42 protein-coding genes and 1 pseudogene are annotated in these 47633 nt (G+C 71.5%); 20 read left to right on the top strand and 23 right to left on the bottom strand.

From position 1 onward, the window contains the following. Positions 1-345 precede the first annotated feature (345 nt). The 9 genes from HII36_RS21305 to HII36_RS21265 form a co-directional block, all read right to left on the bottom strand. Entirely contained in the window at positions 346-1434 is a 1089-nt protein-coding gene (locus HII36_RS21305) for a prephenate dehydrogenase (RefSeq protein WP_173524988.1), read from the bottom strand. 46 nt (positions 1435-1480) lie between these two features. Continuing rightward, positions 1481-1840 (bottom strand): chorismate mutase, encoded by a 360-nt coding sequence (aroH, locus tag HII36_RS21300; protein WP_173524987.1) that lies wholly within the window; start codon positions 1838-1840, stop codon positions 1481-1483. 70 nt (positions 1841-1910) lie between these two features. Next, positions 1911-3782 (bottom strand): pseudouridine synthase, encoded by a 1872-nt coding sequence (locus HII36_RS58715; RefSeq protein WP_328807809.1) that lies wholly within the window; start codon positions 3780-3782, stop codon positions 1911-1913. Then, the gene (gene scpB, locus HII36_RS21290) at positions 3779-4420 is read right to left on the bottom strand and encodes an SMC-Scp complex subunit ScpB (RefSeq protein WP_407940821.1); all 642 of its coding nucleotides are present in this window, start codon (positions 4418-4420) and stop codon (positions 3779-3781) included. The genes HII36_RS58715 and scpB overlap by 4 nt, the downstream gene beginning before the upstream one ends. Before the next feature lie 544 nt (positions 4421-4964). Further along, positions 4965-5783, bottom strand: coding sequence for a segregation and condensation protein A (locus HII36_RS21285; RefSeq protein ID WP_328807808.1), 819 nt, complete (start codon positions 5781-5783; stop codon positions 4965-4967). Further along, the gene (locus HII36_RS21280) at positions 5780-6721 is read right to left on the bottom strand and encodes a ParA family protein (protein ID WP_328807807.1); all 942 of its coding nucleotides are present in this window, start codon (positions 6719-6721) and stop codon (positions 5780-5782) included. Before HII36_RS21280 ends, HII36_RS21285 begins: the two co-directional genes overlap by 4 nt. A gap of 118 nt (positions 6722-6839) precedes the next feature. Beyond that, the gene (locus HII36_RS21275) at positions 6840-7745 is read right to left on the bottom strand and encodes a site-specific tyrosine recombinase XerD (RefSeq protein WP_173524985.1); all 906 of its coding nucleotides are present in this window, start codon (positions 7743-7745) and stop codon (positions 6840-6842) included. Between the two features lie 14 nt (positions 7746-7759). After that, on the bottom strand, positions 7760-8368 hold the full coding sequence (locus HII36_RS21270; RefSeq protein ID WP_173524984.1) for an NUDIX domain-containing protein: 609 nt from the start codon (positions 8366-8368) through the stop codon (positions 7760-7762). Between the two features lie 29 nt (positions 8369-8397). Beyond that, on the bottom strand, positions 8398-10062 hold the full coding sequence (locus HII36_RS21265) for a CTP synthase (RefSeq protein ID WP_173524983.1): 1665 nt from the start codon (positions 10060-10062) through the stop codon (positions 8398-8400). Between the two features lie 110 nt (positions 10063-10172). On the opposite strand from HII36_RS21265, the gene HII36_RS21260 reads away from it, so the two are divergent. The 4 genes from HII36_RS21260 to HII36_RS21245 all read left to right on the top strand — a co-directional run bounded on the left by HII36_RS21260 (position 10173) and on the right by HII36_RS21245 (position 13603). Further along, positions 10173-10835 (top strand): acyltransferase, encoded by a 663-nt coding sequence (locus tag HII36_RS21260; RefSeq protein WP_236003706.1) that lies wholly within the window; start codon positions 10173-10175, stop codon positions 10833-10835. A gap of 25 nt (positions 10836-10860) precedes the next feature. Further along, complete coding sequence (locus HII36_RS21255; protein ID WP_173524982.1) at positions 10861-11577, top strand: MgtC/SapB family protein; 717 nt, start codon at positions 10861-10863, stop codon at positions 11575-11577. Between the two features lie 40 nt (positions 11578-11617). Beyond that, the gene (locus tag HII36_RS21250; protein ID WP_173524981.1) at positions 11618-12742 is read left to right on the top strand and encodes an NAD(P)H-dependent flavin oxidoreductase; all 1125 of its coding nucleotides are present in this window, start codon (positions 11618-11620) and stop codon (positions 12740-12742) included. Positions 12743-12859: 117 nt separating this feature from the next. Further along, positions 12860-13603, top strand: coding sequence for a GntR family transcriptional regulator (locus HII36_RS21245; RefSeq protein ID WP_173524980.1), 744 nt, complete (start codon positions 12860-12862; stop codon positions 13601-13603). 4 nt (positions 13604-13607) lie between these two features. Here the strand turns inward: HII36_RS21245 and HII36_RS21240 are convergent, their stop codons facing one another. Continuing rightward, the gene (locus HII36_RS21240; RefSeq protein ID WP_173524979.1) at positions 13608-15995 is read right to left on the bottom strand and encodes a GcvT family protein; all 2388 of its coding nucleotides are present in this window, start codon (positions 15993-15995) and stop codon (positions 13608-13610) included. Between the two features lie 69 nt (positions 15996-16064). Here HII36_RS21240 and HII36_RS21235 point away from each other — a divergent pair, with 69 nt between their 5' ends. From HII36_RS21235 to HII36_RS21225, 3 genes are read left to right on the top strand one after another with little or no spacing between them, the layout of a single operon-like run. Next, complete coding sequence (locus HII36_RS21235) at positions 16065-16973, top strand: phosphotransferase (protein ID WP_173524978.1); 909 nt, start codon at positions 16065-16067, stop codon at positions 16971-16973. A 4-nt stretch (positions 16974-16977) separates the two neighbouring features. Next, positions 16978-17577 (top strand): DUF4126 domain-containing protein, encoded by a 600-nt coding sequence (locus HII36_RS21230; RefSeq protein ID WP_173524977.1) that lies wholly within the window; start codon positions 16978-16980, stop codon positions 17575-17577. 59 nt (positions 17578-17636) lie between these two features. After that, the gene (locus HII36_RS21225) at positions 17637-18761 is read left to right on the top strand and encodes a ScyD/ScyE family protein (RefSeq protein WP_173524976.1); all 1125 of its coding nucleotides are present in this window, start codon (positions 17637-17639) and stop codon (positions 18759-18761) included. A gap of 97 nt (positions 18762-18858) precedes the next feature. On the opposite strand, the gene HII36_RS21220 is transcribed toward HII36_RS21225, so the two are convergent. The 7 genes from HII36_RS21220 to HII36_RS21190 are packed head-to-tail and all read right to left on the bottom strand — an operon-like array spanning position 18859 to position 25400. Next, a complete protein-coding gene (locus tag HII36_RS21220) occupies positions 18859-19737 on the bottom strand; it encodes a TIGR03619 family F420-dependent LLM class oxidoreductase (protein WP_173524975.1) in 879 nt (292 codons plus the stop codon). Continuing rightward, positions 19734-20981 carry an LLM class flavin-dependent oxidoreductase gene (locus HII36_RS21215; RefSeq protein ID WP_173524974.1) on the bottom strand — a complete coding sequence of 416 codons (1248 nt, stop codon included), beginning with the start codon at positions 20979-20981 and terminating at the stop codon, positions 19734-19736. Before HII36_RS21215 ends, HII36_RS21220 begins: the two co-directional genes overlap by 4 nt. Beyond that, positions 20978-21763, bottom strand: a complete 786-nt coding sequence (locus HII36_RS21210) for an alpha/beta fold hydrolase (protein WP_173524973.1) — start codon at positions 21761-21763, stop codon at positions 20978-20980. The genes HII36_RS21215 and HII36_RS21210 overlap by 4 nt, the downstream gene beginning before the upstream one ends. A gap of 11 nt (positions 21764-21774) precedes the next feature. Beyond that, the gene (locus HII36_RS21205; protein WP_173524972.1) at positions 21775-22524 is read right to left on the bottom strand and encodes an SDR family NAD(P)-dependent oxidoreductase; all 750 of its coding nucleotides are present in this window, start codon (positions 22522-22524) and stop codon (positions 21775-21777) included. Continuing rightward, complete coding sequence (locus HII36_RS21200; protein WP_173524971.1) at positions 22524-23489, bottom strand: alpha/beta hydrolase; 966 nt, start codon at positions 23487-23489, stop codon at positions 22524-22526. Before HII36_RS21200 ends, HII36_RS21205 begins: the two co-directional genes overlap by 1 nt. Before the next feature lies 1 nt (position 23490). Continuing rightward, positions 23491-24252 (bottom strand): glucose 1-dehydrogenase, encoded by a 762-nt coding sequence (locus HII36_RS21195; protein ID WP_173524970.1) that lies wholly within the window; start codon positions 24250-24252, stop codon positions 23491-23493. A gap of 32 nt (positions 24253-24284) precedes the next feature. Then, the gene (locus tag HII36_RS21190) at positions 24285-25400 is read right to left on the bottom strand and encodes an LLM class flavin-dependent oxidoreductase (RefSeq protein ID WP_173524969.1); all 1116 of its coding nucleotides are present in this window, start codon (positions 25398-25400) and stop codon (positions 24285-24287) included. Between the two features lie 122 nt (positions 25401-25522). On the opposite strand from HII36_RS21190, the gene HII36_RS21185 reads away from it, so the two are divergent. The 3 genes from HII36_RS21185 to HII36_RS21175 are packed head-to-tail and all read left to right on the top strand — an operon-like array spanning position 25523 to position 27338. Then, on the top strand, positions 25523-26095 hold the full coding sequence (locus HII36_RS21185) for a PadR family transcriptional regulator (RefSeq protein ID WP_173524968.1): 573 nt from the start codon (positions 25523-25525) through the stop codon (positions 26093-26095). Further along, the gene (locus HII36_RS21180; protein ID WP_173524967.1) at positions 26079-26684 is read left to right on the top strand and encodes a hypothetical protein; all 606 of its coding nucleotides are present in this window, start codon (positions 26079-26081) and stop codon (positions 26682-26684) included. Before HII36_RS21185 ends, HII36_RS21180 begins: the two co-directional genes overlap by 17 nt. Before the next feature lie 57 nt (positions 26685-26741). After that, positions 26742-27338, top strand: coding sequence for a Uma2 family endonuclease (locus HII36_RS21175; protein ID WP_173524966.1), 597 nt, complete (start codon positions 26742-26744; stop codon positions 27336-27338). On the opposite strand, the gene HII36_RS21170 is transcribed toward HII36_RS21175, so the two are convergent. Continuing rightward, on the bottom strand, positions 27310-27870 hold the full coding sequence (locus HII36_RS21170) for a hypothetical protein (protein ID WP_328807806.1): 561 nt from the start codon (positions 27868-27870) through the stop codon (positions 27310-27312). The genes HII36_RS21175 and HII36_RS21170 overlap by 29 nt on opposite strands. A 314-nt stretch (positions 27871-28184) precedes the next feature. Here HII36_RS21170 and HII36_RS21165 point away from each other — a divergent pair, with 314 nt between their 5' ends. Continuing rightward, complete coding sequence (locus HII36_RS21165) at positions 28185-28952, top strand: PepSY domain-containing protein (protein WP_173524965.1); 768 nt, start codon at positions 28185-28187, stop codon at positions 28950-28952. 161 nt (positions 28953-29113) lie between these two features. Here the strand turns inward: HII36_RS21165 and uvrB are convergent, their stop codons facing one another. The 4 genes from uvrB to HII36_RS21145 are packed head-to-tail and all read right to left on the bottom strand — an operon-like array spanning position 29114 to position 33299. Further along, positions 29114-31222, bottom strand: a complete 2109-nt coding sequence (uvrB, locus tag HII36_RS21160; protein WP_217369767.1) for an excinuclease ABC subunit UvrB — start codon at positions 31220-31222, stop codon at positions 29114-29116. Positions 31223-31257: 35 nt separating this feature from the next. Further along, positions 31258-31491, bottom strand: a complete 234-nt coding sequence (locus tag HII36_RS21155) for a helix-turn-helix transcriptional regulator (RefSeq protein ID WP_173524964.1) — start codon at positions 31489-31491, stop codon at positions 31258-31260. A gap of 51 nt (positions 31492-31542) precedes the next feature. Then, positions 31543-32397 carry an ABC transporter permease gene (locus HII36_RS21150; protein ID WP_173524963.1) on the bottom strand — a complete coding sequence of 285 codons (855 nt, stop codon included), beginning with the start codon at positions 32395-32397 and terminating at the stop codon, positions 31543-31545. After that, positions 32394-33299, bottom strand: a complete 906-nt coding sequence (locus HII36_RS21145) for an ABC transporter ATP-binding protein (protein ID WP_173524962.1) — start codon at positions 33297-33299, stop codon at positions 32394-32396. Before HII36_RS21145 ends, HII36_RS21150 begins: the two co-directional genes overlap by 4 nt. Positions 33300-33444: 145 nt before the next feature. Here HII36_RS21145 and HII36_RS21140 point away from each other — a divergent pair, with 145 nt between their 5' ends. From HII36_RS21140 to HII36_RS21110, 7 genes are all read left to right on the top strand, one after another. Next, positions 33445-35061, top strand: coding sequence for an SPFH domain-containing protein (locus tag HII36_RS21140; RefSeq protein ID WP_173524961.1), 1617 nt, complete (start codon positions 33445-33447; stop codon positions 35059-35061). Then, on the top strand, positions 35058-36290 hold the full coding sequence (locus HII36_RS21135) for an SPFH domain-containing protein (protein WP_173524960.1): 1233 nt from the start codon (positions 35058-35060) through the stop codon (positions 36288-36290). Before HII36_RS21140 ends, HII36_RS21135 begins: the two co-directional genes overlap by 4 nt. Before the next feature lie 27 nt (positions 36291-36317). Then, positions 36318-37073, top strand: coding sequence for a sporulation protein (locus HII36_RS21130; protein ID WP_236003705.1), 756 nt, complete (start codon positions 36318-36320; stop codon positions 37071-37073). A 151-nt stretch (positions 37074-37224) separates the two neighbouring features. Then, positions 37225-38247 carry a hypothetical protein gene (locus HII36_RS21125; protein WP_236003704.1) on the top strand — a complete coding sequence of 341 codons (1023 nt, stop codon included), beginning with the start codon at positions 37225-37227 and terminating at the stop codon, positions 38245-38247. Next, positions 38244-38870: a hypothetical protein gene (locus HII36_RS21120; RefSeq protein ID WP_173524958.1), complete on the top strand. Its 627-nt coding sequence runs from the start codon at positions 38244-38246 to the stop codon at positions 38868-38870. Before HII36_RS21125 ends, HII36_RS21120 begins: the two co-directional genes overlap by 4 nt. Before the next feature lie 10 nt (positions 38871-38880). Beyond that, on the top strand, positions 38881-39681 hold the full coding sequence (locus HII36_RS21115) for an inositol monophosphatase family protein (protein ID WP_173524957.1): 801 nt from the start codon (positions 38881-38883) through the stop codon (positions 39679-39681). Positions 39682-39772: 91 nt separating this feature from the next. Beyond that, positions 39773-40018, top strand: coding sequence for a hypothetical protein (locus HII36_RS21110; protein ID WP_173524956.1), 246 nt, complete (start codon positions 39773-39775; stop codon positions 40016-40018). Positions 40019-40073: 55 nt separating this feature from the next. On the opposite strand, the gene HII36_RS21105 is transcribed toward HII36_RS21110, so the two are convergent. After that, complete coding sequence (locus HII36_RS21105; RefSeq protein WP_328807805.1) at positions 40074-41222, bottom strand: ArsB/NhaD family transporter; 1149 nt, start codon at positions 41220-41222, stop codon at positions 40074-40076. 75 nt (positions 41223-41297) lie between these two features. On the opposite strand from HII36_RS21105, the gene HII36_RS21100 reads away from it, so the two are divergent. Together HII36_RS21100 and HII36_RS21095 are read left to right on the top strand one after the other, a co-directional pair. Further along, positions 41298-46877: a WD40 domain-containing protein gene (locus HII36_RS21100; protein WP_173524954.1), complete on the top strand. Its 5580-nt coding sequence runs from the start codon at positions 41298-41300 to the stop codon at positions 46875-46877. Positions 46878-46990: 113 nt separating this feature from the next. Continuing rightward, a pseudogene (locus tag HII36_RS21095) lies at positions 46991-47633 on the top strand (hypothetical protein); the annotation flags it as partial.

The following is a 47633-nucleotide window of genomic DNA, read 5'->3' as shown; positions in this document are numbered from 1 at the left end:
GGGGTGGGGTGGGTGGCGACGTGGCCTGCGCCGCCGCCGGGCTCATGACCACGACCATGCTCAGGCCGATGGCCACCGAAGCGATCCTTCGGGGACTGGATGACACGAACTACCTCCTCGTCGAGGCCGCGTGCACCCGCCGGTCCACGAGGAGGCGTCAAAGGTCACCCGGGTACGCCGAAGAGGACCGTTGACCCTCCCCGTTGGGTGACGAGTGAGCGGCCGCACGTAAGCGGCCGATCTCCGACAGGAGTGTAACTAGTGATCAACCCCGACAGATAGCTCCTAACATTGCCCAAATAATCAGCGGGTTCCGGTGAGCTTTGACCTACGGGCGAACCGGGGTCAGGGGACCTGCCAGCCGCGCTCGTGCAACGCGGCCGTGAGCACGCTCGCCGCGTCCGGCTGGACGGACAGCTCGGCGATGCCCAGCGGCAGCCCGGGCGCGTGTTCCAGCCGGACGTCCTCGACGTTGACCCCGACCTCGTCGCACACCTGGAACAGCCGGGCCAGCTGCCCGGGACGGTCGCCGATGACCACCTGGACCACCACGTACGCGGGCGCGGGACCGCCGTGCTTGCCCGGGATCCTGCCGTGCCCCGCCACGCCGCGCTTGAGCAGGTGCACCAGGTCGTCGCCGGCCGTGCCGTCGCCCTCGGCCAGCGCGCGCAGCGCCGTCGCCGCCTCGGCCAGGTCGTGGGCCACCGCCTCCAGCACCTCGGCCACCGGCGAGGCGTTGCCCGACAGGATGCCCAGCCACAGGCCGGGGTCGCCGCCGGCGATCCTGGTCACGTCGCGCACGCCCTGACCGGCCAGCCCCAGCGCCACCTCCGTGGCGTCGGCCAGCCTGGCGGCCACCGCGGAGGCGGCCACGTGCGGGGCGTGCGACACCACGGCCACGGCGCGGTCGTGGTCGCCCGCGTCCACCTCGACCGGGTTGGCCCCGCACAGCTCGACCAGCCGCAGCACCGCCGCCTTGGCCGCCGGGGCCGCCTGCGGCGTCGGGCACAGCGCCCACGGACGGCCGAGGAACAGATCGGCCCGCGCCGCGCCGGGACCCGACTTCTCCCGCCCGGCCAGCGGGTGCGAGGCCACGTACGCCGACAGGTCGCAGCCGAGCTCGGCCGCGCGCTCGATCGGCTCGGCCTTCACGCTCGCCACGTCGGTGTAGGCGGCCGCCGTGCCGCGCCGCTGCAGTTCCAGCAGCTCGTCGGCGACGTGCGCCGGCGGCACCGCGATCACCGCCAGGTCGACCGGCTCGCCGCGCTCCGGCTGCCACTCCTCCCCCGCGCCCAGCTCCCTGGCCAGCCGGACGGCACCCTGGTCGCGGTCGGCGAGCAACACGCGCACGTCCTTCTGCCGCAGCGCCAGGGCCACGGAGGTGCCGATGAGACCGGTGCCCACCACGAGCACGGTACGGAGTTCGGAGTCCATTGTGCTTGTCCTGATTCGAGTGCCTGCTAGGGGGGTGGAGAAGCGGTTACTGCGCGATGTCCTGGCGCAACGCCACGGCTCCGCGCAGATAGACGTGCTGGATCTCCGAACGCGGCCGGTCCGTCTCCACGTGCGCCATCAGCCGCACCACCCGGGGCAGCGCGCCAGGCACGCCGATCTCGGTGCAGCAGATCAGCGGCACGTCGTGGAAACCCAGCTTGCGCGCGGCCAGCGCGGGGAACTCGGCCGTCAGGTCGGGCGTCGCGGTGAACAACACGCTGATCACGTCGTCGGTGGTCAGCTCGTTACGATCCATGATCGCGGAGACCAGCTCGGTCGTCGCCTCGACGATCGAGTCGCGGTCGTCGAAGTCCACCTGGATCGCGCCCCGGATCGCCCGCACCATGTGGTTCGTCCCCTTCCATAAACGGAGAGCCCGTGCGGAGATGCGCACGGGCTCCTGCGTTCCGGCCAGATTACAGCTTCACGGCCGCGTACAGCTCGCCGACCTCGTGCAGGGACAGCGCCCTGACGGTGCCCGGCTTGGTGCGGTTCAGCTTGATCGGGCCGAACTCGATCCTGGCCAGGTCGATCACGCGGTGCCCGGCCTCCTCCAGCATGCGCCTGACGACGTGCTTGCGCCCCTCGTGCAGGACGATCTCGACCAGCGCCTGCTGGGCGTGCTCCTCCACGATGGCGAAGCTGTCGGCCCTGGCGATGCCGTCCTCCAGCTCGATGCCCTGCTTGAGCCTGCGGCCCAGGTCGCGCGGGATCGGCCCGGGCACCTTGGCCCAGTACTTCTTCTGCACGCCGTAGCTCGGGTGGGTGAGCCGGTTGGCCAGCTCGCCGTCGTTGGTGAGCAGCAGCAGGCCCTCGGTCTCGGTGTCGAGCCTGCCCACGTGGAACAGCCGCGGCGCCAGCTCCTGGACGTAGTCGGCCAGGCACGGGCGGCCCTGCGGGTCGTCCATCGTGGACACGACGCCGATCGGCTTGTTGATCGCGTAGTAGACCAGGTCGGGGGCGGTCGGGATGCGCTTGCCGTCGACGTGGATGACCTGCGCCGCCGGGTCGACCTTGGCGCCGAACCTGCGCACCACCTGGCCGTTCACCGTGACCCGGCCGTCGCCGATCATCTCCTCGCAGGCGCGCCGGCTGGCCACGCCCGCCTGGGCGAGCACCTTCTGCAGCCGTACGCCGCCGGGGACCTCGGTGGTGTCACGCTCGTCGGTGTAGCCCTCGGGGTAGAAGTCACGGTCGCGCATCGGCTGGCGGGCCGTCTTGAACCGGTCCCGCTGCGGCGCCCCGGCGCCGCCCTGCCGTCCCGGCTCACGCCGCCGGTCGCCGCCGATGGTCTGGACGCCGTCCCGCCGCTGGGCGGGGCGGCCGGCGTCGTCGCGACGGCCGTACCTGGACCTGGTGGACGACGTGGGCCGCGGCGCCGCGTCCTCCCTGCGTCCCGAGCGGTCGGCACGGAACCCGCTCCGCTCGGCCCGGTTCGTGTCACGGCCTTCGGCCCGGTAACCGGAACGGTCATCACGGCCCGCGGGGCGGTAGCCGGAACGGTCGTCACGGCCCGCGGGGCGGTAGCCGGAACGGTCGTCACGGCTCTCTGGGCGGTAGCCGGCGCGGTCGTCGCGGCCGGGCGTGCGGCCGTAGCGGGCGCGGGACCCGCTGCTGTCGGCCCTCAGCGAGTCGCGAGAGCCACCGCGGAAGTCACGGGAGTCGCGGTCGCGGGAGTCACGAGAATCGCGGGAGTCGCGTGAGTAGCCTCCGCCGAACCCGCCCTCGCTCCTGGACTCGCCCCGGAAGTCGCGTCCGAAGCCGCGCCCGCGCTCACCATCGCGACCACGGTCACGGTCGCGGTCCCTGTCGCGGTCACGGTCGCGGTCGTCACGGCGGAACCCGCCGGCGCGCGTGTCCTCGCGGCGGGGGCCCCCACGGAAGTCGTCACGGCGGGAGTCGTCCCTCCGTGAGTCGTCCCTTCGTGAGTCGTCGCGGCGGAAGTCGTCCCTGCGCGAGTCGTCGCGGCGGGGGCCGCCACGGAAGTCGTCGCGCCTGGACTCGTCGCGGGAGTCACGGCGCGAGTCGTCGCGGTGGCCGCGCGAGTCGGCGCGGAAGTCGTCACGGCGGGAGTCGTCGCGACGGGAGCCGCCACGGAAGTCGCCGGAACCCGAACGGCCCGAACCCGAGCCGGAACGGCCCGAACCCGAGCGGAAGGCGGGACGCCCGCCTCGGCCCGTGCCGCCTGCGCGGCCCGCGCCGCCCGCACGGCCGGCGCCACCCGCGCCGCCGCCGGAGCGTCCACGACCGCGTCCATCACCGGACGGGGTGCTTCGCCTGTTGATCACTTTGTCGTCTCCTCGAGATTTTCCACGTCGTCCGGGAGGAAGGGGGCGAGCTCGGGGAGCTCGCTCAGGTCCCGCAGTCCCAGACGTTCAAGGAAGTATGAGCTTGTCCGGTAGAGCACTGCCTGGCTCTCCGGGTCGGTCCCGGCCTCTTCGACCAGTCCCCTGGCGACCAGCGTCCGCATGACGCCGTCGCTGTTGACGCCGCGTACCGCGGCCACACGGGCGCGGCTCACCGGTTGCCGGTAGGCCACGACCGCGAGTGTTTCCAGCGCGGCCTGAGTGAGCCGCGTCTGCTGGCCGTCGCGTACGAACCGCTCGACCAGCGGCGCGCAGTCGGCGCGCGTGTAAAAGCGCCAACCACCCGCGACATCCCGCAACTCAAAACCCCGCCCGGCGGCCGTATATTCCGCGGCCAGCCGCCGTAGCGCCGCGGCCACCTCATGGGTGGGCCGCTCCAGCACCTGCGCCAGAGTCACCTCGGCCACAGGCTCATCAACCACCATGAGGATAGCCTCAAGCCCCGCCTCCAGCGTCACCCCACCGTCTGCGACAGCCCCAGCGGCCTCGCTGCCCCCAGTGGCCTCATCGGTCTCAGCGGTCTCATAGGCCTCAGCAACCTCACGGACCTCTTGGGCCACCGCCTCGGGCTCGGGCTCGGAGGCGGGCTCGGGTTCCTGGCCCTCGGGTTCATCGGGCGCGCGCGTTGCGCCGAGCCCCGCCGTACCACTCCCCGCCGACCCGGCGCCGGAGTGGCCCACGTCCGGAAGGCCCGCACCCGAGGAGGCCACGTCCGCGAGGCCCTCACCCGAGGGGCCCGCAACCGGGCCGTCCGCGCTCGGGAGGCTCGCGCCTGGGAGGCCTACATCCGGAAGTCCCGCATCCTGGCGACCTGCACCTGAAAGGCCCACACCCGGGAGGCCCACATCTTGGCGACCCACACCCGAATGGTCCACACCCGAGGGCGCCACATCCGGGAGCCCCGCATCCGGATGGTCCACACCCGGGAGGTCCACATCCTGGCGACCCGCGCCCGGCGCGGCCGCGTCCGCCGCGCCCGCAGCATCCGTCCCCGAAGCATCCGCGTCAGGAGCGTCCGTGCCCGGAGAACCCCCCTCGGGTGTGTCCGGGGTGGCCAGGGAGCCGGGGAGGGTCATCCAGGCGGGTAGCGCCTTCTTGGCCTTGTCACTCATCAGCTGTTCTCTCCGCCGATTCCTCGTAGTCGTCCCCCACCGCGACCTCCCCGTCGTCGGCCCCCGTCCACGTCACGTGCAGGTCGCCCAGCGGCTCGACCTGCTCGAACGTCACCGCCGACTCACGGAACAGCTCCAGCACCGCCAGGAACCTGGCGATCACCTCGAACGTGCCCTCGCAGTCGGACACCAGCGTGCGGAAGGTGGCCCGGCGCAGCCGGCGCAGTTTGGCCACCAGCAGCGCCGCCTGCTCCTTGACGCTGGCCAGCGGCTGGTAGATGTGCCCGACGCTGACCGTGGGCGGCAGTTTGGGGGCGAACGCCTTGGCCGCGATGCGGGCCAGTTGCTCGGGCCCGATGCCGAGGATCAGCTCCGGCAGCAGATTGGCGAACTGCGGCTCCATCGGCACCGTGCGCGGGTATCGCAGCGCCTCCTCGGCCATCTGGCCGGCGAAGACCTTGGTCACCTCTTTGTACGCCTTGTACTGCAGCAACCGCGCGAACAGCAGGTCGCGGGCCTCCAGCAGGGCCAGGTCTTCCTCGTCCTCGACCTCGCCGGTGGGCAGCAGCCTGGCCGCCTTCAGGTCGAGCAGCGTGGCGGCGACCAGCAGGAAGTGGCTGGTCTGGTCGAGATCCCACTCGGGGCCGCGGGAACGGATGTAGGAGATGAACTCGTCGGTGACCTTGGAGAGCGAGACCTCGGTGATGTCGAGCTTGTGCTTGGCGATGAGGCCGAGAAGCAGATCGAAGGGGCCCTCGAAGACGTCCAGGTGAACCTGGAAACCCTGGGGTTCGGTCTGTTCTGCGGTCACCTGGCCATTGTCGCAGGCGCCGGCCAGCGCGAGAGCACCTCGCGGGCCAGCTCGCGGTAGGCGTTGGCGCCCAGCGAGGACGGGTCGAAGGTGGTGATCGGCTCGCCGGCGACGGTGGCGTCGGGGAAGCGGACGGTCCGGTTGATCACGGTGTGGAACACCTTGTCGCCGAACGCCTCGACCACGCGGGCCAGCACCTCGCGCCCGTGCAGGGTGCGGGCGTCGTACATGGTGGCCAGCAGGCCCTCGATCTCCAGCTCGTCGTTGAGCCGCTCCTGCACCTTGGAGATGGTGTCCATGAGCAGGGCGACGCCGCGCAGCGCGAAGAACTCGCACTCCAGCGGCACCATGACGCCGTGCGCGCAGGTGAGCGCGTTGATGGTGAGCAGGCCCAGCGAGGGCTGGCAGTCGATGAGGCAGACGTCGTAGTGCGGCAGGAGCGGCTTGATCACGCGGCCGAGCACCTGCTCGCGCGCTACCTCGGTGACGAGCTGGACTTCGGCGGCCGACAGGTCGATGTTGCTGGGCAGCAGGTCGAGGCCCTCGACGCCGGTTTCGAGCAGGACGTCTTCGGCGGTGACGCCGCGGTCCATGAGCAGGTTGTAGACGGTCAGGTCGAGCTGCAGCGGGTTGATGCCCAGGCCGACCGAGAGCGCGCCCTGCGGGTCGAAGTCGACCAGCAGCACCTTGAGACCGCATTCGACCAGCGCGGCGCCCAGGTTGATGGTGGTGGTGGTCTTGCCGACCCCGCCCTTCTGGTTCACCATCGCCACGACGCGCGCGGGCCCGTGCACGGCGGGCGGCACCGGCTCGGGGAACACCGGCCGGGGGCGCTGGGTGGGGCCCAGATTGACGCCGTTCGAAGGCGCGTTGGTCTTCGTGTCGCCCCAGGGGTTGTCGGGGGTCCCTTGGGTCGAACCCTTGGTCGTCACAGTCACCAGCTCGAACCTCCCTGACGATCCCGAACCGGACCGTCCGGACGGACACTATGGCGTCACCACTTAACGCGGCAAGGCGGCACGCCGGGGGCACCGCTCACGCGCAAAAGACTATAGATCACTGCCGGGCGCGTGGATGCGCCGCCGCGTACACCTCGCGAAGTTTGTCGACCGTGACCAGGGTGTAGACCTGCGTGGTCGTGACCGAGGCGTGACCGAGCAGCTCCTGCACCACCCGGACGTCGGCGCCGCCGTCGAGCAGGTGGGTGGCGAAGGAGTGGCGCAGGACGTGCGGGGAGATCCCGGCGAGCCCGGCGCGTTCTGCCGCGGCCTGCAGCACCTCCCAGGCTCCCTGCCTGGTCAGACGGCCGCCGCGGGCGTTGAGGAAGACGGCGGGGGTGCCGCGGCCGTGCGCGAGCAGGCCGGGCCTGGCCCTGATCAGGTAGGCGTCGAGCGCGGAGTGGGCGTAGCTGCCGAGCGGCACGACCCGGGTGCGCGCGCCCTTGCCGCGCAGGCGCACCTGGTCGTCCTCGAGGTCGTCGACGGCCAGGCCGACGGCTTCGGAGATGCGGGCGCCGGTTCCGTACAGGACTTCGAGCAGGGCCCGGTTGCGCAGGGTCAGCGGCGCGCCGTCGGGGCCGGAGGCGGCGATGAGGCGTTCGACCTCGTCGACGGCGATGGCCTTGGGCAGGCGGCGCAGCTGGCGCGGCGGGCGGACCTGGTGCGCCGGGTCGTGCGCGGTGACGCCTTCGCGCAGGGCGAAGCGGTGCAGGCCGCGCACGGCGGAGACGGCGCGCGCGGCCGAGCTGGCCACGAGCGCCGGGTGCTCGCCGTCGCCCTCGCGCAGCGCGGCGAGGAAGCCCCGTACGTCGGACTCCCCCACCTCGTCGAGCCCCAGCCGCCCGCGTGCCTGCAGATGTTCGACGTAGCGCCGCAGGTCACGGCGGTAGGACGCGAGCGTGTTGGCAGCCAGGCCCCGCTCCACCGCCAGATGGGCGAGGTAGCTGGAGAGCACCGCCTCCACGAATGGTCCTTCCGTCACGCCTCAGGGGCGTCGGCGGGGCGCAACAGGGCGAACCCCTCAACCGAAGCCGCATATGCGGCGAGGATACCGGCCACGGCCGGGGAATTGTGGATCATTCCCATGAGCGCCTTCTCGACCGCGTCGGCCAGCGGTATCCACTCGACCGGCATGTCGATCTCCTCGTGGTGGTGAACGAAGTCGTTCTCCGCCTCGGGGATCTCGGTCAGGTCGCGGGCCAGGAACACCCGGATCCGCTCGTCGGACATGCCGGGCGAGGTGTAGAGATCGACCAGCGTGTGCCACGTGCCGGCCCGGTAGCCCGCCTCTTCGGCGAGCTCTCGGGCGGCGGTGGTGACGAGCGGTTCGCCTGCCACGTCGCGGATCCCGGCGGGCAGCTCCCACAGCAGGTGGCGCGTGGCGTGGCGGTACTGCCTGATGAGCAGCACCCGGTCGGCGGCGTCGAGCGCGAGCACGGCGACCGAGCCGGGGTGCACCGCGTAGTCGCGGTCGGCGACCTGGTCGCGGGGCATCCGCACGGTGTCGGTGACGACCTCGATGACCCGGCCTTTGAACCGCTGCCGGGTTTCGACGACGTCCCACGACTCGGGCGTGTCCTGGATCATGTTCGCGCTCGCTTCTGGCCGTTGAAAGGTCACTTGCCTACTTTGGCAGCCACGCGGCTGTCGGCGTAGGTCAGGGCGGCGTTGATGAGTCCCTTGAACATCGGGTTGGCGCGGGTCGGGCGGGAGCGGAACTCCGGGTGCGCCTGGGTGCCGATGAAGAACGGGTGCACGTCGACGGGCAGCTCGGTGTACTCGACGAGACGGCCGTCGGGCGACAGGCCGGAGAAGACCAGGCCGACGTTCTCGAGCTGCTCGCGGTAGGCGTTGTTCACCTCGTACCTGTGGCGGTGGCGCTCGTCGGCCTTGGCCTTGCCGCCGTAGAGCTGGCGGGCCAGGGTGCCCTCGCCGAGCTTGGCGGTGTAGCTGCCCAGGCGCATGGTGCCGCCCATGTCGCGCTCGCCGGCCACGACGTCTTCCTGGTCGGCCATGGTGGAGATGACCGGGTGCTTGGTGTCGGGGTCGAACTCGGCGGAGTTGGCGTCCTGGATGCCCGCCATGTGGCGCGCGGCCTCGATGACCATGCCCTGCATGCCGAGGCAGATGCCGAGCAGCGGGACCTTGTTCTCCCGGGCGTGGCGGATGGCGCCGATCTTGCCTTCGATGCCGCGCACGCCGAACCCGCCGGGGATCAGCACGCCGTCGACGCCGTCGAGCTCCCGCTCGGCGCCGTCGGGGGTCTCGCAGTCGTCGCTCTTGACCCAGCGGATGTTGACGCGGGCGTCGTTGGCGAACCCGCCGGCGCGCAGCGCCTCGGTGACCGACAGGTACGCGTCGGGCAGGTCGATGTACTTGCCGACCAGCGCGATCGTGACCTCCTTGGCCGGACGGTGCACGCGCCGCAGGAGCTGCTCCCACTCCTTCCAGTCGACGTCGCGGAAGGGCAGGCCGAGACGGCGCACGACGTAGGCGTCGAGGCCCTCGGAGTGCAGCACCTTGGGGATGTCGTAGATGGAGGCGGCGTCGACGGCGGAGACGACGGCGTCCTCGTCCACGTCGCACATGAGGCTGATCTTGCGCTTGATGGCGGTCTGCACCGGGCGGTCGGAGCGCAGCACGATCGCGTCGGGCTGGATGCCGATGCTGCGCAGCGCGGCCACGCTGTGCTGGGTGGGCTTGGTCTTCAGCTCGCCGGACGGGCCGATGTACGGCAGCAGCGACACGTGCAGGAAGAACACGTTGTCGCGGCCGACCTCGTGCCTGATCTGGCGCACGGCCTCCAGGAACGGCAGCGACTCGATGTCGCCGACCGTGCCGCCCACCTCGGTGATGACCACGTCGACGTCGGGGGCGGCCATGCCCCGGATGCGGTCCTTGATCTCGTTGGTGATGTGCGGGATGACCTGGACGGTGTCGCCCAGGTATTCGCCGCGCCGCTCCTTGGCGATGACGTTGGAGTAGACCTGGCCGGTGGTGACGTTGGCCGAGCCGTGCAGGTCGGTGTCGAGGAAGCGCTCGTAGTGTCCGACGTCGAGGTCGGTCTCCGCGCCGTCGTCGGTGACGAAGACCTCGCCGTGCTGGAACGGGTTCATCGTGCCGGGGTCGACGTTGAGGTACGGGTCGAGCTTCTGCATGGTGACCCGGAGACCGCGTGCCTTGAGCAGGCGACCGAGGCTGGAGGCCGTGAGCCCCTTGCCGAGACTGGAGGCGACACCGCCGGTGACGAACAGATGCTTGGTTTGCGATGCGCTGCGCAAAGGGGCTCCCGTGGCTCGAGGTGTGGTCGAACTGTCCACGGGCTCTCAGGATATCAAACAACGCCCCCGACATGCCCGAACGGCGTGACTTGGCGGTAACTTTGGGCCCTATGTCATTCCTCCGCCGGGCCATGGGGACACTGATTCACCATGCCTACACGGCGATCCGGCACGCTGGGGCGATCTCTCCGGCGAGTCCCGCGGGCTATCGTTTCCGCCGTCTGGGCGACGGCGTCAGCATCGCCTTCCCCCCTGGCGCGATCTTCGGCGAGCAGTGGATGGAGATCGGCGACCACACGTTGATCGGCGAGCGCGTGTCGCTGTCGTGCGGCATGGGTCCGGGCGTGGACCTGGGGCCGGAGTCGATCCTGCGCATCGGCGGAAGCTGCTCGATCGGGCGCGGCTCGCACATCGTGGCGCACCAGTCGATCGACATCGGTGAGCACGTCTTCACCGGCCCGTACGTGTACATCACGGACCAGAACCACGTCTACGACGACCCGGAGATTCCGATCGGGCGGCAGTGGCCGCGTAACAGTCCCGTCTCGATCGGGGCGGGCTCGTGGCTGGGCGCCGGGGCGATCATCCTGCCGGGCACCACGCTGGGCCGTCAGTGCGTGGTCGCGGGCGGCGCGGTGGTGCGCGGCGAGTTCCCCGACCACAGCGTGGTGGCGGGGGTGCCGGCCAAGCTGGTGCGCCGCTACACGCCCGAGCAGGGCTGGCATGCCCCGGGTATCGCCCTGACCATGGATCGGCAAGCCACGGCCTCATAGCTCGCCCGCCGGGCATCAACCGGCCATGGAGTTCGACCTGCTGCTGCGCCTGGTCGCCGCCGCGGCGCTGGGCGGGGTCATCGGGATCGAGCGCCAGTGGCGGGCCAGGATGGCCGGGCTGCGCACGAACCTGCTGGTCGCGGTGGGCTCGGCGCTGTTCGTGGTGCTCAGCGCGTACGGTTTCGCGGGCGACCCGGGCACGGCGGACCCGACCAGGGTGGCCGCGCAGATCGTCTCCGGGATCGGCTTCCTTGGCGCGGGCGTGATCCTGCGCGAGGGCTTCAACATCCGCGGGCTCAACACGGCGGCGACGTTGTGGTGCGCGGCGGCGGTCGGCTCGCTGGCCGGGGCCGGCATGTACCTGATGGCCGCGGCGGGGACGCTGCTCATCGTGGCCGCGAACACCGCGATGCGCCCGATCGGCCGCTTCCTGGACCGGCGCAGGGCCGCCAGGCGCACCCGTTACCGGTTCGAGGTGACGTGCTGGGAGGACGACCAGGCGCACGTGCGCAAGCTGATCGTGAGCGCACTCACCCGTCCTGAGCTGCGGCTGCGCAGCCTCTACAGCCATGAGTCCGGGCAGCGGCGGCAGGTGGAGGTGCACGCGATCGTGGACAGCCTGCGCCGCGACGAGAACCTGTTCGAGAGCGCCACCAGCCGCCTCAGCCTGGAGCCCTCGATCACCTCGGTCTCCTGGACGGTCGAGCGCGACGACGAGGACGACGACGACGAGGACAACTGACCCCTGGACCGAACAAGGTTCTGGCGGTTAGCGTCTGGACATGCGGACCGCCATCTGTGAGCGCCTGGGCATCGAGTTCCCGCTGTTCGCCTTCAGCCACTGCCGCGACGTGGTGGCCGCCGTCACCAACGCGGGCGGGTTCGGGGTGCTGGGCGCGATCGCGTACACGCCCGAACAGCTCGACACCGAGCTGACCTGGATCGACGAGCAGGTCGGCGGCCGGCCCTACGGCGTGGACGTGCTGGTGCCCGGCAAGATCGACGCCTCCGCGCTCGACAGCGGCGCGCACCTGCTGGACTTCGTCCCGGAACGCCACCGCGACTTCGTCGCGCACCTCATGGCCAAGTACGGCGTGAGCGGCCCGGCACGGCCGCTGACCGCCACCGCGGACGAGTTCGGCAGGCGCGTGACGGCGGCCGGCGCGACCGGGCTGGTCGACGTCGCGCTCAAGCACCCGATCGGGCTGATCGCCAGCGCGCTCGGCCCGCCACCGCCCGAACTGGTGGCCGCGGCACGCGAGGCGGGCGTGCCGGTGGCGGCGCTGGTCGGCACGGTGGAGCACGCGCGCAGGCAGGTCGCGGCGGGCGCCGACCTCATCGTCGCCCAGGGCGGCGAGGCCGGCGGTCACACCGGCGAGATCTCCACCATGGTGCTGGTGCCGCAGGTCGTGGACGCCGTCGCGCCGGTGCCCGTGCTGGCGGCCGGCGGCATCGCCTCAGGACGTCAGATGGCCGCGGCCATGGCCCTCGGCGCGGACGGCGTGTGGTGCGGCTCGGTCTGGCTGACCACCGAGGAGGCCGAGACGTCGCCCGCGGTCAAGCGCAAGATGCTGGCGGCCACCTCGCTCGACACGGTCAGGTCCCGTTCCCGCACCGGCAAGCCGGCCAGGCAGCTCAAGTCGGCCTGGACGGAGGAGTGGGACTCGGGCCCGGAGAGCCCGGGGCCGCTCGGGATGCCGCTGCAGATGCTGGTCGCGGAGTCGGCGATGGCCCGGATCACGGCGGCGGCCGAGCGCGGGAACGCGGGCGCGGCGGAGCTGGCCAACTACTTCGTGGGTCAGGTGGTGGGGCAGCTGAACCAGGTGCGGCCGGCTCGGGAGGTGGTGTACTCGATGATCACCGAGTTCGCCGAGGCCGTGGACCGCCTCCGCCGCCTCACCGACTGACCGCGTGGCCCTCGGGGGCGGCGTGCGGGCGGGCGACCCTTGGGCGCCCCCCAAGGGACGGCCACCGTCAGGGGCGCTTCGCGGGGTGTATCGGCCGGTGCGGGCTAGTATGCGCGTGTGGTCGGGACACCCGAGTTGGAGCGTGGTTCCGGGGTCCCCGCGCACGTGCAGATCGAACGCTGGCTGCTCGAATCGATCTCCTCGGGCGCGCTGGCCCCCGGCGAGCGGCTGCCCGGCGAGCGTGAGCTGGCGGCCGACCTCGGCGTGAGCAGGATGACGCTCAGGCAGGCGCTGGCCACCCTGGAACGCGACGGCGTGCTGGTCAGGCTGCCGGGACGGTCGGGCGGCGCGTTCGTGGCCGAGCCGCGCATCGAGTGCGACCTGACCGGGCTGGCCGGGTTCACCGAGCAGATGCGGCGGGCGCACCTGCGGGCCGAGGCCAGGGTGCTGGTCGCGGCGACCGTCCCGGCCTCGCGACGGGTGGCGGCGGCGCTGCGGGCCGAGGCCGGCACGCCGGTGCACGAGGTGTCCAGGGTGCGTTCTGCGGGCGGCGCGCCGGTGGCGCTGGAACGGTCGTTCTTCCCCGCGCTGCCCGGCTTCCTGGAGCAGGACCTGGGCGGCTCGCTCTACGCGCTGCTGTCCGACCGCTACGGCCTGGGCCCGGCGACGGCCGTCGAGCATCTCGACCCGGTGACCGCCCGCCCGGCGGAGGCGGCTGAGCTGGGCATCGCGCCCGGCGCACCGCTCATGCTGATCGAGCGCACCGCCTACGCCGCCGACGGCACGCCGGTGGAGTACGCCCGCGACCTGTTCCGCCCCGACCGGGTACGCATCTCGGTCCGCAGCGGCGTGACCGCCTGACCGCTCAGCCCCGCACGCGCGCGCCCGCAGGGTCGTAGAGCGGCTCCTCGGCCACGGTGGCGGGCACCCACTCCCCCTCGATCTCGATCTCGGCCGCCGTGCCCGGCTCGGCCGCCAGGTAGGCGTAGGCGATCGAGGCCGCCACGGTGTAGCCGTACCCTCCCGAGGTGACCCGTCCGGCGACGGCGCCGTCGATCCGCACCGGCTCGTTGCCCAGGGCGACGGCGCGCGGGTCGGCCAGGGTGAGGCACCGCAGCCGGCGCGCGGGGGCCGGGTCGAGCGCGTCCCTGCCGAGGAAGTCCTTGTCCTTCCTGACGCAGAACCCCAGCCCCGCCTCGTACGGCGTGCTCTCGGGGCCGATGTCGGCGCCCCAGACCCGGTAGCCCTTCTCCAGCCTGAGACTGTCGATGGCCCGGTAGCCGCAGGCGGCCATGCCGTGCGGCGCGCCGGCCCGCCACAGGGTCTCCCACAGCGTCCTGCCGTACTCGCTGGAGCAGTACAGCTCCCAGCCCAGCTCGCCGACGAACGTCACGCGCAGCGCCAGCACCGGCACGTCGCCCACGGTCAGCTCGCGCGCGTTCATGAACCGGAAGTCCAGCGGATCGGGCGTCAGCGTGGACAGGATGTCGCGGGCGCGCGGGCCCCACAGCGCGAAGCAGGCGTACTGGCCGGTCACGTCGGCGATCCTGACCGTGGCGCCGGTCGCCGCGGCCTGCTTGCGCAGCCAGCCCAGGTCGTGCGCGCCGAACGCGGTTCCGGTCACGACGAGGAACTCCTGCTCGCCGCGCCTGGTGACGGTGAAGTCGCACTCGATCCCGCCGCGCCGGTTCAGCGCCTGCGTGTACGTCACCGCGCCCACCTCGCGGGCCACCCGGTTGTCGCAGACCCATTCCAGCAGCTCGGCGGCGTCCGGGCCGGTGACCTCGATCTTGGCGAACGAGCTCTCGTCGAACAGCCCGGCCGCCTGCCTGGTGGCCCGGTGCTCGACGCCGACCGCGGGCGACCAGAGCCGCCCGGCCCACCCTCTGGGCCGTTCATCGGTGGCGCCGGTGGTGGCGTTCGCCTCGTAGTGGTTGACGCGTTCCCAGCCCGCCTTCTCGCCGAAGGCCGCGCCGTGCCCGGCGTGCCAGGCGTAGGCGGGCGAGACGCGCAGCGGCCGCCCGGCGGCGCGTTCGTGCCCCGGGTAGCGGATGTCGTAGTACGTCTCGTAGTTCTCCACCGCCCGCTTGAGCGTGTACGACGGCGAGCGGTAGTGGCGGCCGAAGCGGCGCACGTCCATGTGCCACAGGTCCATGGACGGCTCGCCGCGCACGATCCACTCGGCCATCACCTTGCCGATGCCGCCCGCGCCCGCGATGCCGTGCGCGCAGAACCCGGCCGCCACGAAGAAGCCGGCGACCTCCGTCTCGCCCAGGCAGAACTCGTTGTCCGGGGTGAACGCCTCCGGGCCGTTGATCAGCTTGCGGATGCCGACGTCGGCCATCGCGGGCACACGGACGCGGGAGTTGTCGGAGATCTCCTCGAAACGCGGCCAGTCCTCGGCCAGCAGGCGGCCGTTGAAGTCGGCGGGCACCTGGTCATAGGCGGCCTGGGTGGCCGTCCAGGGGGCGCAGGTGCGCTCGTAGCCGCCCATGACCAGGCCGCGCACCTCCTGCCGGTAGTACACGAGCAGGTCGGGGTCGCGCAGCGTGGGCAGCCCGGACAGGTCGTGGAAGCCGTCGGTCACCACGTACTGGTGCGACATGGGCACGACGGGGACGCGCACCCCGGCCATGCGGCCGATCTCGGCGGCGAACATGCCGCCGCAGTCGACCACCACCTCGCAGTCGATGTCGCCCTGGTCGGTGCGGACGCGGCGGACCCGCCCGCGCTCGACGTCGATCCCGACCACCCGGGTGCGCGTGCGGATCACCGCGCCGCCCTCGCGGGCCCGCTTGGCCAGCGCGTAACACAGCTGGGACGGGTCGATCTGCCCGTCGGTGGGCAGGTAGGCGGCCCCGAGCACGCCGGCCGGGTCCATCAGCGGGAACAGCGCCACCGCCTCGTCGACCGAGATCTCCTCCAGCGGCAGCCCGAACGTGCGCGCCCAGCCGATCTGCCGCCTGATCTCGGCCATCCGCTCGGGGGTGCAGGCCAGCTTGATGCCGCCGCACTCGCTCCAGCCGGCGTCCAGCGTCCGGTACAGCTCGACGGAGTACTGGTTCATCCTGGTCAGCGTCGGGTCGGCGCGCAGCTGGCCCACCAGCCCGGCCGAGTGGAAGGTGGATCCGCTGGTCAGCTCGTCCCGCTCGATCAGGACGACGTCGCGTTCGCCGAGTTCCGTCAGATGGTAGGCGACGGACGTGCCGCCCACCCCGCCGCCGATGACCACGATGCGGGCCGAGTCGCTCATGGTCGCGAGGCTAACCCGGCACGCCGCAAAAGGTCTAGACCGTTTATGGGGCGGGGGTTACCATCGGCCATGGCCGTGCCCGAGGTTCTCGATCGCATCCCCCTGCTGTCCGGTTCCCCGCGTCACGTGGAGGAGCTGCCCGGTGGCCTGACCAACCGCAACTACAAGGTCACCACGCCCGGCGGCTGCTACGTGGCGCGCGTGTGGGCCAGCGACGGCGAGCTGCTGGCCATCGACAGGGACGTCGAGTACGCCTGCTCGCTGGCCGCCGCCGAGGCCGGGGTGGGCGCGCCGGTGCACGCGTACCTGCCGGGCGAGGGCGTGCTGGTGGTGGGCTACCTGCCGGGCTGCAGGACGTACACCGAGGCCGACCTGCGCGACTCGGCGAACCTGCCGCGGGTGGCCGAGGCGTGCCGCCGCCTGCACGCGGGCCCGCGGTTCGCGCGCGAGTTCGACATGTTCGACGTCCAGCGGCGCTATCTCGACATCGTCCGTACGCGAAATTTCCGACTTCCCGCCAAATATCTCGATTTCATGCCCGTCGTGGGACAAATCAGGAAATGTCTGGAGGTGCGCGCCGAACCCACCGTGCCCTGCAACAACGACCTCCTGCCCGGCAACATCCTGGACGACGGCCACCGCCTCTGGCTGATCGACTACGAGTACGCCGGCAACAACGACGCCTGCTTCGAGCTGGGCAACCTGTGGAGCGAGTCCGACCTGTCGCTCGACCAGCTCGACGAGCTCGTCACCGCCTACTACGGCCACCCGTACCGTCACAAGATCGCCCGGGCCCGGCTGCTCGGCCTGATGTCCAAGTACGGCTGGACCCTGTGGGCCTCCATCCAGGACGGCGCCAACGACGCCATCGACTTCGACTTCTGGTCCTGGGGCATGGAGAAGTACGAGCGGGCGGTGGCCGAGTTCACCGGAGCGGACCTGCCGCGCCTCATGGACGAGGCGGCCCGGGCAGACTAGGGGCATGCTCGCAGCATTGACCGGGCTCGGCCTGTCCACGGCCGCCGGGCTCAACGCCTACATCCCCCTGCTCGTGGTGGGGGTGCTGGCCAACCTCACCGACCGGGTGAAGCTGCCCGACGGCTACGAATGGCTGTCGAACTGGGGCGTGCTCGCGGTGATCGCCGTGCTCCTGCTGGCCGAGATGGTGCTCGACAAGGTGCCCGCCGTCGACTCGATCAACGACGCCGTCCAGACGGTGGTGCGCCCGGCGTCGGGCGGCGTGGTGTTCTCGGCCACCAACGCCGCCGCCGAGCTCGACAGGTCCACCTGGATGACCGAGCACCCGTGGGCCGGCTGGCTGCTGGGCATCGTGGTGGCGCTGGCCGTGCACGCGGTGAAGTCGGCGGCCCGTCCGGTGATCAACGCGGGCACGGCGGGCGTGGGCGCGCCGGTGGTGAGCACCGCCGAAGACGCGGGCTCGCTGGGCATGAGCCTGATCGCGGTGTTCCTGCCGCTGCTGGTGATCGTCGCGCTGGTGCTGCTGGCGCTGCTGACCTGGTGGCTGATCAGGAAGGTGCGCGGGCGGCGCCGGCGCCGGGCGGGAAATCACCCGTCAGGCTGACGCGCACTCCGTCTGCGGGCTGATTCGCCCCGATCTCCGCTCTCCTACGGTGATCCCTCATGAAGCGAGTCATCATTGCGGGGGGAATCGCTGCTCTCGGCCTGGCCGTGTCGGCCGTGCCCGCGACCGCAGACGAATCGAACGTGACGGTCGTGGCGTCCAAGCTCGACAACCCGCGCGGCCTGGCCTTCGGCCCCGACGGCGCGTTGTACGTCGCCGAGTCCGGATCGGGCGGGAAGATCAAGTGCGCCACGGTGCCGGCCCCGCCGGGCGGCCAGGCGTCCAAGACGTGCCTCGGGCTGACCGGGAAGATCTCGAAGCTGGCCGACGGCAAGCTGTCCACGGTGGTCAAGGACCTGCCGTCCGCGGGGGCGCAGGGCATGGGCACCGGGCCGCACGACGTGGCGTTCGCCGCGGACGGCAGCATGCTGGTGCCGATCGGCCTGGGCGGCGACGCCAAGCTGCGCAAGGGCCTCGGCCCCAAGGGCAAGGCCCTGGGCACGCTGCTGAAGATCAAGGACGGCAAGGCGAAGATCTTCGGTGACCTGCTGGCCTTCGAGGCCAAGCACAACCCGGACAAGAAGGACAAGGGCAGCGCGATCGACTCGTACCCGTTCGCGGTGGCCCCCACCTCGGACGGCGGCGCGCTCGTCACGGACGTCGGCGCCAACGACGTGCTCAAGGTGAGCGCGTCGGGCAAGGTGTCGCTCACGGCCGTCTTCCGCGCCCGCATGGTCGAGCCGCCGAAGGCGCTGAAGCTGCCCAAGGGCAAGGTGCCGATGCAGTCGGTGCCGATGGGCATCGCCAAGGGCCCCGACGGGTCGTACTACGTGGCCGAGCACGCCGGATTCCCGCAGCCCGAGGGCGTGGCGCGGGTGTTCAAGCTGACGGGCAAGAAGGTCGAGACCGCGGCCAAGGACTTCACCACCGTGGTGGACGTGGCCTTCGACGCCTCCGGCCGCCTGGTGATCCTCGGCTCGGTCGGCCCGGTGCCGTCCGACCACCAGCCGAAGACGTCGCTGTACCGGATCGAGGCCGACGGCTCGCGTACCGAGCTGCTCAAGCCGGGCACGCTGACCGTGCCGCTGGGCATGGCGATCGCCGACGACGGCTCGATCTACGTGACGAACAAGGCGTTCACCCCCGGCAAGGGCGAGATCGTCCGGGTGACCGTGGCGGACTAGCCCGGAAGAGACGTGTGGGCGCCATCGTGGCCCCCGACCCTGGCGAGCCCACACCCGAGAGAGGTCCGGCAGCAGCGTCCGCGCTGCCGGGCCTCTTTCACATTTTCTGGATGACCTCCTCGGCGAACCGCTCCAGCGTCGCCACCTTGAAGGCCAGGTCGGAGGCGTAGTGCCGGGCCTCGTCCGGCGGGGCCAGCCACCACGGGGCGCACATGGTGGCGGTGACGCCCCGGTCGCGCCAGCGCTTGTAGAGATCGGCTCCGGGCGGCGCGGCGAAGGACATGACGATCTCGAAGCCGTCGCGCCTGCCGTACTCGTCGAGCAGCGCGTGCAGCCGCGCCAGCACGGCCCGCCCCTCCTCCTCGCCGTAGACCTGGTTGCCCATCCAGCCGTCGCCGAGCCTGGCGGCCCTGCGCAGCGCGGGCTCGCTGTCGCCGCCGAAGTAGACCGGCACCGGAGCCGCGGGGACGGGCGCGATGCTGAGCGGACGGAAGGCGTAGAACTCGCCCTCGTACGCGACCATCTCGCCGGTCATGAGCCGGCGCAGCAGCGGCACCATCTCGCCCAGCCGCCTGCCCCGGGTGGCGAAGTCCTGGCCGGTCTGCTCGAACTCGTCGCGGCACCAGCCCGCGCCCACCCCGCAGATCACCCGTCCGCCCGACAGCACCGCGGCCGTCGAGACGGCCTTGGCCACCGTGAACAGGTCGCGGGCCGGCGCGATGTAGACGTTCGTGGCCAGCTTGAGCCTGCTGGTGACCGACGACAGCGCGCCGATCGTCACCCACGGGTCGGGCCAGGGCGTGGCCGGTCCCCAGATGGGCGCGCCGTCGCCCGAGTACGGGTAGGGCACGCTGTAGTCGGTGAAGAACAGGTGGTCCGACAGCGCGATCGCGTCGTACCCGCACCGGTCGCCGGTCCTGGCGATCTCGACCAGCTGCTCGGTCTCCAGGAACGGCACCGCCTGCCAGAACCTCATGACCGGAACTCCGGCATCACCTTCTCGGCGAAGGTCTCCAGGTTGCGTTTGACCTCGTCGAGCGGGGCCACGCCCTGCTGGCCCTGCATGAACAGGCCGAACCACTCCAGGTCCGGGATGCGGTCGAGCATGTTCTGGATGCCGCGTTTGACGTCGTCGGGGGTGCCGACCAGGGCGAGCTGCTCGTCGACCATGCGCTGGTAGAGATCGGCGCCGGGCATCACCGGTTTGTCCGGGTCGTCGGAGGCGTTGCGCAGCACCTCCAGGTAGCCGAACGGGCCGAAGAACCCGGCGAAGTCGCGGCTCATGTGGCGGCCCCAGCGCCGCATCGCGTCGGCGCGGTCGTCGCCCAGGCCGACCACCTTGAGAATGCCGGTGTGCTGGCCGAGCCGGTAGTCGCGGCCGTGCCCGGCGCTCTCGCGCTGGTACAGCTCGCACTTGGCGCGGTGCGCGTCCGGCTGCGGCACGAAGATCCACGGCACCATGTCGTGCTCGGCGCAGCGCACGATCGAGCGGTCGCTGACCGAGAACGGGTACCACAGCTCCGGGTGCGGCACCTGGTACGGGCGCGGCCCGACCGAGACGGCCTGGATCACGCCGTCGGCGGACAGCTCGCCCGGCGCGCCGAACGTCCTGGTCCACTCCTGCGCCGGCCAGCCCTCGATCCCCTCGTACGGGTAGGGCACCTCGAAGTCGACGACGTCGCTCTTGTAGCGCAGCGTCTCCTCGGTCCAGGCCAGCTTCATGATCTTCAGCAGCTCGCCGAACACCTCGAAGTTGCGGTCGTCGGACGAGGAGCCGTCGGAGCGCGCGGCCTCGGCGGCCCAGCGCCTGCCCAGCACGTTCGACCAGCGGTTCTGGTACCCGCGAGCCACGCCGAGCCGCAGCCGGCCGCCGCTGAACTGGTCGAGCAGCGCCACGTCCTCGGCCGCCCTGATCGGGTCCCACGCGGTCAGCACCAGGCCGAGCGGGGCCAGCAGGATCCGCTCGGTACGCGCCGCCAGGTCGGCCAGGATCATCAGCGGGTTCACCGAGAACTCGAAGCCCTCGGAGTGGAAGTGGTGCTCGGTCACCATGATCGCGTCGAAGCCGGCCTGGTCGGCGAGCACCGCGATCTCCCTGACCTGGCCGATCATCTCCTGGTAGGCATCGGTGTCGCGGCCGATCGGCCGCCTGGAGACCGCGCGGTCGCCGCTGAAGCCCGAGCCGGGTAACTGCGGGTTCATGAAGATCGCGAATTTCACAGCCAGCTCCTCAGGACGCGGACGAACTCGGCGGGACGTTCCTCGTGCAGCCGGTGGCTGGATCCCTCCCAGCACACGACCTTGGAGTCGGGATGCTTGAGCAGCCCGGACTCCCACGCCGCCTGCACCGGGTCGGCCCAGATCGACAACACCGGGCACTGCCTGCGGGCCAGGTAGTCGTCGCTGGCCGGGCGCACGCCGATGGAGTCGGGGTCGGTGAACAGGCCCTGGAACGCCTGGGCCAGCACGTGCGGGGGCATGCCGTACAGGCGGCGCTGGTGCCAGCGCCTGATGACGGCGGGCGTGGCGCTGCTGGTGCACCACTTGTCGATCTCGACGGCGACGGCGTGGGCGTGCTCGCCGCTCAGCCCGGCGATCATGCCGGGGAACCCGGCGGCCACCTCGGGGACCACGCCGTAGCCGGGGTCGATGACGACGATCTTGCCCACCTTGTCCGGGTGTTCGACGGCCAGGATGGAGACGATCTGGCCGCCCATGGAGTGCCCGATCGCCGTCACACGTTCGATGCCCAGGTGGTCGAGGAGCAGGTTCAGGTCCTCGGCCATCGCGCGCGGGGTGTTGCCGGTGTCCGGGACGGACGAGTAGCCGTGGCCGCGCAGGTCGACGGCGATCACCCGGTGGTCCCTGGCGAGCGCGTCGATGTGCCACGACCACTGGTGCGAGTCGGCGCCCCAGCCGTGCACCAGCAGCAACGGCGTGTCCCCCGCGCCGTCGTCGGTGTAGAAGAGCCTGACGTTTCCCCCGATGTCCGCGTACGGCATGTGCCGCCTCCTTAGTAGCCGGGACCGCTGAGCAGACCTCCGTCGACGAGGACCTCCGTGCCGGTGCAGTAGGCCGACTCGTCGGAGGCGAGGAAGACCGCCGCGTTGGCCACGTCCACCGGGTCGCCCCAGCGGGCCAGCGGCAGCGCGGCGAAGAACGCGTCGGCGTCGATGTCCACGCCCTTGGCCACCTCGGGGTCGAGCGCGAGCGCGGTGGCGATGCCGCCGGGGTGCAGCGAGTTGACGCGGATGCCGTGCCTGCCGAGCTCCTGGGCGGCGGCCTTGGTGATGCCGCGCACGCCGAACTTGGACGCGCTGTAGGCCGACAGCCCGGCGGCGGCCGCGTAGCCCTCGACGGAGGAGGTGTTGACGATGGACCCGCCGCCGGCCGCGCGCATGGGCTCGGCCACGGCCCGCATGCCGAGCCACGGGCCGAGCAGGTTCACGTCGAGGATGCGGCGGAACTCGCCGGGCGACATATCGCCCAGCAGGCGATATTTCAGGATTCCGGCGTTGTTGACCAGGACGTTGAGCGTCCCGTACCTGTCCACCGTGTGCCTGACGGCGGCGGCCCAGTCGTCCTCGCTGGTCACGTCCATGCGCAGGTAGCTCGCCCCGGTCCGCTCGGCCACCGCCGAGCCGTCGAGCACGTCGCCGAACACCACGCGCGCGCCCTCCTCGGTGAAGCGCCGCACGTGCGCCTCGCCGATGCCGCGCGCGCCGCCGGTGATCAGCGCCACCTTCCCGTCGAGCCGTCCCATCAGCTCGCCCCCGCCCGCACGTCGCCTGTCCTGATCACGCTGTTCACCAGCTCGGACGCCTCCTTCGCGGCCGGCAGCACGGCGCCCATGCCGTAGAAGCCGTAGAAGCCGTGGAACATGCCGTCGTACCTGACGCCGTGCGCGGGCACCCCGGCGAACCCGAGCAGCCGCGCGTACGCCTCGCCCTCGTCGCGCAGCGGGTCGTGCTCGGCGGTGAGCACCAGCGCGGGCGGCAGGCCGCTCAGATCGGCGTGCACCGGCGAGCTGTACGGCTCGGCCCGCCTGGCCGGATCGGGCTGGTAGCAGTCCCAGAACCAGCGCATGTGCGCGGCGGTCAGGAAGTAGCCGGTGCCGTTCTCGCGGTAGGACGGGGTGTCCTGGTCGGCGTCGGTCACCGGGTAGATCAGGACCTGCAGCGAGATCGGCGGCCCGGCACGCTCGTCGCGGGCCTTGAGGCAGACCACCGTGGCCAGGTTGCCGCCCGCGCTGTCACCGGCCACGACCAGGCGGCCGGGGTCGCCGCCCAGCTCGGCCGCGTGCTCGTGCGCCCAGCGGGTGGCCGCGCAGGCGTCCTCGACGGCGGCCGGGTAGGGGTGCTCGGGGGCCAGCCGGTAGTCCACGGAGACCACCACCGCCTCCGCGCCGGCGCAGATGTCGCGGCAGACGGCGTCGTGGGTGTCGAGCGAGCAGATCGTGAACCCGCCCCCGTGGAAGTACACGACCACCGGCCGCCCGCCCCCGTCGCCCGCGCCACCTTGTGCGCCCTCGGGCGGGCTGTAGACCCGGACCGGGACGTTCCCGGCCAGACGGTCCACCACCTGACCGACCGGGCGCGGCTCGGTCTCCAGCGGCGGCGCCTCGGCCAGCGTCCGCCGCACCTCGGCGGCGTCCCAGCCGCCCGCGCCCTTGGGGAAGAACGCGCTCATCGCCTCGATGACCGCCCTGGTCACCTCGTCAACCGCCATGTCACACCTCCTGGGAGCCCCGGCCGAGCAGGGCGATCTCCCCCGCGGTCCACCCGCCGTCCACGGTCAGTTCCGCCCCCGTCACGTACGAGGCCGCGTCGGACAGCAGGAACGCGACCGCCTGCGCCACCTCCTCCGGCTCGCCGAACCGCCCGTTGGCGGCCAGCGGGAAGCGTCCCTCGCCGGAGACGGCCCCGAACTCCTGTGTCATCGGCGTGACGATGAACCCGGGATGCACCGAGTTGACCCGGATCCCGGCCGCGCCGAACTCCAGCGCCGCGATCTTGGTGAGGCCGCGCACCCCCCACTTGGACGCCCCGTACCCGCCGGTGCCCGGCAACGCGGTCTGCCCGGCCACCGACGACAGGTTCACGATCGCCCCGCCGCCCGACGCGCGCATCGCGGCCACCACGGACTTCAGGCCGAGGAAGACCCCGACCAGGTTCACCTCCAGCACCCGCTGGAACTCCGCGAGCGACTGCTCCTCGATGGAGCGGTGGGTGGCGATGCCGGCGTTGTTGACCAGCCCGTCGAGCCTGCCGTGCGTCTCGACGACCTCACGCACCACCCGGGCCCAGTCGTCCTCGTCGCGGACGTCGTGCGCGACGAACCCGGCCGCCAGCTCCTTGGCGGTGGCGGCGCCCTCCTCGGCGAGCACGTCGGTGAGCACGACCCGGGCGCCGGCCGCGACGCAGCGGCGGGCCGTGGCCGCGCCCAGGCCGCGCGCGCCGCCGGTGATGATGATGACCTTGCCGTCCAGCATGTGCCTGCTCCCTCAGCCGGATCCGGATCCCGTCAGCGGAATTCCGGGATGACCTTCTGACCCCACTGCCTGATCGTTTCCAGGCAGACGTCCTGTGGCACCGTGCCCATCTGGATCAGGCACATGATCTCGTCGGCCCCCGCGTCGGCCAGGCGCTCCACGTAGGCGACGGCGTCCTCGGCGGTCCCGTACGCGTGCTCGACGTTGAAGGTGGCGGTGGCGTTGGGCGTGACCGGGATGCGGGCCTCGTGCAGGTGAGCCAGCTGCTGCTCGGCGGCCTCGCGCATCGCGGCGACCTCGTCCCTGCCGGGGACGACGGCCTCGTCGGGCGGGGGCGCGGAGCCGTACCAGTGGGCGATGGACTGCGCGAAGAAGCGCTGCCCGCGAGCCCCGATCTGGACGGCGCGCTCGCGCGAGTCGAGCACGATGGTCGGGCAGAGCGCCGCGAAGTGGTCGTTGACCACGCTCGACACCAGCCTTTCCCCGGTCCTGGCGGCGATGGCGTCGTCGTAGCAGGCACGCATCTGCTTGATCTCCTCCGGGCCGGAGAAGCCGAGCACGAGCGCGCCGACGCCGTACTCGGCGGCCAGGGCCAGCGTGTCACGCTTGGAGCAGGCCAGGAACAGCGGCGGGTGCGGCGACTGCGCGGGCCTGGGCAGGATCGGGTGCGGCGGGATGTCCAGCAGCGGGCCGTGCCACTCCAGCTCGTCGGCACGCCAGGCGCCGGCGATGATGCGCAGCGACTCGTCCAGCTCGGCGTAGGTGCGTTCCGGGTCGACGCCGCACAGGCTGGTCTCCTGCCTGGTCGCGCCGCGTCCGGCGCCGAGGTCGAGCCGGCCGCCGCTGAGCACGTCCAGCATGGCCGCGCGCTCGGCGACCCGGACCGGGTGGTTGAAGTTGAACGGCAGGCAGACCACGCCGTGGCCGAGCCTGATGCGCTCGGTGCGGGCGGCCACGTAGCTGAGGAAGATCTCGGGGGCGCTCATGTGGGCGTACCACTTCAGCGCGTGGTGCTCCACCGCCCACACCCGGTCGAAGCCCTGCTCCTCGGCCAGTACGGCCTGCTCGACGCAGTCACGCAGGACCTGGTGCTCGTGCTCCCTGCCCGGGTCGGCCAGCTGGGCTTCGAAGATCATGGAGAACTTCACGGCGCTCCCTGTGTTCCTATTAGGAATAGGTGAACTGAAACACAGCACGGCGACTCAATCAAGAGCTTGCTTGGTTTCGTCGGCGTCGATCATCCGTACGCGGCTGCCGTACGCTGGCTGGCATGACTCCCCCGCGCCTGCCCGCCACCTCATGGGCGGTGCTCGGGATCCTGTCGTTCGAGGCGGAGCTGTCCGGCTACGAGATCAAGCGCTGGGCCGACAACATCCTGCGCTTCTTCTACTGGAGCCCGGCGATGAGCCAGGTCTACTCGGAACTGCGCCGCCTGTCCGAGGTCGGGTACGTCAGCTCCCGCCAGCTCGACGGGGCCCGCGTCTACACGATCACCCCGAGCGGCCGCGAGGCGCTGGCCGGCTGGGTGCGCGACTCACCCGTGGAGGCTCCGGTGCTCAAGCACGGCGTGGCCCTGCGGGTCTGGCTCGGCCACCTGGCCGACCCGGAGTCGCTGCGCGCGATCGTGGCCGAACACCGCGACCGCGCCGAGCGGCTGCGGGCCGCCGCCGCCCACTCGGCCGAGGCCGCCGCCGGGCGTCCGGGGTGGAACTACGCGGCACTCGTCGCTCGTTGGTCGGAGCGTTATCACGCAGCCGAACGGGACCTCGCCGAGCAGATGCTGACCGATCTGTCGGACTATCCTCAAGGCATCAATCCCTCCGGAGGTGGTCACGATCGGTGAGTTTCTTCTCGTCGTCCTGGCGATCCTGGCGTTCTTCCTGCTCCTGGCAGGGGTCGGCATCTTCCTGCTGGTCAAGCTGGGCAAGAAGGCCGCCGTCAAGGCACGCGAGGCCACGACCAAGCTGACGACGCACGTCAACGCCATGGGCACCGGCGACGCCGCCGAGGTCGAACGCCTCCGGCTCGACCTGCGCCGCGAGGTGTCGCTGACCCGCCAGGCCGTCGAGCAGGCCCAGCGCCAGGGCTGGGGGCTGGGCGAGCTGCCCCGCCTGCTCGCCGACCTCACCGCCCAGGCCGACGTGCACGACGGGCAGCTCGGCATGTACGCCCAGCAGCGCCGCGTGTCGCCGTACGTCGACCACGCCACGCTCGACCGGCTGCGCCAGCACCAGGCCAAACTGACCGCCATGTGCGCCCGCATCCGCGCCGACCTGCTCAGCGACCAGGTGCAGCACACCGGGTCGGGCATCGAGGAACTGGGCTCGCGCACCGACCTGGAGATCGAGGCCCGCCGCCGCCCGCCGGACCCGCTCGACGAGATCGACGAGCTCTACCGCCGCTCCGTGGAGGAACGCAAAGACCTCTCCTGACGATCACTCTTCGTGGCAGTATGAACCCGCCACGTGAGATCGCCGGAGAGGACCCTGATGGCCGCAGGATTGCCCGAGTGGTTCCACCCCGGTCCTCCCGGCGGGTGGACCGCCGACATGCTCGATCACCTTCCCCCGGGCGCGCCCCGGCACGTGGAGCTGATCGACTCGTCGCTCCTCGTGTGGCCCCCGCAGACCGGCTTCCACCTGCTCGCGGTCGACCTGCTCACGTTCTCCCTCGCCCCGCCGGGCGACCTCGTGGTCGCCCGCGAGATGACGGTCACCCTCGGCGAGCGGCAACGACCGAGACCTGATGTCCTCCTGGTCGACGCGTCGGCGTTCACCTTGGCGGCGACCACCTTCCAGCCCGCCGACGTGCACCTCGCGGTCGAAGTGGCCTCGGCGGAATCGCTGGAGCTGGACCGCACCACCAAGCCGATCAAGTACGCCGCCGCGGGCATCAGGCACTTCTGGCGCGTGGAACGGCAGGAAGACGACCGGCCCGTGGTGCACACCTTCGAGCTCGAGCCCGCCACCCGGACTTACGTGCCAACCGGTGTCCACCGCGACCGGCTGCGCACCTACCTCGGGTTCCCCGTCGACCTGGACCTCGACCTCACCGCGGTCAGGCGACGCCCCACTCCCGGTAGATGAACGCGGCGACCCGGTCCTCGCCCGCCCCCTCGTTGATCATCGCCTTGGTCGCCTGGGCCTGCGCCGTCGTGGGCAGTCGGCCCGCCAGCAGGATCGGCAGCGACAACCGCCGCACCAGCACCTCGCTGGCCGAGATCCCGGACGGCCGGCGCACCACCGAGACGTTCACCCGCAACGCGTGCTCATTGCCCGGCGGAACCCCGGGCCGGTCGATCTCGATGGCCGCGTAGCGGAAGCCGTTCGCCCGGTCGCAGGCGGCGCAGCCGGCCGGGCCGCGGCTCAGCCTGTTGCCGCACTCCTCGCAGGTCAGCCGGTCGTAGGCGGCGTCGACCACCCGCCACGGGTGCTTGTCGGGCTCGTCGATCACCATTTCCGCGATGAGCCGCTCGTCGGGCGTGCCGGCCGGGCCGAACTCCCGCTCCACGAACGCCCGCCAGCCCTCCTCGACCAGTTCGTCGACGATGGCCGCGCAGCGCTCGCAGCCCGGCGCCCCCGCCGGCTCCCAATGGCCGCACTCCACACATTTCCGCACCCCAGCACGCTACCGCCCACCCGAAACCCCCTCACCTCCTTTTCCTTCGCCCGCACCTGTCCCGGCCCGGCGACGGCCGCCGCGAAGCCCGTACGGACCACCCGCCTCGGCCCGGCGGCAGGCGGCGGGAAGCCCGTACGGACCGCCCGTCCCGGCCCGGCGACAGGCGGGGCGAAGCCCGTACACACCGCCAGTCCCGGCCCATCGGCGGGCGGCGGGAAGCCCGTGCGGACCGCCGGTCCCGGCCCAACCGAGCTTCGACGCCGTTCTGACCTGCAGGAATAGTCCTCTTTCTGGAGGGCAAGGTCTCCAACATGAACAAAACGCTCATCGGGGTCGCCCTGGCCGCCTCGGCCGCGATCACCGCCGGATGCGGCGGGGCAGCCCAGCAGACCGCCCTGGTGGGCCGGTCGCCCGGCACGCCCTCGGCCGTCACACCGACAGCCACCCAGCCCACGGAGCCCGAGGGCACCGCGACCGCGGCCTCGCCCGGCCAGACGGCTTCACCCGGCCAGACCGCCACCTCGCCCGGCGCCCAGAACGGGGAGCAGGCCAGGCTGAAGCGGGCCGGGCAGGCGGCGCTGCAGGCCGTGCCCAATTCCAAGGTCATCTCGATCGAGACCGAGGAGGGCGGCACGCTGTGGGAGGTGCAGGTCGCGGACGCCAACGGCGTCGAGCACCAGATGGACGTCCAGAACGGCGAGGTCGTCAGCGGCCCCACCGCCGAGGACGACGACGCCGAGGACAAGGCCAAGCACAAGGATCGCCTGGCCAAGGCGAAGCTCGACTACGCCCAGGCGGCCGACAAGATCTCGGCGGCGATGCCCGGCGGCCGCATCACCGAGCTGAACCTCGACACCACCCAGGGCAAGACGGTCTGGGAGTCCGACGTGGTGGACGACGGCACCAAGCACGAGGTCACCATCGACGCGGCCACGGGCGCGGTCGTGAAGAACACCGGCGCCAGCCCGAGCCCCGGCGGCACCAGCCCGGGCGCCACCAGCCCGGGCACCAGCCCGAGCCCCGGCGACACGAGCCCGGGCACCAGCCCCAGCCCTGAGTCGAGCCCGACCGCGTCATAGGCGAGCACGAGCACCAGCACGAGCGTGACGGCCGTGCCCACCCGGACACGGCCCGACGCTCGGCACCCACCCCGACGCTCGCGCCCGGCGCCCAGCGCCCAGCCAGGCAACCCGCCCGACGTCCGACGCCCGGCGCTCGGACCGATGCTCAACACATGGGGTTACTTGACCCCCGCCTCCCGCATGTCGCGCAGTTCCCGCTTGAGCTCCTTGATCTCGTCGCGCAACCGGGCCGCCACCTCGAACTGCAGGTCGGCGGCCGACTGATGCATCTGCTCGGTCAGCGACTCGATCAGCGACTCCATCTGCGCCCGCGGCATCTCCCCCGCGATCGTCTTGGCGTGCTGGCCGGCCTGGCGGGCGGCGAAGCCGGGGACCGGGGCCTTGCCGCGCGACTGCTGCCGCCCGCCGCCCATGAGCTGCTGGGTGTCGGCGTCTTCGCGCTGCAGGGAGTCGAGGATGTCGGCGATCTTCTTGCGCAGCGGCTGCGGGTCGATGCCGTTGGCCTCGTTGTAGGCCATCTGCTTGGCCCGGCGCCGGTTGGTCTCGTCGATGGCCCGCTCCATCGACGGCGTGATCTTGTCGGCGTACATGTGCACCTGGCCGGAGACGTTACGCGCGGCGCGGCCGATGGTCTGGATCAGCGACGTCTCGGAGCGCAGGAAGCCCTCCTTGTCGGCGTCGAGGATGGCCACCAGCGACACCTCGGGCAGGTCGAGGCCCTCGCGCAGCAGGTTGATGCCGACCAGCACGTCGAACTCGCCGACCCGCAGCTCGCGCAGCAGCTCGATGCGGCGCAGCGTGTCGACCTCGCTGTGCAGGTAGCGCACCCGGATGCCGAGCTCGAGCAGGTAGTCGGTGAGGTCCTCCGACATCTTCTTGGTCAGCGTGGTGACCAGGACCCGCTCGTCGCGGTCGGCGCGCTCGCGGATCTCGTGCACCAGGTCGTCGATCTGGCCCTTGGTGGGCTTGACGACGATCTCCGGGTCGACCAGCCCGGTGGGCCGGATGACCTGCTCGACCACGTCGCCCTTGACCCGCCCCAGCTCGTAGGAGCCGGGCGTGGCCGACAGGTAGACGCTCTGGCCGATGCGCTCCAGGAACTCCTCCCACTTCAGCGGCCGGTTGTCCATCGCGGACGGCAGCCGGAACCCGTGATCGACCAGGGTGCGCTTGCGCGAGGCGTCGCCTTCGTACATGGCGCCGATCTGCGGCACGGTCTGGTGCGACTCGTCGAGCACGAGCAGGAAGTCTTCGGGGAAGTAGTCGAGCAGCGTGTTGGGCGCGCTGCCGGCGGCGCGGCCGTCCATGTGGCGCGAGTAGTTCTCGATGCCGGAGCAGGTGCCGATCTGGCGCATCATCTCGATGTCGTAGGTGGTGCGCATGCGCAGCCGCTGCGCCTCCAGCAGCTTGCCCTGCCGCTCCAGCTCGGCCAGCCGCTCGGTGAGCTCGGTCTCGATGCCCGCCACCGCCGAGGCCATGCGTTCCTCGCCGGCCACGTAGTGGGAGGCGGGGAAGATGTAGAGCTCTTCGTCTTCGGTGATGACCTCGCCGGTCAGCGGGTGCATGGTGGCCAGCTTCTCGATCTCGTCGCCGAACATCTCGATGCGGACGGCCAGTTCCTCGTACTTCGGGATGATCTCGATCGTGTCGCCGCGCACCCGGAAGGTGCCCCGGGTGAAGGCCAGGTCGTTGCGGGTGTACTGCATGTCGACCAGGCGGCGCAGCAACTGGTCGCGGTCGATGTCCATGCCGACGCGGAGCCTGGCCATGCGGTCGACGTATTCCTGCGGCGTGCCCAGGCCGTAGATGCACGACACCGAGGCCACCACGATCGTGTCACGGCGGGTGAGCAGCGAGTTGGTCGCCGAGTGGCGCAGCCGCTCGACCTCGTCGTTGATCGAGGAGTCTTTCTCGATGTAGGTGTCGCTCTGCGGGACGTACGCCTCAGGCTGGTAGTAGTCGTAGTAAGAGACGAAATATTCGACCGCGTTGTTGGGCAGCATCTCGCGCAGCTCGTTGGCGAACTGGGCGGCGAGGGTCTTGTTGGGCTGCATGACCAGCGCGGGCCGCTGCAGGCGCTCGATGAGCCAGGCGATGGTGGCCGTCTTGCCCGTGCCGGTGGCGCCCAGCAGCACGCTGTCCTTCTCCCCGGCCTTGACGCGGCGCTCCAGCTCGGCGATGGCCGTGGGCTGGTCGCCTGAAGGAGTCATCTCGGTGACGACCTCGAAGGGCGCCACCTTCCGCTGCAAATCTGTGACCGGTCGCATGCTGCCACTGTAAGCGGCCCCACCGACAGAAACCGTCAGGCCGTGCGCTCCCCGATCCGGGGGAACGGCGTGGTGGAGAAGACCACCTCGACGGGCACCTCGAAGTATTCGGCGATGCGCAGCGCCAGGTAGAGGCTCGGGCTGTATTCACCCCGCTCCAGGTAGCCCACGGTCTGGTAGTGCACGCCCAGGGCGTCGGCCAGTTGCCTGCGGCTGACGCCCCGCTCGGCACGCAGCAGAGCGATGCGGTTGTAGACGGTCTCGCTCAACGGTCTCACTCATGGTCTCGATCAGCGGTCTCGATCATCTGGCCCATCCTCTCAGCCGATGCGCCGCAGCGCGCGCTCGCGCCGTTCCTGCACCAGCGAGCCGGACTCGCGCCTGGCCATCCTGCGCAGGATGGGCGGCGCCAGCAGCAGCCCCAGCACGGACCAGGCGCCCAGCACCCCGAACGTCTCCAGCGTCCGCCACGACCCGCCGATCTCGACGGCCGCGGCCGCGTCGGGCATCAGCGCCGAGCGCATGCCCAGCCCCAGCCAGTACAGCGGGAACACGTGCGCGAGCCCCTGCAGCCACCCGGCCAGGGCCGAGATCGGGTAGAAGATGCCCGAGATCGCGGTCAGCCCGCCCATGGTGAGCATCGACAGCCCGGACGCGGCCTGCGGGCTGTTCGCCAGCGAGCCGATGACCGCGCCCATCGGCAGCGTCGCGGTCAGGCTCAGCAGGGCGACCAGGACCACCATGAGCCAGCCGCCTGGCCCGGCCCCGCGGATCTCCGGAATCATGATCACGCCGGCGAGGAGCAGCAGCACCAGGCCGCCCAGGCCGCTGAGCGAGATCGACACCACCCGGCCGATCAGGTAGCCCAGCATGCCCTGCGGCAGGGCCTTGGCGCGCAGCAGCGTGCCGTCCTCGCGCTCGATGACCAGCGCGCCCACCGTGCCCATGAAGCCGCTGAAGGCGACCATCAGGCCCATCAGGCTGGGCAGCGTGGCGGCCGCCAGCGACAGGTCGGTGCCGGGGACCTTCGCGTCGCGCTGGAAGAACAGCACGATGATGAAGGAGAGCGTGGTGAAGATGGTCCAGCCGATGTCCTGCGGGTTGGCCAGGCTGTGCTTGAACTCGATCCAGCCGCGGGCCAGGCCGAGCCTGGCGGCGTGCGCGCCCGGGTTCATGCCTCCTCCTTCTTCACGATCGCCATGTAGGTGTCCTCCAGCGACGCGCGGCGGACCTCCAGGTCGCCGATCTCCTCGCCGTGCTGCTGGAACAGGCCGCGCACGAAGGCCGTGGCGTCCTCGGTGGCGTGCACGAAGTGCTCTCCGCCGCGGCTCCAGTGCACCTGGGCGTCGCGTGAGTATTCGCGGGTCAGCCGATCGGGGCTGCCGTCGGCGACGATCCTGCCGCCGGCCAGGATGAGGATGCGGTCGGCCAGTTTCTCCGCCTCGTCCAGGTCGTGCGTGGTGAGCAGGATCGTGGTGTCGTCCAGGTCGGACAGCCGGTGCACCAGGTCGTGGAAGTCGCGCCTGGCCTGCGGGTCGAATCCGGCGGTCGGCTCGTCGAGAAAGAGCACCTCGGGGCGTCCGACGATGCCGATGGCCACGTCGAGCCTGCGGCGCTGGCCGCCGGAGAGCTTGACCAGGCGCTTGTCGGCGTGCGCGGTCAGGCCGACGGCCTCGATCAGCTCGTCGGTGTCGAACGGCGGCCGCCCCTGCGCGTACGGCTCGTAGTAGCGCGACAGGTGGCCGAGCAGCTGGCGCACCCGCCAGCGGCCGTGGTCGCGCCACGACTGCAGCACCACGCCGAGCCTGGCCCGCCAGCGTTCGTCGCCGTGGGCGGGATCGGTGCCGAGCACGCTCACCCGCCCGCCCGAGCGCATCCTGAAGCCCTCCAGGATCTCGATCGTGGTGGTCTTGCCCGCGCCGTTCGGCCCGAGCAACGCGATCACCTCGCCGGCGCCGACGGTGAAGCCGACCCCCTTGAGCACCTCGTGCTGCCCGTAGCTCATGCGCAGGTCGTCGACCTGGATGACGGCGGTGTCCACCCCCGTGGTGACACCGTTCCGCGCGCTCACGACCATCGCGGCCCCTCCGATGTAGTAGGACTACTACATCAATAGCACACCTACTATCACTCGCAATAGATGTGTGACACCCCATTGCAAGCGAACAGTAAGTCACACCCGATACGGTCGGAATCCCCCGTAGCGGAATAAGGAAGGCCCGATGTCACGTCCCAGAGAGGCATTGATCCAAGCCGGTCAGGGCATGGTCCAGGCGGTCGTCCAAGGAGGTGACGTACGCCAGGCGATGGGCCAGGCCATGGGGCAGGTCGTCGATCAGGCGGGCCAGCTGGCCGGGCAGGCGCCCGGGTTCGCGCTCAACCCCCACGACTTCGCCGCCGCCAGGGACGGAGGCGCGTCCGTCGGCACGCTCATCGAGGCCAGGAGCGCCTCGCTGAACGAGGCCGGGGAGATCATCAACCGCAGCTTCGCCGAGAACGGCATGCACGTCATCTCCCCGGTGGTGATCCCCAAGGGCAGCACCGCGAAGGTGCTGGTGCCGCTGGGCATCCTCGTCGTACTGGGCCTGATCGGCGCGCTCGGCAACGTGATTCCCAAGGGCGAGGTGTTCTTCGGCCCGCACTACTGGGTGGTGCTGGTGCTGGCCGCCGCGTTCCTGTGGTGGCGGCGCAGCGTGGTGATGGTGCCCGAGGGCTGCAAGGCGCTCATCACCAAGTTCGGCAAGCTGGTGCACATCGCCGACCCGGGACGGGTCACCCTGTTCAACCCGTGGAAGCGGGTCAGCTACATCGTCAACACCACGCGCGAGTACCCGTTCAACGCCCCCATCAGGGAGGCGCCGACGCAGCAGGGCGTCAAGGCCAGCGTGGACCTGTTCCTGCAGTTCAGGATCGAGAACCCGGCGGAGTTCATCTTCGTGCTCGGCTCGGTCAGCGGCTTCCAGTCGAAGCTGCAGAACGCCATCAGCGAGGTCACCCGCAGCCTCATCTACGCCCAGCGCGCCGAGGAGATCTACGACCTGGTCGGCGAGAGCACGCTGGGCATGCTGGAGAGCCTCAACCAGCAGTTCCTGCCGGCCGTGCGGCTCACGGACGTGAACATCACCCACGCCGAGCCGTCCAGCCAGGAGTACCGCATGGACCTGGCCGCGCCCGAGATGGTGCGCGTGGCCAAGGAGGCCTACACCTACGAGTACGAGCTGATGCTGCGCAAGGAGCAGAACGAGGGCGACCTGGTCAAGGAGCTGGCCGGGCTGCAGGAGACGCTCAGCGCCATCCAGGCCGAGATCGCCGGCTACCAGGCCCGCATGGACACCGCGCTCGAACGCGCCACCCACCAGGCCACCGCGCAGGCCAGGCAGCGCCTGGTCGAGGCCGAGTCCACGGCCAACGCCAACGCGGCGCTGCTGGAGGCCCAGGCCCTGGACATCAGGGCGCTCAGCGCGGCCGAGGCGCCGGAGATCCTCGACTACCGCTTCCAGCAGGACCTGCTGACCAGGCTGGAGTCCGTGGCCACCAGGCTGCCGCAGGTGGTGCAGGTGGGCGACGAGACCGACATCGACTTCCTGGCCCTGGCGCAGCAGCTCGTCGGCGGCAAGGGCGCGGCGCTGTTCTCCGCCGACGACATGGCCGCCATCCGCGCCAGGCTCGACGAGATCGGCAAGCGCGTGGCCGGCCGCGAGGACGAGATCGCCGCCCTGCTCAGGAAGGCCGTCGCCGACGTGACCGAGCCGCCGGAGATCGCACCTGACCAGGACATGGAACGCACGGTCGAGCGCCTGCTCCCGGGCAGCGTCGTGACGGAGGGTGAGACCCGATGAGCAGCCGCGAGTTCTCGAAGATCAAGGAGTCGCTGGCCGCCTGGTCCGACATCCGCCAGCTCCTGCGCGGCGGCGAGCAGGGCCAGCTCGTCCCGGTCGTGATCCCGAAGGACCGGCGCGGTTTCGCCTGGATGGCGCTGGTGTTCCTGGCGCTGTACTTCGCCGGGATGGCCGCGCTGACCTCCCTCGTGCTCCCCGCCGCGCTCGCGGCGCTGTTCTTCCTGTTCGTGGCGCTGATCACGATGTGGCGCAAGGCCATCATCGAGATCGAGGAAGGCACCACCGGCGTGCGCAGCCGCTGGGGCGCCATCACCGGCACGCTCCCGCCGGGACGCCACTACCTGTGGCTGCCCTGGGACCGGGTGGACGCGGTCGTCGACACCTCCACGGAGATCCCGTACTCGGCGCCGATCGTGGCCTGCCCCACGGCCGAGAACGTGCCGCTGAAGTCGATCGAGTTCTTCCTGAAGTTCCGCATCGTCGACCCGGTGGCGTTCGTGCGCACCATCGGGGCGGGCAACTTCGACCTGGTGCTGTCCAGCGCCGTGCAGGACGCCATCAGGCAGCGCAGCCGCCGCGTCAACACCGAGCGGGCCTACGACCTGCGCGGCTCCGACGTCGGCGACATGCAGGACGCGCTCAACCGCCAGCTCGGCCGCTACGGGGTGCGCATCACCGGCGCCAACATCCCGGACGTCCAGCTGCCCGACCAGTACCAGCAGCACCTGGCCACCAGGGAGAAGGTCGCCAAGGAGCTGTCGGCCTACGAGCGCGAGTGGGAGCTGACCCGCAAGCGGCGCATCGACACGCTGCTCATGGAGATCGAGCGCTCCAAGAAGACCCGCGACGCCCGCGTCGTCGAGGTCAAGGCCGCGCACAACAAGGCACGCAAGGACGTCGCGCGCATGCTCGAGGAGCAGGAGACCGAGGCGCAGCGCGTGACGTGGGAGATCGAGGCGCGCGGCCGGGCCGAGCTGACCGCCGCCGAGAACGAGGCCAAGGCGCTGCGCCGGCTGGCCGAGTCGTACCGTGACAACCGGGCCGTGCTGCAGTACGAGCTGGCCCGCAAGCGCCTCGACGTGGGCGCGAAGCTGGCGGAGAACGCCCCTCAGCCGCTGGTGGTCCGCACTCAGCAGGGCTCGACCGACTCCGCACTGTCCACCCTGCTCCTGGCCCAGCTGCTGCCCCGCATCGCGGGTTCCGGCACTGGTCAGTCACCAACCGCATAGGAGAACCCCATGGTGTTCCGTAAGTTGATGGCCGCTTTCGGAGCGGGCGTCGAAGTCGACACGGTGCTGCCCAACACGACCGTGCGCCCCGGTGAGCCGCTGCGGGGGGTGGTCAACTTCCGCGGCGGCTCCTCCGACTACAAGGTCGAGGGCATCTACATCGACCTGACGGCCGTGGTCGAGGTCGAGAGCGGCGACAACGAGTACAAGACGACCTACAGCTTCCTGCGCCAGCAGGTGGCGGGGACGTTCCAGCTCGGCTCCGGCGCCCAGCACCAGCATCCGTTCGAGATCGCGATGCCGTGGGAGACGCCGATCAGCGCGATCGGCGGCCACCCGCTGCCCGGCATGAAGCTGGGCGTCCAGACCGAGCTGGCGCTGGCCGGCGCGCTCGACAAGGGCGACCTCGACCCGCTGTTCGTCAGCCCGCTGCCGGTCCAGGAGCACGTCATCGGCGCGCTCGACCGGCTGGGCTTCCAGTTCAAGAAGGCCGACCTGGAGCGGGGCACCCTGTACGGCTCGACGATGCCGTTCTTCCAGGAGATCGAGTACTACGCCGGCGGCCAGTGGCGCAAGTACTTCAACGAGCTGGAGCTGACGTTCATCGCCGGCCCGCGGCAGATGGACGTCATCCTGGAGGCCGACAAGCGCGGCGGCTTCCTGACCTCCAGCCACGACGCTTACAACCGCTTCACCGTCCGCTACGACGACCAGCCCGGCCAGGCCGAGCAGGCGCTGCAGCGCGGCCTGGAGCAGATGGCCCGCCACCGCGGCTGGTTCTGAGCCCGCGCACACCCCGGCGGGCGGCCGCACGCGCCGCCCGCCGTCGCGCCACGCGAAACGGGATCACTCCTTTTCGTCTGCTGACAGTCGCATGGCGGCGTCGTTACCATGACGTCGGGACCTGATTGATCGTCGGACGACGGGGCGCGCGATGACACGGTTCAAGGCGGCGTTGCGGAGAATCGCCCCGTGGGCGGTTCAGAACGCCGACGTCGCCATCGCTCTCGGCCTGGCGATCGTGGTCGGCGTGCTGGGCGTCATGCCCGACATCACCTGGCTGAACAAGGGCGAGCTGGTCAACGCCGCCACGCTGGTGATGCTCGCGCTGGTGGCCACCGCGCTGCTGCGCGACCGGGCCAGGCAGGCGCCGGTGGAGGAGACGATCACCTCGGGCCTGTCCGATCTGCCCGCCAGGCTGGCGCGCATGGAGCAGATCGAGAGCCTGGTCACCGGCACCCGCAAGGCGCTCGACGCGCTCCAGCTCGTCCGGGTGCTGGGCAGCAAGCAGGAGATCGCCCACGCGCACGCCGAGGCGCGTAAGGACACCACCAGGTGGAGCTTCAAGGGCGGCACCGGCACCTACCTGCGCGCCGTCACCCTGCCGCTGTGCGTGACCGCGGCCCGCAGGGACAAGCGGCACCTCACGGTGCGCATCGAGGTCATCGACCCCACCGACGTCGACGTGTGCGAGGCGTACGCGCACTACCGCCGCTCGCTGTCGGAATCCCCCGACGGCACCGGCGAGACCTGGACGACCGACCGGGCCAGGAAGGAGTCGTACGCGACGATCCTGGCCGCGTTCTGGCACCGTCAGCGCTACGGCCTGCTCGACATCGCGGTGGGCCTGTCGTCGACGATGACGACGTTCCGCTGGGACCTGTCGGCCACCCGGCTGATCATGACCGTGGAAGACCCCAACCGGGCGATGACGGCGCTGGCGGGCACGTTCTACTACGAGAACTGCGACACCGAGCTGCGGCTGAGCTTCGAGCAGGCCCGCAAGGTGCCGCTGGACATGTACAAGAGGGTGCCGCTCAGCGACGAGCCCACCATCGAGGAGGTGCAGGAGTTGTTCGAGAAGATCGGGATGCCCCTGCCCAAGTCGTACAACGGCCGGGACGTCGTGGACGTCGCCCGCAAGGCGCTGCGCGCCGTCGACCCCTATGGATCATGAGTTACCGCGGGGTCTACCAGCGGGTGCTGTCCGGCCAGGCGCGGGCTTGGGCGCTCGAGGCGCTGACCGGGCGGGTCGCGGGCCGGGTGGCGGCGGTGCGCCATCCGCTCGGCTTCGTGTGCCTGCCGCTGGAGCGCGCCGGCGGCGAGGGGGTGTGCCTGCACCTGTGGTCGACGTCGCTGCCGCGGGCGGAGAGCACCACCTCGCAGATCCACTGCCACAGCTGGGACTTGGTCAGCCACGTCCTCTACGGTCAGGTGCGCAACGTGCACGCGCTGGTCACCGACACCGGCAGCAACGCCACGCACCGGGTGTTCGAGGTGGTCAGCACGCCCGACGGCGATCGCATCTCGCCCACCGGGCGCACCGTGCGGCACGCGACGGGGCTGGTGGAGGTGTTCGGCCCGGGCGACACCTACCGGCTGCCCGCCGACCGCTTCCACAGCAGCATGGTGCCCGAGGGCGGCGAGACGGCCACGATCGCGCTCGGGCGCGGCCGGCCGGGCAGCCGCGACCTGTCGCTCGGCCCGCTGGGCGCGGGCGCACACCACGTCTCCAGGCAGCCGCTCGACGCCGAGGAGACCGCGCTGGCCGTCCGGCTGATCGCCGATCGTCTGACCTGAGGGGTGCCCGATGGACCTGGATCACGCTCGTACGGTCGCCGTCGAGGCCGCGGAGTCGGCCGGCGCGCTGCTGCTGGCGGGCACCCGCGGCACGGTCGGGATCAGGCCGAAGGGCAGCGCCGGCGACGTGGTCACCGATCTGGACCTGGCCTCGGAGAAGCTGCTGGTCGAGCGGATCCTGTCGGCCTATCCCGGGCACGCGGTGATCGCCGAGGAGTCCGGGCTGCTCGGCGCGTCGGGCGGCGAGTGGACGTGGCTGGTCGATCCGCTCGACGGCACCAACAACGTGGCGATCGGGCTGCCGGCGTACGTGGTGGGGCTGGCGTTGTGCCGGGCGGGCCGTCCGGTGCTCGGCGTGGTGCACGACCCGGTCACGGCGCAGACCTGGTCGGCGATCCGCGGGCGCGGCGCGCTGGCCTCGGGCGGCGGGCTGCTGTCGCCCAAGCACGCGGTCTCGCCGCACGGCCCGCTGCTGGCCTGGACCCAGGGATACGCGGTGACCAGGGACGACGCGACCGTCCGCGCGCTGAAGTCGACGCTGGAGCTGAACGCCAGGCGGGTGCTGCAACTGTGGGCGCCGCTGCTGTCGTGGGTGATGCTGGCCCGCGGCGACATCGACGGCATGATCGGCTACCGGGCCGAGGCGGTCGATCTGCCGGCGGGCGCGCTGATCGCGCAGGAGGCCGGCATCGAGATCAGGGCGCTCGACGGCGGCCCGTTCGAGGAGACCATCGACGGCACCGCCGAAGACCGCAGCTTCGTGGCCGCGCACCCGCGGGCGATCCCCGACCTGCTCGACATGATCCGCTGAAAAAATTCCCGGCCGGATGTCGATGAGTTCCGCTCCCGATCGACGTCTGTATGAAGGGTGCCGGAGCAGGCACCGCCGAAGGGAGCCCGAGATGTTGACCACGACCGACCTGGCGCAGATCCTCTTCATCTCCCACCTGCAGCCGTCCGCGGACGTGTCGGCGTTCGAGGTCCGCGCGGCCGTCGACGAGCGGCTGCGGGCCTGCGGCGGCGACTGCGCGCAGGCGGCGGCGCGGGTCGCGCAGGAGGCCGGCGACCACCCCGAGGCGTACGCCCCGCGGATGCGCTGGGCCCTGGCCGCCGTCGCCGACGCCTACAGCCCGGCCCTGGCCGCCTGAGCCCGGCCCTGGCCCCTGAGCGCGGGCCGGCCGAATCCCGCCGCCTGAGCGCGGGCTAGCCGAACGCCACCAGCGCCCAGACCGTGGCCGCGACCCCGGCGACCGCCAGGCCGGCGCCGGTGAGGAAGAAGCGGCGCAGCGGCACCTTGACGTCGTGGCGGCGGCACGACTCGAACCACAGCAGCGTGGCCAGCGAGGCCCACGGGGTGACGACCGGGCCGACGTTCGTGCCGGCCAGCAGGGCCAGCAGCTGGGTCTGGTCGGTGACGACTTCTTCGATCGCCTTGTAGGCGGGCAGGTTGTTGATCAGGTTGGACAGCGCGCCGCCGACGGCCGCGGTGCGGTACGGGTCGTCGTAGGTGCCGACCAGCCAGGTCATCAGGTTCTTCAGGCCGAGCTCGCTGAGCGTGGGCACCACCAGGAACAGCCCGGTCACGAAGACGAGCAGCTGCCAGGGCACCAGGCTCCAGGTCAGGCGTTTGCGGTCGCGCACGAAGAACGCCGTGACGACGATGATCGCCGACACCGTCGAGGCGATGGCCACGTGCACGTCGAGCAGCAGCAGCACGATGAACAGCGCGCAGGCCAGCGACGCGGCGCCGAACAGCACCCGGTCGGCCACCGGCGGCGGCGCGGGCGGGACGTAGCTCAGCTCGTGGCGGCGGCCCCGGCGCCAGTAGAACGCCCACAGGAACGCCATCGTGACGACGATCGCGGCGATCTGCGGCGCCCACATCCGCGCGGCGAACTCGGGCGGGGTCAGGTCGATGCGCTGGATGCCGAGCAGGTTGGTCAGGTTCGAGACCGGCAGGAGCAGGCTCGCGGTGTTGGCCAGCCAGATCGTGGTCATCGCCAGCGGCAGCGCGGCGATGCCGGCCCGGTGGGCGAGCGCCAGCATCACCGGGGTGAGCAACACGGCAGTCGTATCAAGATTCAGAAATATCGTGACAAGCGATGCGAAGGCCGTTGAAAGAAAGAAAAGCGCGGCATAGTTACCGCGCCCGAGCACCGCCATCCGCGCCGCGATCGCATCGAAGACCTGGGCTTCCTTGGTCAGCTCCGCCGTGACGATGATCGCGAACAGGAATATCAGGATCGGCCAGATCCCGCCCATGCTGATGACCGCGTTCTCCAGCGGAAGCAGCCCGGTCGCGACGAAAATCAGACCGAGCGCGAGAAGCCCGATTCTGATCCAATCGAGCACAGCAAGACGCCGCCACACCCGACGATGATCGCACACACACTCCAAATCGCCGACTTCGCAGGGGATACTGAGCAGATGGCACGTGAGGGCAGGCCGACCGAGATCTTCGTCAGCTATTCCCCGGCCGACACGGCCTGGGCCACCTGGATCGCTTGGGAGCTCGAGGCGGCGGGCTACAAGACGATGATCCAGGCCTGGGACTTCGTGCCGGGCACGAACTTCATCGACTTCATGGACCGCGGGGTCAGCGAGGCCCACCTCGTCGTGGCGGTGTTGTCGCGCAACTACCTCACCTCGCGCTACGGCCGCATGGAGTGGCAGGCCGCGATGCGCGCCGACCCCGACAACCCCTCCAACAAGCTGGTCACCATCCGGCTGGAGGACGTCCGGCTGGAGGGGCTGCTGTCCACCATCACCTGGGTCGACCTGCTCGGCGTGACCGACTCGGGCCAGGCCAGGGCGCTGCTGCTGGGCCGGGTCGGCGAGGCCATGGCGGGCCGGGCCAAGCCGGAGTCTGCGCCGGCGTTCCCGTCCGGCGCGGCGGGCCCGGGCGCCGCGCTGCCGCCGCCCACGCTGCCCTCCCCCGCCGAGCGCACCAGGGCCAGGCGCGCGCCGGTCACCGCGCCGAAGTTCCCGCCCGCCGCCGAGTCCGACCGCAGGCGCGAGTCGATCAGCGTGCTGCACATCGGCGGGCCCAGGTTCGGCCGGGCGCTGCCCGACCCGGGCGAGCCCTTCACGCCGGAGGACATGCAGGCCCGCATCTGGGCCGACCTGTCGGCCATGTACGACAAGGGCATGCCGCGTCCCGACCTGATGGTGGTCAGCGGCGACCTGACCGAGTCCGGCAGCCTCGGGCAGTTCGGGCAGGCCACCAGGTTCGTCACCGATTTACGGCTGCTGATCGGCCTGGAGCCGCACCGGCTGGTGATCGTGCCCGGGCCACGAGACGTCACCAAGGCGGCGGCCAGCGCGTACTTCCTGACCTGCGAGGCCGACGACGTGAGCCCGCAGCCGCCGTACTGGCCCAAGTGGCGGCACTTCGCCTCGCTGTTCGGCGAGGTGTACCAGGGGCTGGACGACCGGGTCTTCGACGGCGGCCAGCCGTGGACCCTGTTCGAGGTGCCCGATCTGAAGGTGGTGGTGGCCGGGCTCAACTCCACGATGGCCATGAGCCACCTGGAGCGCGACGCGTACGCGCTGCTCGGCGAGGGGCAGGCGGCCTGGTTCGCCGAGCGGCTGCGCCCGTACGAGGAGAGCGCGTGGCTGCGGCTGGGCGCGATCGGTCACGCGCCCGCGCAGCTGCAGGACGCCCCCACCTACGAGCGGCTGCTCGGCCACCGGCTGAACCTGCTCTTCCACGGCCCGGGCGAGCCCGGCGACGGCAGGATCGCCGCGCCGCGCTCCGGCAGGCACCACGTCGTCGAGATCTTCGCCGACGGGATGCGTACCTGGCTGCCCGACGAGGCCAAGCCGAAGCGGGCCTCGGTGCGCTGGCGCTCGGCGCAGGCCGCGTTCGCCGCGCAGCCGGCCGTGCCCACCGCGCCCGTGCCCAAGCCGGACGAGCAGCGCGTGTCGTCCCCGGTCGAGCTGCTGCTCGACCGCATCACCGAGGTGTGCGAGGCCAGGCACGAGCGGGCCAGGATCCGCAGGTTCCCCGCCCACCTGGTGGTCACCCACCCCGAGGACGGGTTCGTCAGGCAGCTCATGATCGGCGCGCACGTGGGCGAGCTGACCGAGACCGCCGCGGTCGCCTTCGCCCGTCAGGCGCACGCCGCCGGGCTGAGCGCCGAGCTGGTCTACCAGGGCCCGCCCGCGCCCCGTCTGCTCCGCGACGACCTGCTGCGCAGGGGCGTGCGGATCCGCAGCTTCACCGAGTTCCAGGGGCTGCTCGACCTGTCCGCGTACGTCACCGAGCAGACCGCCAGACTGACCGGCGACCGGCGCTACCCGCCCGAGCTGTACGTGCCGCAGCGCTACCGCGAGCTCGACCGGCCCGGCCACATCGTCAAGGACGGGCTGACGGACGAGCTGATGCGCCTGCTCGGCACCGACCACGGCCGGTTCATGCTGCTGCTCGGCGACTTCGGGCACGGCAAGACGTTCGCGCTGCGCGAGCTGGCCAGGCGCATCCCCGCCGAGCTGCCGCACCTCACCCCGATCTTCATCGAGCTGCGCGCGCTCGACAAGGCGCACTCGGTCGACGGCCTGGTGGCCGCGCACCTGGCCAACCACGGCGAGGAGTTCATCGACCTGAAGGCCTTCCGCTACCTGCTCAGGCAGGGCCGGATCGTGCTGCTGTTCGACGGCTTCGACGAGCTGGTGACCAGGCTCACCTACGACCGCGCGGCCGACCACCTGGCCACGCTGCTGGCCGCCGCCGAGGACAAGGCGAAGATCGTGGTGGCCAGCCGCACGCAACACTTCAAGTCGCACAGCCAGGTGCTGACCTCGCTGGGCGAGATGGTCGGCGTGCTGCCGCAGCGCCGGGTGCTCAGCGTCGAGGACTTCACCCGCGACCAGATCCGCTCGTACCTGGCCAACCGCTTCGACGACGCCGACGAGGCGATGGCCCGCATGTCGCTGATGGAGGGCATCAAGGACCTGCTCGCGCTGGCGCAGAACCCGCGCATGCTCACGTTCATCGCCGACCTCGACACCGAACGGCTGCGCACGGTGGCCGGGGCGCGCCACACGCTCAGCCCGGCGCTGCTGTACGAGGAGATCCTCGGCACCTGGCTGGCCTTCGAGGAACACCGGGCCAAGGTGCCCGGCTCGGCCACCGCGCTGACCATCGACGAGCTGTGGCGCACCGTGACCGGGCTGGCGCTGCGGCTGTGGGACTCCGGCGAGTCGCTGCTCGGCGTGGACGAGCTGACCGAGTACGCCGAGACGCTGACCGACCTGGCCAGCGGGCAGTTGTCACCGGCGCACGCGGCGTACGCGATGGGCTCGGGCAGCCTGCTGGTGCGTACCGACGAGGGCATGTTCGGCTTCATCCACGCCTCGGTGATGGAGTGGCTGATCGCCAAGCACATCGCCGGCACGCTCGACACGCCCACCCTGCTGTCGCGCCGGCCGCTGTCGGCGCTGACCGTGGAGTTCCTGTGCGACCTGGCCGACGTGCGGGCGCTGCGCAGGTGGGTGGCCGACCCGCCGGGCGGGGACGTGGCCAGGGCGAACGCCGTCAAGATCGCGGCCAGGCTGCGCACGCCCGCGCGTACCGACCTGCGCGGCGCGAACCTCAAGGGCGAGGACCTGTCGGCCCGCGACCTGCAGGAGGTCGACCTGACCGGCGCCGACCTGTCCGAGGCGACGCTGGCCGGCACCGACCTGACCAGGGCCACGCTGCGCGACGCCAAGCTGGTCGGCGCGCGGCTCGACCGGGCCCGGCTGACCGGCGCCGACCTGCGCGGCGCCGACCTGTCCGGGGCGCGGCTGGCCCAGGTGGACCTGAGCGACGCGGCCGTCGAGGGCGCGCGCTGGGACCGCGCGTCGCTGATCAACGTCACCGGCACGCTGCCGCGCCTGCCCGGCGCCGCCGTCGTGCCCGGCCGTCCGGTCGAGGTGGAGTTCGCCCCGGCCGCCATGGGCGTCCCGTACGGCTACCACTTCCAGACCAGCCGCCTGCCCGAGCCCGTCGCCTACAGCCCCGACGGCTCGACGCTGGCCGTGGGCAGCGAGGACGGCGGCGTGCTGCTGTGCGTCGGCGGCGCGCCCGTCCGCACCCTGCAGGGGCACCGGGGCCGCGTCTACGCGGTCGCCTTCGCCGGGAACCTGCTGGCCACCGGCGCCAGCGACGGCACGGTCATGCTCTGGGACGCGCTGACCGGCGAACGGCTGCACGAGCTGGCCGGGCACGCCGACGGCGTGTGGCCGGTGCGGCTCAGCCCGTCCGGCGACCTGATCGCGGCGGGCGGCGGCGACGGCGTGGTCAGGCTGTGGGACACCGCCACCGGGCAGATCGTGCACGAGCTGACCGGGCACCAGGCGCCCATCTACACCGCGTCCTTCGGCCCGTCGGTGCTGGTGACCGGCGACTCCGCGGGCGTCGTACGGGTGTGGAGCCTGACCAACGGCGAGGTGTCGCACACGCTCGACGGGCACCGCGGCAGCGTCTACCGCGCCGTGCACAGCCCCGACGGCACGCTCCTGGCCACCGGCGACGAGGCGGGCATGGTCCGGCTGTGGGACACCGCCACCTGGCGGCTGCGATACACCATGATCGGGCACGCGGGCAGCGTCTACTGCGTGACCTTCTCCCCCGACGGCGCCCTGCTGGCCACCGGCGACACCGCGGGCAGTGTCAGGGTGTGGGACACCTCGGGCGAGGCCCGCATCATGCACACCACCCACGCGGCGGCCGTCTACCAGGTCACCTTCAGCCCCGACAGCCAGATCCTGGCCAGCGGCGATTCCAACGGCGTGGTGCGGCTGCAGGCCGTCGGCGGCGGGCAGCGGGTCGAGCTGACCGGGCACCGCAGCTCGGTCTGGCCGTTCGTGTTCCGCCCCGACGGCGAGCAGCTGGCCACCAGCAGCAACGACGGCACCGTACGCCTGTGGGAGCCGGCCACCGGCAAGTGCCAGCGGGTGCTGCGCGGTCACGGCCGGCGCATCTCGTCGGTCCGGTTCAGCGCCGACGGCACCATGCTCGCCACCAGCGGCAACGACGGCGTCGTACGGATCTGGGAGCCGCGCACCGGGCGGCGGCTGCGCGAGGTCACCGGCACCTCCGACCGGCTGATCTCCGCGTTGTTCTCCCCCGCGGGTCCGCTGCTGGCCACCTCCAGCAACGACGGCGGCGTGCACTTCTGGAACGCCACCACCGGCGACTACGAGCGCGAGCTGCACGCCGAGACCGACCACGTGTGGGCCGAGGCGTTCAGCCCCGACGGCAACCTGCTGGCCACCGCCAACGACGACGACAGCGTCAGGCTCTGGTACCGGCCCACCGGCCGGCTGGCCGGCAACCTGGCCGACCACCGCGGCCGGGTGCGCTCGATCGCCTTCAGTCCCGACGGCAAATACGTGGCCACCGGCTGCGACGACCGGCTGGTACGCCTGTGGCACGTCGAGTCCGGCGGCCGGGTGGCGACCCTGGAGGGGCACACCGACCGGGTCTACTCCGTGATGTTCTCCCCCGACGGGCGGCTGCTGCTCAGCGCCGGCAACGACGGCCTGGCCATGGTGTGGGAGCTGCGGCCCGGCCAGCCGTGGCAGCCCAGGCTCATGCACAAGCTCGGCCGGCCCGCCGGGCGGCTGTGGAGCGCGTCGTTCAACGCCACCGGCGAGCGGCTGGCCACCGGCGGCGACGATCTGAGCGTCCGGGTCTGGGAGACCGCCACCGGGCGGCTGCTGCACACGCTGGCCGGGCACGCGCGGCGGGTCTGGTCGGTGGCCTTCAGCCCGACGTCCGACCTGCTGGCCAGTGCCGGGGACGACGGCGTGGTCATCCTGTGGGAGAACGGCGAGCGCCGGGCCACGCTGCTGGGGCTGCCCGAGGGCTGGGCGGCGCTGGCGCCCGACGGGCGTTACAAGGTCCAGGGGGCGCCCGGTGGGCAGTTCTGGCACGTCATCGGGATGTCGCGGTTCGAGCTCGGTGAGCTGGATCCGTACCTGCCCGGGGTGCGGCAGGTGCCGCTCGACGCGGCCTTCTGACGGTCATGCCGGCAGATCCTGGCGGTTGATCTCGCCGGGGGTGAGACACCGCGTCCCAGCCCGCATATGATCCATGGTCTAGAACGATCCGGGTGGTTGCTGGGAGGGCTCGCGTGGCAGTCAGGGAGGGGTTCGCCGACATGACGGACCCGGCGTCCGACGTACGCCACCCGCCGGCCATCGCCGAGTCCCCACCGGCCTTCGCCTCGTCCCCACCGGCCATCGCCGACTCCCCACCTGCTTTCACCGCGTCGCCACCGGCTTTCGCCGAGGTCCCACCCGCTTTCGCCGCGCCGCCGGCGTCGGCGTCGGCGTCGGCGGCTTCCGCTGCCGCTTCCCGGCCGGCTGGGCGGCGGGCGCGGGTGCTCAAGGTGTCGGCCGTCCTGGTGGGCGTGCTCAACCTGGGGCTGGCCGGGCTGCTGATCATCACCCCGGCCACGCCGCCGCGGCTCGACGCGGTGCCCGTGCCCGCCCGCGACGCCGTCGCCGGCCCGCCGGCCGCGGTCGACCGCCACGCGATGACCGCCCCGGTCCCCACCGGGGGCCCGCAGCGCGTCTCCACGCCGCGTACGGTCTCCGCGCCGCCGCCGGCCGTCCCACAGCGCACCCGGGAGCCGTCCGCCAGGCCCACCCGGCCCCCTGCGACCCGGCCCGCCGAGAGCAGGCCGCCCGCCGACGGGTCGGACCGGCCGCAGTTCGTCGCCCCGGTCAAGCCGCAGACCACGAACCCGCCGATGAGCATTCCCGGCGAGGACG

It is taken from the genome of Nonomuraea antri (assembly GCF_013283785.1).
GTDB classification, from domain to species: Bacteria; Actinomycetota; Actinomycetes; order Streptosporangiales; family Streptosporangiaceae; genus Nonomuraea; species Nonomuraea antri.
This window is presented reverse-complemented; position numbering and strand designations above follow the sequence as displayed.

What these genes read in the sequence shown, in the direction of transcription:
- HII36_RS21225 (WP_173524976.1), top strand. Translation starts at nt 17,637, where the DNA reads ATGAAGCGAGTCATCATTGCGGGGGGAATCGCTGCTCTCGGCCTGGCC.
- HII36_RS21250 (WP_173524981.1), top strand. Translation starts at nt 11,618, where the DNA reads ATGCGGACCGCCATCTGTGAGCGCCTGGGCATCGAGTTCCCGCTGTTC.
- HII36_RS21255 (WP_173524982.1), top strand. Translation starts at nt 10,861, where the DNA reads ATGGAGTTCGACCTGCTGCTGCGCCTGGTCGCCGCCGCGGCGCTGGGC.
- HII36_RS21230 (WP_173524977.1), top strand. Translation starts at nt 16,978, where the DNA reads ATGCTCGCAGCATTGACCGGGCTCGGCCTGTCCACGGCCGCCGGGCTC.
- HII36_RS21125 (WP_236003704.1), top strand. Translation starts at nt 37,225, where the DNA reads ATGACACGGTTCAAGGCGGCGTTGCGGAGAATCGCCCCGTGGGCGGTT.
- HII36_RS21195 (WP_173524970.1), bottom strand. Translation starts at nt 24,252, where the DNA reads ATGCTGGACGGCAAGGTCATCATCATCACCGGCGGCGCGCGCGGCCTG.
- HII36_RS21235 (WP_173524978.1), top strand. Translation starts at nt 16,065, where the DNA reads ATGGCCGTGCCCGAGGTTCTCGATCGCATCCCCCTGCTGTCCGGTTCC.
- HII36_RS21150 (WP_173524963.1), bottom strand. Translation starts at nt 32,397, where the DNA reads ATGAACCCGGGCGCGCACGCCGCCAGGCTCGGCCTGGCCCGCGGCTGG.
- HII36_RS21120 (WP_173524958.1), top strand. Translation starts at nt 38,244, where the DNA reads ATGAGTTACCGCGGGGTCTACCAGCGGGTGCTGTCCGGCCAGGCGCGG.
- HII36_RS21115 (WP_173524957.1), top strand. Translation starts at nt 38,881, where the DNA reads ATGGACCTGGATCACGCTCGTACGGTCGCCGTCGAGGCCGCGGAGTCG.
- HII36_RS21200 (WP_173524971.1), bottom strand. Translation starts at nt 23,489, where the DNA reads ATGGCGGTTGACGAGGTGACCAGGGCGGTCATCGAGGCGATGAGCGCG.
- uvrB (WP_217369767.1), bottom strand. Translation starts at nt 31,222, where the DNA reads ATGCGACCGGTCACAGATTTGCAGCGGAAGGTGGCGCCCTTCGAGGTC.
- HII36_RS21185 (WP_173524968.1), top strand. Translation starts at nt 25,523, where the DNA reads ATGACTCCCCCGCGCCTGCCCGCCACCTCATGGGCGGTGCTCGGGATC.
- HII36_RS21100 (WP_173524954.1), top strand. Translation starts at nt 41,298, where the DNA reads ATGGCACGTGAGGGCAGGCCGACCGAGATCTTCGTCAGCTATTCCCCG.
- HII36_RS21260 (WP_236003706.1), top strand. Translation starts at nt 10,173, where the DNA reads ATGTCATTCCTCCGCCGGGCCATGGGGACACTGATTCACCATGCCTAC.
- aroH (WP_173524987.1), bottom strand. Translation starts at nt 1,840, where the DNA reads ATGGTGCGGGCGATCCGGGGCGCGATCCAGGTGGACTTCGACGACCGC.
- HII36_RS21110 (WP_173524956.1), top strand. Translation starts at nt 39,773, where the DNA reads ATGTTGACCACGACCGACCTGGCGCAGATCCTCTTCATCTCCCACCTG.
- HII36_RS21145 (WP_173524962.1), bottom strand. Translation starts at nt 33,299, where the DNA reads ATGGTCGTGAGCGCGCGGAACGGTGTCACCACGGGGGTGGACACCGCC.
- HII36_RS21220 (WP_173524975.1), bottom strand. Translation starts at nt 19,737, where the DNA reads ATGAGGTTCTGGCAGGCGGTGCCGTTCCTGGAGACCGAGCAGCTGGTC.
- HII36_RS21210 (WP_173524973.1), bottom strand. Translation starts at nt 21,763, where the DNA reads ATGCCGTACGCGGACATCGGGGGAAACGTCAGGCTCTTCTACACCGAC.
- HII36_RS21305 (WP_173524988.1), bottom strand. Translation starts at nt 1,434, where the DNA reads ATGGACTCCGAACTCCGTACCGTGCTCGTGGTGGGCACCGGTCTCATC.
- HII36_RS21135 (WP_173524960.1), top strand. Translation starts at nt 35,058, where the DNA reads ATGAGCAGCCGCGAGTTCTCGAAGATCAAGGAGTCGCTGGCCGCCTGG.
- HII36_RS21240 (WP_173524979.1), bottom strand. Translation starts at nt 15,995, where the DNA reads ATGAGCGACTCGGCCCGCATCGTGGTCATCGGCGGCGGGGTGGGCGGC.
- HII36_RS21205 (WP_173524972.1), bottom strand. Translation starts at nt 22,524, where the DNA reads ATGGGACGGCTCGACGGGAAGGTGGCGCTGATCACCGGCGGCGCGCGC.
- HII36_RS21165 (WP_173524965.1), top strand. Translation starts at nt 28,185, where the DNA reads ATGAACAAAACGCTCATCGGGGTCGCCCTGGCCGCCTCGGCCGCGATC.
- HII36_RS21175 (WP_173524966.1), top strand. Translation starts at nt 26,742, where the DNA reads ATGGCCGCAGGATTGCCCGAGTGGTTCCACCCCGGTCCTCCCGGCGGG.
- HII36_RS21130 (WP_236003705.1), top strand. Translation starts at nt 36,318, where the DNA reads ATGGCCGCTTTCGGAGCGGGCGTCGAAGTCGACACGGTGCTGCCCAAC.
- HII36_RS21140 (WP_173524961.1), top strand. Translation starts at nt 33,445, where the DNA reads ATGTCACGTCCCAGAGAGGCATTGATCCAAGCCGGTCAGGGCATGGTC.
- HII36_RS21270 (WP_173524984.1), bottom strand. Translation starts at nt 8,368, where the DNA reads ATGATCCAGGACACGCCCGAGTCGTGGGACGTCGTCGAAACCCGGCAG.